General features: G+C 71.6%; 38 protein-coding genes. 15 read left to right on the top strand and 23 right to left on the bottom strand.

Going from position 1 to position 41,685, the window contains the following annotated elements; translation table 11 throughout:
• From ACFT9I_RS33935 to ACFT9I_RS33905, 7 genes are all read right to left on the bottom strand, one after another.
• Window positions 1–378: hypothetical protein (locus ACFT9I_RS33935; RefSeq protein ID WP_382570899.1), on the bottom strand; the 378-nt coding region annotated here is incomplete at its 3' end.
• Between the two features lie 301 nt (window positions 379–679).
• The gene (locus ACFT9I_RS33930; protein WP_382570911.1) at window positions 680–1,735 is read right to left on the bottom strand and encodes an ATP-binding protein; all 1,056 of its coding nucleotides are present in this window, start codon (window positions 1,733–1,735) and stop codon (window positions 680–682) included.
• A 242-nt stretch (window positions 1,736–1,977) separates the two neighbouring features.
• Window positions 1,978–2,715, bottom strand: coding sequence for a response regulator transcription factor (locus ACFT9I_RS33925; RefSeq protein ID WP_382570896.1), 738 nt, complete (start codon window positions 2,713–2,715; stop codon window positions 1,978–1,980).
• 109 nt (window positions 2,716–2,824) lie between these two features.
• Window positions 2,825–3,580, bottom strand: a complete 756-nt coding sequence (locus tag ACFT9I_RS33920) for a spermidine synthase (protein ID WP_382570893.1) — start codon at window positions 3,578–3,580, stop codon at window positions 2,825–2,827.
• A gap of 394 nt (window positions 3,581–3,974) precedes the next feature.
• On the bottom strand, window positions 3,975–4,388 hold the full coding sequence (locus ACFT9I_RS33915) for a hypothetical protein (RefSeq protein ID WP_382570890.1): 414 nt from the start codon (window positions 4,386–4,388) through the stop codon (window positions 3,975–3,977).
• Window positions 4,389–4,407: 19 nt separating this feature from the next.
• Window positions 4,408–5,469 (bottom strand): DUF3626 domain-containing protein, encoded by a 1,062-nt coding sequence (locus ACFT9I_RS33910; RefSeq protein ID WP_382570887.1) that lies wholly within the window; start codon window positions 5,467–5,469, stop codon window positions 4,408–4,410.
• A complete protein-coding gene (locus tag ACFT9I_RS33905; RefSeq protein WP_382570885.1) occupies window positions 5,469–6,116 on the bottom strand; it encodes a GNAT family N-acetyltransferase in 648 nt (215 codons plus the stop codon). The genes ACFT9I_RS33910 and ACFT9I_RS33905 overlap by 1 nt, the downstream gene beginning before the upstream one ends.
• A gap of 113 nt (window positions 6,117–6,229) precedes the next feature.
• Here ACFT9I_RS33905 and ACFT9I_RS33900 point away from each other — a divergent pair, with 113 nt between their 5' ends.
• A complete protein-coding gene (locus ACFT9I_RS33900; RefSeq protein WP_382570909.1) occupies window positions 6,230–6,673 on the top strand; it encodes a MarR family winged helix-turn-helix transcriptional regulator in 444 nt (147 codons plus the stop codon).
• A 52-nt stretch (window positions 6,674–6,725) separates the two neighbouring features.
• Here ACFT9I_RS33900 and ACFT9I_RS33895 read toward each other — a convergent pair whose 3' ends face one another.
• Complete coding sequence (locus ACFT9I_RS33895; RefSeq protein ID WP_382570882.1) at window positions 6,726–7,871, bottom strand: NAD(P)/FAD-dependent oxidoreductase; 1,146 nt, start codon at window positions 7,869–7,871, stop codon at window positions 6,726–6,728.
• 220 nt (window positions 7,872–8,091) lie between these two features.
• Between ACFT9I_RS33895 and lon the strand changes: the two genes are divergently transcribed.
• Complete coding sequence (lon, locus tag ACFT9I_RS33890; protein ID WP_382570880.1) at window positions 8,092–10,545, top strand: endopeptidase La; 2,454 nt, start codon at window positions 8,092–8,094, stop codon at window positions 10,543–10,545.
• Between the two features lie 78 nt (window positions 10,546–10,623).
• Here the strand turns inward: lon and ACFT9I_RS33885 are convergent, their stop codons facing one another.
• Window positions 10,624–11,469, bottom strand: a complete 846-nt coding sequence (locus ACFT9I_RS33885) for a lysozyme (protein ID WP_382570878.1) — start codon at window positions 11,467–11,469, stop codon at window positions 10,624–10,626.
• 229 nt (window positions 11,470–11,698) lie between these two features.
• Here ACFT9I_RS33885 and ACFT9I_RS33880 point away from each other — a divergent pair, with 229 nt between their 5' ends.
• Entirely contained in the window at window positions 11,699–12,193 is a 495-nt protein-coding gene (locus ACFT9I_RS33880) for a MarR family winged helix-turn-helix transcriptional regulator (protein ID WP_382570874.1), read from the top strand.
• Between the two features lie 115 nt (window positions 12,194–12,308).
• On the opposite strand, the gene ACFT9I_RS33875 is transcribed toward ACFT9I_RS33880, so the two are convergent.
• Window positions 12,309–13,091: a hypothetical protein gene (locus tag ACFT9I_RS33875; RefSeq protein WP_382570871.1), complete on the bottom strand. Its 783-nt coding sequence runs from the start codon at window positions 13,089–13,091 to the stop codon at window positions 12,309–12,311.
• A gap of 522 nt (window positions 13,092–13,613) precedes the next feature.
• On the opposite strand from ACFT9I_RS33875, the gene ACFT9I_RS33870 reads away from it, so the two are divergent.
• Genes ACFT9I_RS33870 through ACFT9I_RS33850 form a run of 5 tightly spaced genes read left to right on the top strand, consistent with a single transcriptional unit; the run spans window position 13,614 to window position 19,327 of the window.
• Window positions 13,614–16,436, top strand: coding sequence for a nitrate- and nitrite sensing domain-containing protein (locus ACFT9I_RS33870; RefSeq protein WP_382570906.1), 2,823 nt, complete (start codon window positions 13,614–13,616; stop codon window positions 16,434–16,436).
• Window positions 16,433–16,915 (top strand): roadblock/LC7 domain-containing protein, encoded by a 483-nt coding sequence (locus ACFT9I_RS33865; RefSeq protein ID WP_382570868.1) that lies wholly within the window; start codon window positions 16,433–16,435, stop codon window positions 16,913–16,915. The genes ACFT9I_RS33870 and ACFT9I_RS33865 overlap by 4 nt, the downstream gene beginning before the upstream one ends.
• Window positions 16,912–17,388, top strand: a complete 477-nt coding sequence (locus ACFT9I_RS33860) for a DUF742 domain-containing protein (RefSeq protein WP_382570867.1) — start codon at window positions 16,912–16,914, stop codon at window positions 17,386–17,388. The genes ACFT9I_RS33865 and ACFT9I_RS33860 overlap by 4 nt, the downstream gene beginning before the upstream one ends.
• On the top strand, window positions 17,369–18,034 hold the full coding sequence (locus ACFT9I_RS33855; RefSeq protein WP_382570866.1) for an ATP/GTP-binding protein: 666 nt from the start codon (window positions 17,369–17,371) through the stop codon (window positions 18,032–18,034). The genes ACFT9I_RS33860 and ACFT9I_RS33855 overlap by 20 nt, the downstream gene beginning before the upstream one ends.
• A gap of 45 nt (window positions 18,035–18,079) precedes the next feature.
• Window positions 18,080–19,327 carry a styrene monooxygenase/indole monooxygenase family protein gene (locus tag ACFT9I_RS33850; protein WP_382570865.1) on the top strand — a complete coding sequence of 416 codons (1,248 nt, stop codon included), beginning with the start codon at window positions 18,080–18,082 and terminating at the stop codon, window positions 19,325–19,327.
• Between the two features lie 30 nt (window positions 19,328–19,357).
• On the opposite strand, the gene ACFT9I_RS33845 is transcribed toward ACFT9I_RS33850, so the two are convergent.
• The 3 genes from ACFT9I_RS33845 to ACFT9I_RS33835 all read right to left on the bottom strand — a co-directional run bounded on the left by ACFT9I_RS33845 (window position 19,358) and on the right by ACFT9I_RS33835 (window position 24,018).
• Entirely contained in the window at window positions 19,358–20,566 is a 1,209-nt protein-coding gene (locus tag ACFT9I_RS33845) for an NlpC/P60 family protein (protein ID WP_382570863.1), read from the bottom strand.
• A 184-nt stretch (window positions 20,567–20,750) separates the two neighbouring features.
• Complete coding sequence (locus ACFT9I_RS33840) at window positions 20,751–23,393, bottom strand: PQQ-binding-like beta-propeller repeat protein (protein ID WP_382570903.1); 2,643 nt, start codon at window positions 23,391–23,393, stop codon at window positions 20,751–20,753.
• A gap of 352 nt (window positions 23,394–23,745) precedes the next feature.
• Window positions 23,746–24,018 carry a hypothetical protein gene (locus ACFT9I_RS33835; RefSeq protein ID WP_382570861.1) on the bottom strand — a complete coding sequence of 91 codons (273 nt, stop codon included), beginning with the start codon at window positions 24,016–24,018 and terminating at the stop codon, window positions 23,746–23,748.
• Window positions 24,019–24,278: 260 nt separating this feature from the next.
• On the opposite strand from ACFT9I_RS33835, the gene ACFT9I_RS33830 reads away from it, so the two are divergent.
• The gene (locus ACFT9I_RS33830) at window positions 24,279–24,767 is read left to right on the top strand and encodes a hypothetical protein (protein ID WP_382570858.1); all 489 of its coding nucleotides are present in this window, start codon (window positions 24,279–24,281) and stop codon (window positions 24,765–24,767) included.
• Window positions 24,768–24,843: 76 nt separating this feature from the next.
• The gene (locus tag ACFT9I_RS33825) at window positions 24,844–25,338 is read left to right on the top strand and encodes a hypothetical protein (RefSeq protein ID WP_382570855.1); all 495 of its coding nucleotides are present in this window, start codon (window positions 24,844–24,846) and stop codon (window positions 25,336–25,338) included.
• Window positions 25,339–25,403: 65 nt separating this feature from the next.
• Here the strand turns inward: ACFT9I_RS33825 and ACFT9I_RS33820 are convergent, their stop codons facing one another.
• Entirely contained in the window at window positions 25,404–26,390 is a 987-nt protein-coding gene (locus ACFT9I_RS33820; protein ID WP_382570853.1) for a diiron oxygenase, read from the bottom strand.
• A gap of 172 nt (window positions 26,391–26,562) precedes the next feature.
• On the opposite strand from ACFT9I_RS33820, the gene ACFT9I_RS33815 reads away from it, so the two are divergent.
• Window positions 26,563–27,714, top strand: coding sequence for a ferritin-like domain-containing protein (locus ACFT9I_RS33815; RefSeq protein WP_382570850.1), 1,152 nt, complete (start codon window positions 26,563–26,565; stop codon window positions 27,712–27,714).
• On the opposite strand, the gene ACFT9I_RS33810 is transcribed toward ACFT9I_RS33815, so the two are convergent.
• Both ACFT9I_RS33810 and ACFT9I_RS33805 read right to left on the bottom strand, forming a co-directional pair.
• Window positions 27,683–28,555 (bottom strand): alpha/beta fold hydrolase, encoded by an 873-nt coding sequence (locus tag ACFT9I_RS33810; protein WP_382570847.1) that lies wholly within the window; start codon window positions 28,553–28,555, stop codon window positions 27,683–27,685. The two genes, ACFT9I_RS33815 and ACFT9I_RS33810, sit on opposite strands and share 32 nt — an antisense overlap.
• 42 nt (window positions 28,556–28,597) lie before the next feature.
• The gene (locus ACFT9I_RS33805) at window positions 28,598–29,734 is read right to left on the bottom strand and encodes an amidase family protein (RefSeq protein WP_382570902.1); all 1,137 of its coding nucleotides are present in this window, start codon (window positions 29,732–29,734) and stop codon (window positions 28,598–28,600) included.
• 115 nt (window positions 29,735–29,849) lie between these two features.
• Between ACFT9I_RS33805 and ACFT9I_RS33800 the strand changes: the two genes are divergently transcribed.
• On the top strand, window positions 29,850–30,137 hold the full coding sequence (locus ACFT9I_RS33800) for a hypothetical protein (RefSeq protein WP_382570844.1): 288 nt from the start codon (window positions 29,850–29,852) through the stop codon (window positions 30,135–30,137).
• Between the two features lie 41 nt (window positions 30,138–30,178).
• Here ACFT9I_RS33800 and ACFT9I_RS33795 read toward each other — a convergent pair whose 3' ends face one another.
• The 5 genes from ACFT9I_RS33795 to ligD all read right to left on the bottom strand — a co-directional run bounded on the left by ACFT9I_RS33795 (window position 30,179) and on the right by ligD (window position 35,171).
• On the bottom strand, window positions 30,179–31,639 hold the full coding sequence (locus tag ACFT9I_RS33795; RefSeq protein ID WP_382570841.1) for a penicillin-binding transpeptidase domain-containing protein: 1,461 nt from the start codon (window positions 31,637–31,639) through the stop codon (window positions 30,179–30,181).
• Window positions 31,636–33,069 (bottom strand): FtsW/RodA/SpoVE family cell cycle protein, encoded by a 1,434-nt coding sequence (locus tag ACFT9I_RS33790; RefSeq protein WP_382570839.1) that lies wholly within the window; start codon window positions 33,067–33,069, stop codon window positions 31,636–31,638. The genes ACFT9I_RS33795 and ACFT9I_RS33790 overlap by 4 nt, the downstream gene beginning before the upstream one ends.
• A gap of 104 nt (window positions 33,070–33,173) precedes the next feature.
• Window positions 33,174–33,677, bottom strand: a complete 504-nt coding sequence (locus ACFT9I_RS33785) for an SH3 domain-containing protein (RefSeq protein WP_382570837.1) — start codon at window positions 33,675–33,677, stop codon at window positions 33,174–33,176.
• 124 nt (window positions 33,678–33,801) lie between these two features.
• The gene (locus ACFT9I_RS33780) at window positions 33,802–34,194 is read right to left on the bottom strand and encodes a zinc-ribbon domain-containing protein (RefSeq protein WP_382570835.1); all 393 of its coding nucleotides are present in this window, start codon (window positions 34,192–34,194) and stop codon (window positions 33,802–33,804) included.
• Between the two features lie 92 nt (window positions 34,195–34,286).
• Complete coding sequence (gene ligD / locus ACFT9I_RS33775) at window positions 34,287–35,171, bottom strand: non-homologous end-joining DNA ligase (protein WP_382570833.1); 885 nt, start codon at window positions 35,169–35,171, stop codon at window positions 34,287–34,289.
• Window positions 35,172–35,211: 40 nt separating this feature from the next.
• Between ligD and ACFT9I_RS33770 the strand changes: the two genes are divergently transcribed.
• Window positions 35,212–36,237: a Ku protein gene (locus ACFT9I_RS33770; RefSeq protein ID WP_382570830.1), complete on the top strand. Its 1,026-nt coding sequence runs from the start codon at window positions 35,212–35,214 to the stop codon at window positions 36,235–36,237.
• A gap of 285 nt (window positions 36,238–36,522) precedes the next feature.
• Here the strand turns inward: ACFT9I_RS33770 and ACFT9I_RS33765 are convergent, their stop codons facing one another.
• Window positions 36,523–37,053, bottom strand: a complete 531-nt coding sequence (locus tag ACFT9I_RS33765) for a hemerythrin domain-containing protein (protein ID WP_382570828.1) — start codon at window positions 37,051–37,053, stop codon at window positions 36,523–36,525.
• Between the two features lie 185 nt (window positions 37,054–37,238).
• Here ACFT9I_RS33765 and ACFT9I_RS33760 point away from each other — a divergent pair, with 185 nt between their 5' ends.
• Window positions 37,239–39,926 carry a glycoside hydrolase family 97 catalytic domain-containing protein gene (locus ACFT9I_RS33760; RefSeq protein WP_382570825.1) on the top strand — a complete coding sequence of 896 codons (2,688 nt, stop codon included), beginning with the start codon at window positions 37,239–37,241 and terminating at the stop codon, window positions 39,924–39,926.
• 110 nt (window positions 39,927–40,036) lie between these two features.
• Here ACFT9I_RS33760 and ACFT9I_RS33755 read toward each other — a convergent pair whose 3' ends face one another.
• Window positions 40,037–40,294: a hypothetical protein gene (locus ACFT9I_RS33755; RefSeq protein ID WP_382570822.1), complete on the bottom strand. Its 258-nt coding sequence runs from the start codon at window positions 40,292–40,294 to the stop codon at window positions 40,037–40,039.
• A 130-nt stretch (window positions 40,295–40,424) separates the two neighbouring features.
• On the opposite strand from ACFT9I_RS33755, the gene ACFT9I_RS33750 reads away from it, so the two are divergent.
• Entirely contained in the window at window positions 40,425–41,639 is a 1,215-nt protein-coding gene (locus ACFT9I_RS33750; protein ID WP_382570819.1) for an FAD-dependent monooxygenase, read from the top strand.
• Window positions 41,640–41,685 lie beyond the last annotated feature (46 nt).

The following is a 41,685-nucleotide window of genomic DNA, read 5'->3' as shown; positions in this document are numbered from 1 at the left end:
CGGTGCCTGGGACTCGGCCTTGGGGGCCTGGGCCTGCGCGGGAGCGGCTGCCACGGGCTTCGCCGGCGCGACGGGAGCCGTGGTGGTGGTCGTGGCAGCGGCGGTCGTGGCGGTGGGTGCGGCGCTCACCGCGGCCCCCGCGGCTGCGGCGGATGTCGCGGCCGACTCGGGGGTTTTGTCCGCCGCACCGGTGTTGCCCGGCTTGTAGTCGGCGAAGAAGTCCCACCAGGCGCGGTCGACCGAATTCGGGTCCTGGAGGTACTGCTGGTAGATCTCGTCGACGAGCCATTCATTGGGCCCGAAGGCGGCGGCAGGATTCTTTTCCTGCCCCGTTCGGTCGGTCGAGACGCTTGAGTTACTGGGGGACTGAGACGACACGGCGGCAACCGCCCTCTTCCGCTTCACAAGGTGATGGACAGCGGGAATCAAGGCTACGCCTACCGGACCGAGAGGAGCAGACCGGGCGGGGGCAACGTCATGCAAGTCACACCGGAAGGCGGGTTTCGGCGCAGGAATTGGCGGGAAACAAGCCAGGTTTCCTTGAAGCTGTCCTCGGAACTACGGACGCACCACGTCGTTGACGCCGCCTTTTCGGTCCCCGAACGGGGTCCGCGTCGGCAGCACCCGACCGAATGCCCGTGAAACGGACGCTTCCGGTGCCTCCGGTTCGAACCCTACGTCAACCCCGCGCCCGGGGGATTCCCGGAAGTGTCACCTGGATGAGGCATCCGCGTACGGATTCGGCCACCCCGATGCGTCCGCCGTGCAGATCCACCGCCCAGCTCGCGATGGCCAGCCCCAGTCCCGTACCGCCGTCACTGCCCGGCCCGTGCGGCGACGGCGCGCTGCCCCGGTTGAAGCGCTCGAAGACCCGGTGCCGCTCCGGCTCCGGGATGCCGGGCCCCTCGTCCTGGATCTCCAGATCCAGCGACTCAGGACCGTGCCCGCGCCGCGCCCGCACCGTCACCCGGCCGTGCGGCGGGCTGTGCTTGACCGCGTTGTCGATGAGATTCGCCACCACCTGGTGCAGCCGCTCCGCGTCCGCGTGCGCCGTCAGCTCCGGCGGCGACACGTCCAGATGCAGATGGACGTCCGTACGGGTGTGATTGCCCGAACCCGAGCTGAGAGCGCGCTGCGAGGCCGCGAGATTGGCCTCCTTCAACACCCCGGACAGATACGGCCACACCTCGAAGCGCCGCGCCTTGAGCGGCAGTACACCGTTGTCGAGCCGGGAGAGGTCCAGCAGCGTCTCGACGAGCCTGCCCAGGCGCTCGGTCTGCTTCAGCGCCGTACGCATCGTCTCCGGGTCGGCGGCGGACACACCGTCCACCACGTTCTCCAGCACGGCGCGCAGCGCGGCGATCGGTGTGCGCAGCTCGTGCGAGACGTTGGCGACCAGCTCCTTGCGGTGCCGGTCCACGGCCTCCAGGTCGTCCGCCATGCGGTTGATCGTGGACGCCAGGTCGCCCAGCTCGTCACGGCGGTCCGCACCGCTCACGCGCCGCGTGTAGTCACCGTGCGAGATGCCCTTCGCGACGGTGTTCATCTCGTCCAGCGGGGCCGTCAGACCGTGCGCCACGAACTGCGTTATCAACAGCGTCGCGATCATGGAGAAGACCGTGATGAAACGCAGCTCGGTCTCGGTGCGCGTCGCCACCATCAGCAGACCCGTGGTGATGAGCACGGAGACCACGACGAGCGTGCCGAGTTTCGTCTTGATGGAGAACGGCCGCAGACCCCCGGCGTCGGGTCCGCCCAGCGCCCCGTGTCCCGCCCTGATCCGGGCGGGGCCCTTCCGCGCGGGACCGTGCCCGGACGGGTCGTGGCGCGGCGAGCCGCCTCTGGACCCGGCCCTGGCCGGCCGGGGCGCGCCCGTCCGGGACGGGCGGGGAGCACGCGCGGGGCGCGGCGTACGGCCGCTGCGGCCCGTACGCCCCGGACCCTCGTCCTGCTCGCCTCTGCCGCCCGGCGACCGGCTCATGGCGCCGGTGTCTCCAGGGCGTACCCCACACCGTGCACCGTACGGATCCGCTCGGCGCCGATCTTCCGGCGCAGGGCCTTGATGTGGCTGTCGACCGTACGGGTGCCCGAGGCGTCCGCCCAGTCCCACACCTCCGCCAGCAACTGCTCCCGCGAGAGCACCGCGCGCGGTGTGTTCGCCAGGCAGACCAGCAGGTCGAACTCGGTGGGTGTCAGATGTACGTCCTCGCCGCGCACGCGCACCCGGCGCTGCGCGTGGTCGAGCTCCAGCTCGCCGAGGCGCAGGATGCCGCTGCGCGGCGTCACGGCGGCCAGCGCCGCGCGCTCCACGCGACGCAGCAGCACATGCACCCGCGCGGCCAGCTCCCGCATCGAGAACGGCTTGGTCATGTAGTCGTCGGCCCCGACCCCGAGCCCCACGAGCATGTCGGTCTCGTCGTCGCGCGCCGTCAGCATCAGCACCGGCACCGGACGCTGCGCCTGGACGCGGCGGCAGACCTCCAGACCGTCGAAGCCCGGCAGCATCACGTCGAGGACCATCAGGTCGGGCTGCCACGCCTCGGCGGCGTCCACGGCGGCCGGGCCGTCGACCGCCGTCTGGACGACGAAGCCCTCGGCACGCAGCCGGGCCGCGATGGCGTCCACGATCGTCGCGTCGTCCTCGACCACGAGCACCCGGCGCTGCGCGCCGGGAGTGGCCGCGACCCCGTTCTGGCTGGTGTGTGTCTGCTCCATCGCCCCGCCCCTGGTACGTTCCGCGATCCGTGTTCCTTGATCCACATTCCACATGCGAATGAGGATCCCGTGTGTGGGGAGCAGCGTAGAGGCACCGGAGGGCTCCCGGCTACGCAGGGCGAACGGCGAGATGGACCACGTCAGGCACTCCCCGGGCAACTTGGATCTCTTCCGTCCTAACCCCGGTGAAACCGGCATTCCGCAGCGCCTCCTCGAAAGAGGAGGAGGGCTGCGCGGACCAGACGGCGAGGACTCCGCCGGGGTTGAGCCGCCCCAGGCAGGCGGCCAGTCCGCCGGGCGTGTACAGGCTCGCGTTCTCGTCGGTGACGGTCCAGTCGGGCCCGTTGTCGATGTCCAGGCAGAGGGCGTCGTAACGGTCGAAGGGCTCGTCGGAGCCCTCCGTGACCTCGGCCTCCGTACGGAGGTAATCGACCAGATCGGTGTGGAGGATCACAGTGCGCGGGTCGCCGAGCGCGGCGCCGGAGATCCGCGCGAGCGGCCCCTCGTGGTGCCACTCGATGACGGCCTGCTCGCGCTCGACCACCACGATCCGGCCCCAGCGGGAGTCCGCGGCGGCGTGCGCGAGCGAGAAACCGACGCCGAGCCCGCCGATGAGGACCGACGGCAGGCCGTCGCGGCGGTCGGGGGAGAGGGCGGCCTGCGCGGCGTCGACCAGCAGGCGCTCGGAGCGGCCGTCGGAAGTGTCCATCAGGAACATGCCGTTGGCGATGATCTCGTGGATGTCACCGCCGCCGTCGCGGGTGCTCGGCCGCCTCCGTAGGACGACCTCGCCGTAAGGGCCGTCCCGCCGGTCGAGCGTGACGGGGCGGTCGTCGGTCACTTCGGACGTGGGGTGGTCGGGCACGGGGGCGTCTCCTCGGTTCTGCGGCTGACCGGGTGCGGCGCCATCCTCGCGGGGTGCGCGGGGTGCCGACAAACCGGTTCGTGGGGCGTGTGCCCGGGGGCGGGGCGGACAGTCGTGCGGGACTCGACGGCTGTCCGGGGCCTGTTCGGCGTCCGGGGTCCCGCGGCTCCGCCGGACACGCGCTAGGGCCTGTCTTCAAAGTCCCGCCTGGCCCGCGACGCCTGGACGGCACCTCTCCCCCGTAGGCCCCGAGGGGGCCACGGGGGTGCCCCCTGCGTTGTCGGAGTCATGCGAGTACGCCCAGTACGAGCATGATCCTCCGCCTTGCGATGCACCGCACCAGACGCCGCGGGCCCCGCCCTGCGGGCGGACGGCGCTACTTTGAAGACAGGCCCTAGCCGCGCTCGGGCCGGGTGCCCCGCCACGCGTGGAGCGCCGCGCCGCAGGCGAACACCGCCAGTGCGGTCACCCACGCCCGTACCTCTCCCTCCGGCCGCATCTGCCAGGCCAGGGCACCGGCGCCGCCCGCCGACAGATACGTGACGGCCGCGTAGACCATCATCGGCAGCCAGCTCAGCCGGGCGCCGAGCACCACCGCGGACGCCGCCGCGACGCCGGTCGAGCCGACGACGTTGCGGGCCATCGCCGAGGCGCCGTACGCGTCGAAGTGGCCCGGCACGGCGAGCGCGAGCAGCGCGGCGGTGAGCGTCGTCGCGATCAGCAGATGGGCGAGACGGCGCGGCCACCAGGGCCGTACGGCGCCCCGTTCCAACTCCTCGCTGTGGGTGAACAGCCCCGTGCCGACCACCCCGGCGGCTGCGACCGGTTCACGCCGCCCATCTGTCTGTGCGTCCGAAGCGCACCAGCACGTGCCAGAGCTGCTTGACGTACTGAAGCACCTCGTCGCGTGTGCCCCACCGCGCCCAGGCGCCCGGCTCGCGCACGACGGAGGCCGCCGCGCGGCCCAGGACCTCCGCGTCGAGGATGCCGTCGCGCCCGTACGAGCGACAGACCCGGGCCGCGAACGGCACCATCACCGCGCCCCGGAACTCCGCGTCCACCTCGTCCGGCGCCAGGACGAATCCGGCATGCCACTCCAGCGCGATCCCGCATCGCCGCGCGGTCACGGCAAGCAGTCGGCCGGTGTCCGTCCCACGGAACGAAGGGTCGACCACCAGCGCCTCCGCGTCGCGCGCCAGGTCGATGTCGCCGTGGACCTGCGCCTCCACGTACTCGTCGAGCTTCCGCCCCGGCTCGTGCCCTATGACCGTGTACGGGAGCCGTCCCACCGCCTCGACGGCATTCGGGCTCTCGGCCAGCAGCCCCGCCAGCACGGGGCTGAACGCGTCGATCGTGCCGATGTCCGCCGGCCCGAGGTGGCTGTCGCCGTGGCAGTACGTCGCCCGCGCGCCGACCTCGGGCCGCAGCCGCACATGACAGGACCCGAAGCGCGGAGACGCCCCGTCGGGGTGCCCGTACAGATCGAGCGCTCCGTACTTGGGCCGTTCCCCGCGCGTGGCACCCCGGTGGTACGCGCCCCCGAACAGCCGCTCCTCCCAGCCGTCGCGCGCCCCGCCCGGGTGGGCGGTGCGGCTGCCGTTGGACAGGCCGGTCTCGTACTGGCTGCGGTAACGCCCGTCCCGCGCGAGGGACTCGGCGACGGTCGGCCCGCCCGCGACGAACCGGTCGGGGTGGAAGTTGAGAGTCACGCGCGCGTGGTCGCGGATGGGCGCGACGAGAGCCTCGACGTCCACCGGGCCGCCCAGGGCCGCCTCGATCCGGGTGAGCGCGGCGCCGTGACCGGCCGCCGCCCGCGTGCGTACGTGATGCAGCGCCGCGCGCTGGGCGGCCGACAGCAGGGTCGGTGGGACCGGTGGCGCCGCCGTCATCAGTCCGTCCCGCGCACGACGCCCGTGAGCGGGCCCTGGAGCTGCCAGCCCAGCGACGTGTACAGCGCCAGACCGTCCCTGGTGGCCGAGAGGACGCCGGTGGTGGCGCCCGCGTCGGCGGCGGCCGTTTCGAGCGTGCGCATCACCAGCCGGCCGAGGCCGCGCCTGCGGTGGTTCTCCCAGGTCTCGACCTGATCGACCACCGCCGTCCCGCCCTCGCCCGTGGCAACCACCTGGCCGCGCGCGGCGGGGGAGCCGTCGGGGGCCGTCACCCGCACCCGGAGGACGCCGTCGCGGGTCTCCGTCGCCACGGTGTAGCCGGCGGGCGGGACCGGCGGGGAGGGGGAGCGGCGCAGCGCGTGGAACATCATGTGGCCGGGGTCGTCCGGCACCGTCCAGCCCGGTGTGATCCACTCCGCGACCAACTCCGGCGGCGCGAGCACCTTCAGCCAGGCGCCGGGCTCGGTGATGGTCTCGCAGAGCTTCCGTACGGAGGGGGCGTCGGGCTCGGGAAGGACGTGGCGGAACACATGGCCGGGCAGTCCGACGTCGATGCGGTAGCCCCACGGCTCCACGACCGGCGCCGGTGCCGAGCGGGAGACGGCCCATCCCGCGACCCACGCAGACGTAATGGTTGAACTATCCATCGGGCTATTACAGCGCACGCTCCCGTCCGCGCGCGAGTACTTTCCCGCGGGCGGGAATCGGAGCGGCGGCGGAGCCGTATTCTGGCCGTATGGCTAAGGCTGAGACTGACCGTATGGGGGTCGTCACCGCGCTTGTGCGCTCCTCGTTCCTGGTGAACGCCGTCTACGCACAGGTGAGCCGCCAGTTCGGACTGCCGCCGCAGCAGGGGCAGTTGCTCTGCGTGCTGATGCCGCAGCCGTACGGGATGAGCGAGTTGGGCGCGATGCTCGGGCTCGCGAAGTCGAGCCTCACCGGGCTGGTCGACCGGACCGCGCAGCGCGGTCTGGTGCGGCGCGAGGCGGAGCCGCAGGACGCGCGTGCGGTGCGGGTCGCGCTCACCGAGGAGGGGCGCGTGCTCGTGGACGAGTTCTACGAGGCGACCTGCCGTGCCATCGAGATGCTGCCCTCGGGCCTCGACGCACCCGACCGCGACCGCCTCGCGGAACTGCTCGCCCGGGTGGTGCGCGACAACGAGGTGCCCGCGGTTTTCGTCGAGGCCCCGGCCTCCGGCGGCTGAGGGCGTCCCGGCAGGTCAGACAGGTCAGGCGGCGTCGGCCACGCGCAGCCCGTCACGCGGTGTCGAACAGCTCCACGAACCGGCCCGTGAACAGGTCCGCCCCCTTGTACTGGGACACCGCCTCCGCCGCCAGCACGGAGGGCCCCTCGGGCGTCGGCACCTGACCGACACCGCCGCTCGGGCCCAGCGGCAGCAGGATCGACGGGACCGGGGACGGCCGGTACACGGAGGCCGGTTCCTCGCCCCGTACCTGCGCGAGGATGTTCGCCGCCACGACCTCGGCGTGCCGCATCGCGTACCCCGCCATCTTCGACTCGGCGAGGTCCGTGAGATCGCCGAGCGCGTAGATGTGCGGGTGGACACGGCCGCGCGCGCTGAGGTTGAGCGTGTCGGTCACACGGAGGTGGCCCTGGGGCGTGCGGGCTCCGGCCAGTTCCCCGCCGAGGTAGTCACCGCTGACGGTCACCCCGTGGCACCGGAACCAGATGTTGGCGGACAGCTCCCCGGCCCCCACCGTCGCGACGGTGAACGCCCCCGCCCGCCCCGGCCCGCTCGACGGCTCCTCCGCGAGCGCCGTGCCCAGCCGCAGCTCCACACCCAGCGCGTCGAGCTGCCGGCGCAGGTCGTCCCGCATCTCCGGCGCGAAGGTGGGCATCAGCTGCTCGGCCGGGTCCACGACCACCACGCGCTTCGTCGGCCATACGGCCTTGATCTCGCCCGCCAGCTCCAGCCCGACGGGCCCGGCGCCGACGATCAGTACGCGCTCCGCGCCCGCCAGTTCCTTGTGCGCCGCCCGTATCCGCTCCAGCGCCTCGGCGGTGACGTCCGTGTCCATCTTGGCCGGAAAGGGATAGCCGGAGCCGGAGGCCAGGACGACGTAGTCGGCGTCCACGCGCGCGCCGGACGCCAGGGTGACCCCGCCCGTGTCCACCGACGCCGCCCGCTCGCGGACGACCTTGCCGCGCTTCAGGAGCTTGTCGTACGGAAAGAAGATGTTGCCCGCCCAGTCCGGCTGAACCAGCGCGCGCAACGATCCGGCGGCGTGTACGAACGCGTCCTTGGGCTCAACGAGGACGACATCGGTCCCCTCGTCCAACGCCTTGGCGACGGCGGACCCGCCGTATCCCCCACCGACGACCACGACGGTCGGCCGCGCGCCGCTCGTCCCGCTCCCGTTTCCGCTGTTTGTCCCGCTCATCTCATCAGCTCCCCACGCACATGACATATTAGTTCGTGCCACGAACCATATTAGTTCGTAGTGCGAACTTCAAGCGGGCGTCGAGGCGCCGTCGGCTCAGGGGTCGGCGTGGACCTCGATCGCTCAGAGCGAACACCCTCCCCAGGTATCCGGGGAACAACGGCAGGCTCACAAGCATTGAGTCCACATAGCTCAAGTTTTGACTGCCGAAGGGGAGACCATGGCTGCCATGTCCACACCGCTCACCCTGCCCGTGCTGCCGCTCGACGACGAGGTCGTGCTGCCCGGGATGGTGGTGCCGCTGGACCTGTCCGACACCGAAGTACGTGCCGCCGTCGAGGCCGCCCAGGCGGCCGCCGGCGACGACTCCGACGGGGGAAAGCCGAAGGTGCTGCTCGTGCCGCGCCTCGACGGGGCTTACGCGGGGACCGGCGTCCTCGGGACCGTCGAGCAGGTCGGCAGGCTCTCCGACGGCGACCCCGGCGCCCTGATCCGCGGCAGGGGCCGCGTCAGGATCGGCGCCGGTACGACCGGGCCCGGGCGGGCCCTCTGGGTCGAGGGGCTGCACGTCGACGAGACCGTGCCCGACCCGCTGCCCGGTTCCGTCACCGAACTGATCAAGGAATACAAGGCTCTCGCCACCGACTGGCTGAAGAAGCGCGGCGCCTGGCAGGTCGTGGACCGGGTCCAGCAGATCGACGACGTCTCGCAGCTCGCCGACAACGCCGGCTACTCGCCGTTCCTCAGCACGGCCCAGAAGGTCGAGCTGCTGGAGACCGCCGACCCGGTGGCCCGGCTGAAGATGGCGACCGACCAGCTCCGCGAGCACTTCGCCGAGCAGGACGTCGCCGAGTCCATCGCGAAGGACGTCCAGGAGGGCGTCGACAAGCAGCAGCGGGAGTTCCTGCTGCGGCGCCAGCTCGACGCCGTACGCAAGGAACTGTCCGAGCTGAACGGCGACCCCGGGGACGAGTCCGACGACTACCGGTCCCGCGTGGAGGCCGCAGATCTGCCCGAGCACGTCCGGGAGGCGGCGCTCAAGGAGGTCGACAAGCTGGAGCGGTCGTCCGACCAGAGCCCCGAGGGCTCCTGGATCCGCACCTGGCTGGACACCGTCCTCGAACTGCCGTGGAACGAGCGGTCGGAGGACGCGTACGACATCCGGGGCGCCCAGCGCGTCCTCGACGCCGAGCACGCCGGCCTGGACGACGTGAAGGAACGGATCACGGAGTACCTGGCCGTCCGCAAGCGCCGTGACGACCGCGGTCTCGGTGTGGTCGGAGGCCGCCGCGGCGGCGCCGTCCTCGCCCTCGTCGGCCCGCCCGGCGTCGGCAAGACCTCCTTGGGAGAATCCGTCGCGCACGCCATGGGGCGGTCCTTCGTCCGCGTCGCGCTCGGCGGTGTCCGGGACGAGGCGGAGATCCGGGGCCACCGGCGTACGTACGTAGGCGCGCTTCCGGGCCGTATCGTCCGGGCGATCAAGGAGGCCGGTTCGATGAACCCGGTCGTCCTGCTCGACGAGATCGACAAGGTCGGCTCCGACTACCGGGGCGACCCGGCCGCCGCCCTCCTCGAAGTCCTCGACCCGGCACAGAACCACACCTTCCGCGACCACTACCTGGAGGTCGAACTCGACCTCTCCGACGTGGTCTTCCTCGCCACCGCGAACGTCCTGGAGTCCATCCCGGAGGCCCTGCTCGACCGTATGGAGCTGGTCCGCCTCGACGGCTACACCGAGGACGAGAAGGTCGTCATCGCACGCGACCACCTGCTGCCCCGGCAGCTGGAGCGGGCCGGTCTGGAGACCGGTGAGGTCACGCTGGAGGACGAGGCGCTGCGCAAGCTGGCGGGCGAGTACACCCGCGAAGCGGGCGTACGTAACCTGGAGCGCTCCATCGCCCGACTGCTCCGCAAGGTCGCCGCACAGCACGAGCTGGGCGAGCGCGAACTGCCCCTCTCCGTAGGAGACGGCGATCTGCGCGGCCTCATCGGCCGGCCGCACCATGTGCCCGAGTCCGCCCAGGACCCGGCCGAGCGCCGCACGGCGGTGCCGGGCGTGGCCACCGGTCTGGCCGTCACCGGAGCGGGCGGAGACGTCCTCTTTGTGGAGGCGTCGCTGGCCGACCCGGAGACGGGCGGTTCGGGTCTCACCCTGACCGGACAGCTCGGCGATGTCATGAAGGAGTCCGCGCAGATCGCGCTCTCCTTCCTGCGCTCGCACGGCGCCGAACTGGAACTGCCGGTCGCCGACCTGAAGGACCGGGGCGTGCACATCCACTTCCCGGCGGGCGCGGTGCCCAAGGACGGCCCGAGCGCGGGCATCACGATGACGACGGCGCTCGCCTCGCTGCTGAGCGGACGCCAGGTCCGTACGGATGTCGCCATGACCGGCGAGGTCTCGCTGACCGGGCGTGTCCTGCCCATCGGCGGTCTGAAGCAGAAGCTGCTGGCCGCGCACCGCGCGGGCATCACGACGGTCGTGATCCCGAAGCGGAACGAGGCGGACCTGGACGACGTCCCCGCCGAGATCCTGGAGAAGCTGGAGGTCCACCCGGTGACGGATGTGCGCCAAGTCCTGGAGATCGCGCTGTCGTCGGCCACGGCCACGGCCACGGCCACGGCCACGGCCACGGCGTCGACGCCGGGGCCGGCCGACATCCCGGTCGCCGCGTAACGGCACACCGGCCACGCGAGAGGTGGACCCCCGGCCCCCGGCGCCGGGGGTCCACCTCGTACGCGTGCCGGTACCCCGTCAGCCGTTCGCGAGCGCCACGACCCGGTCGAGCGCGCCGTTGAACCTGTTGTGGTCGCCCACGATGGGCCCCGTCGAGGTGTACTGCCACATCGTGTAGACGCCCCAGCCCGCCGGGAGTTCGCCCACCGTGGTGTTGTAACGGGCCACCCAGAGCGGGTTCGTGGCGCCGAAGCCGCTGTAGTTGCCCGTGCACTGGGTCCACCAGCTGGTGGCCGTGTAGATCACGGCGTCACGGCCGGTGCGCGCCTTGTACGTGTTCAGGAATTCGCGGATCCAGGCGACCATCTGCGCCTGTGTCTTGCCGTAGCAGGCGGCGCCGTACGGATTCCACTCGATGTCCAGCACGCCCGGCAGGGTCTTGCCGTCGCGTGACCAGCCGCCGCCACCGTCCACGAAGTAATTGGCCTGGTTGGCGCCGCTGGAGTCGTTGGGAGTGGCGAAGTGGTAGGCGCCACGGATCATGCCGATGTTGTACGAGCCGTTGTACTGCTGCGCGAAATAAGGGTTCTTGTAGTAGTTGCCCTCCGTGGCCTTCACGTACGACCACTTCACGCCGCTGCTCCAGAGGGAGGCCCAGTTGACGTTCCCCTGGTGGCTGGAGACGTCGACGCCCTCGGTCTGCACGGCCCGGTCCCCGGTGGCCGGGGTGCCTCCCTGGCCGTCGTGCTCGATGACGCCCATGCCCATGTGGGCCGAGCCGCGTGGGGGGATGTCCGACGTACGGGGGGCGCTGTCGGCGCCGGCGGCGCCCGGCAGAGTGAGGACGAGAGCGAGAGCCGCGAGGAGGACGCCGGCCAGGGTGAGGCGGGAGCGACCTGTCGTATCGGATCTGTGCACGGACATGTTCGTGCCTCCGAGAACCTTCGAGGGGGGAGCTCATGACGTGTCGACAGGTCGTGGTGTGGACATGCCAACACTCGCGCTGCGGACGACGCTACGTGGGTGGAACGGAGCGGCGGAAGGCCCTCAGGCCGCTGCCGTTGGTATAAACCTGCGAAATAATGACCGAGCTGCGGCAATGGGCCCCGGCGACGGAAAACTTTCAGGAGCGGGAAAGCGCGCGATGGGTGTTATGGGTGCTGACGTGCACGGAGACAGTACGGCGAATGAACCCGAACCGGCCGGGAAAAGTGATGTGGACCACGAATTCCTGGCGCTGGAGCGTGAGTTGGCCGTCTTCCTGCGGCGCGCCAGAGCCAATTCCGGTGAAATGGCCCGCGAGGTCCACCCCGAACTGGAGCCGGCCGCCTACGGACTTCTCGTACGGCTGGAGGAGACCGGTCATCAGCGGGCCACCGATCTCGCCGTCTATTTCGGGGTCGGCAAGGCGACGATGAGCCGTCAACTGCACGCGCTGGAAGCGCTCGGGCTGGTCACGCGCGAGCCCGATCCGGCCGACGGGCGCGCCTCGCTGGTCCGCCTCACCGGCGAGGGGGTCGCGCGCTTCCGCCGGGTGCGGGACGCGCGGCGCGAGCGGTACGTGCGCAAGCTGGCGGACTGGGACCGGGCGGAGGTCGCCGAACTGGCGCGACTGCTGCACCACTTGAACGCGCGCGCGGAGAGCTGAGAGAGCCTGACGGGGCGGGGCGGGGCGGGGCGGGGCGGAAGTCGAGCGGCGGAAGTCGGGCGGCGGAAGTCGGGGGCAGGGCGGGCCCGTGCCCGGAGCCGAAAGGCGGGCGGCCCTACGGCTCCACGTACACGACCGTCGCGTCGTCGTACGGCTTCCACCGCCGGAAGGCCACCCCGTCCGGGTCCGCCGACTCCGCCGCCCGTACCCGGTCGATCAGCTCCTGCGGTCCGCTCTTCCTGACGAGCGCCAGGCAGTCCGCCCAGTCGCCCTCCCGGAACATCTCGACCCAGCGCGCCGCGCCGTCGGTGAGACCCACGACGGTGCGTACCTCCGAGGCGGGCGTCCGCCCTGTCACGGCCTTCGCCGCCACGCCCGGGTCGACGGCCGCGGTGAAGAAGCCGCCCTCCGCGTTGCGCAGCGCGTCCGTCGCGGCGGCCTGGCGGCGCACCGCCCGCGGGATCCGGTCCAGCCGGTCGTCCACGACGGCCCGCACCTCGCCGTCCGGCGACTCCAGGAGGAGCGTCGAGTCCGAGAGGACGAGATGTTCGACCGTGTCCGCGTCCCAGCGCGCCATGACGACCGTCGCCTGCGGCGTACGGGGGTGAGAAAGGTCACACGTGGAACGGTGGGCGTCGGCCGTGCGTCCGATCGACTCCGCGAGGATGTCGGCGAGGGTCATCTCCCGCCGTGAGGCGGACAGTTCGGTCAGCGCCCCGCCCAGTCGCGCGGCGAACCACGGGACGCTGTGCACACAGCCGTCGCTGCCCTGCGGAGGCGTCACACCGTCCAGCACGACGAGCGTGCCGCCGCTGCCCGCCGAGGGCGCGGCCACGGCGGTCCAGTCCTCGTTCGGGCGGGGGTGGCTGCCGGGGGCGGTGGCGATGTCGATGCGCATGAACCCCAGTCTGCCCGAGAGCCCCGCCCCGGCTCCGTCCGGCGCTTTCCGCGCGTCCGCGTACGACGGGCACGCCGTGTGCACGCCTCCTGCACGCGCCGTGCGCGCCTCGGGCTCCCCTCGGAGTCCCCTCAAGCTCCCGTCCGTACGCTTCCGCGTACGCCGGGGCATCTCCCCGCACCGCGATGTACCCGGCGTACTCTCTCCTTCGCGTGGGCGCCGGTGCCGGGCCTCCGGATGGCCGGAATGACCTGCTCCGCGACGATGCGGCCCGGCATCCTGCCAAAGCTCACGCGTAAGTTCCAACCGCCCCACCGTGCGCATCCGTGCCGCGCGCCCGCGCGAGTTGTTCGCCAACTCCTCCTTGATGTTCACTCGTTCAGGTGGCGGAGCGGCCGATACGCGCCCCCTCCGAAAAACGCTGGAATGGTCGGAAGCCGTGCCAGGGGTGGAGGGGTTATCCGGGTGTGACCGGACGTCATCTCCGCTTCATGGGCGGACGAGTCGAGAATGCGAGCACCGGTGCAGAAGAAGCGGCCTCGGGGCAAGAGCGGCACGCGCGGCGGGTCCCAGGGCTCGACAGAGCCCCGTAAGGCGGTGCCGGCCGGTGCGGCCGGTGCGGTCGACGTGACCGCGGCTCCCGCCGGGAAGCCCGTACGCGTACGCAGCCGGCTGGTCGTCGCGGTCGCCGTCGTCGGCGTCACCGTCGTGGCGGCGGGTATGCCCGCGGTCATGGGCGCCTCGTCCGAACTGACCGACGCCCAGCGCCTGGTCACCCTCGCCGAGCTGAACCGGCAGACGGCCGTCCTCGCCCACTCCCTCGCCGACGAGCGGGACGAAGTCGTCGTCCATATCGCCGGGGGCCGCGAGGAGCCCGAGAGCGACGGTGGCGACAAGGCCGACGGCGGTGACAAGGCCGGCGGTGACAAGGCCGACGGTGATGAGGAGGCCGGAAGCGCGCCGGGCGGCGCCCCCGCCACCCGGGTCGACCGGCAGATCGACGAGATCGACGCCGCCGCCTCTCCCGGCCTGCGCAGGGACCTCTCCACCGTCCCGTCCATCCGCCGCACCGCCCTCACCGGCAAGGGCACGGCCCTTGAGGCGTACCAGGCGTACACGGACGTCATCGCCAAACTGCACGCCGTCAGCGACGAGGTGGCCGAGAAGACGCCCCCCGAGGCCGCCGACGGCACCCGCGCCCCCGCCGCGCTCGGCCGCGCCGTCGAGCAGGCGTCGGCCACCCGCGGCCTGCTGCTGGGCGCGCTCGCCGTTCCCGAGCCCAAGAGCGCCGCACCGCAGTACGACCCCTTCACCGGCCTCCCGGTCCAGCCGAAGGAGGACGGTGACGCCGCCGAGAACGACCGCACACGCGACGCGCTCAGCGCCGCCGCCCAGCAGTCCCGCGTCCACGAACTCGCCTCCCTCGCCGACTTCGACCAGTCCGCGGGCGCCGTGGCGCGCGACTCCCTCGCCACCACCGTCACCGGGCCCGAGGTCACCGCGGCGGAGAAGTACCTGTCCAGCCTCGCCGACAGCCCCGAACTCTCCGACAAGGACCGCGACGCCAATCAGGAGAAGGTCGAGTCGTCGCTGTCCAGCCGTATCGAGCAGATGCGCGGCGTCGAGTCCGGCATCGGCTCCGGCCAGCTCAAGCGGCTGGAGCGGCTGCGCGACGACGAAGTCACCTCGCTGGAGGTGAGCATCGCGCTCCTCGGCGGTCTGCTGATCGTCGCCGTCGGGGCGTCCACCGCCGTCGCGCGTACGCTCACCCGGCCGCTCGCCGTCCTCCGTATCGGCGCGGCCCGCCTCGCCGCAGAGCCCGCGACCGAGGAACCCGTCCGCTTCACCGGCCGCAACGACGAGTTCGGCCAGGTCGTACGGTCGCTCAACAGCCTGCACGCCAAGCTCGTCGAGGTGTCCACGCGCGCCGAGAAGCTCAACAGCGACCGCACCGGACTGATCGGCGCCCGGCAGGCGCTGGCCGACCAGCGCACCGAACTCCAGCAGCGGACCGCCGACATCACCGCGCAGCTCGAAGCGCTGCGGCACACCGTCCACCACACGTTCGTGAATCTGTCGCAGCGCACGCTCGGCCTCGTGGAACGTCAACTCGGCGTCATCGAGAGCCTGGAGGAGCGCGAGCAGGACCCGGACCGGCTCGGTGTCCTCTTCAAGATCGACCATCTGGCCACGGTCATGCGCCGGCACAGCGAGAACCTGCTGATGCTCGCCGGGCACGAGCCCGGCGGGGGCTACCCGGGCCCCGTACCGCTCGTCGACGTCCTGCGCGCGGCCGTCAGCGAGATCGAGAAGTACGAGCGGGTCACCATCCTGTCACTGCCGCCGCGCGCCCAGCTGGCCGGCTTCGCGGCGGACGACATCAGCCATCTCGTCGCCGAACTCCTGGAGAACGCCACGTCGTTCTCGCCGCCCGACGCCCAGGTCGAGCTCTCCGGCTGGCTGCTGGAGAGCGGTGACGTGATGCTCTCCGTGCAGGACAAGGGCATCGGCATGGCGGCGGAGCGGATCGCCGAACTCAACGAGCGGCTCACCACCGGTACCGACGGCGACGCCGGCAGTGGCGCCGACAGTGGCGCCGACGGTGACGGTCTCGGCCTGCGCGTCGTGGCGCTGCTCGCCTCGCGCCACGGCGTCGAGGTCACGCTGCGCGAGCACCAGCAGGGCGGGCTCGCGGCGGTCGTCGTACTGCCGGGGGCCCTGCTTCCGACGGTCCCGCCGATCGCGGCCCCGCACCAGGTGACGACCACGGGCGCGGCGCCGACGCTGCTGCTGCCGGGGTCGGCGGCGGAGGCCAACTCCAACATGCTGCCGGGGCGTTCGGACCGGGACCCGCTGGTGACGGACGGCGGCGCGGCGGAGGACGAGGCGCCCGCCGACGACCCGTACGCCATCGGTCCCGACGCGCACGAGCGCGTCGCTGACGTCGCCGACCTCGCGGACGACGTCGAAGAGGCGGGCGGTACGGGCGAGTCGGAATCGCTCGCCGAGCCCGTCGCCGAGGCGCCCGCTGAAGCCGTCACCGAAGCCGTCACCGACAAGGGTCTGCCGAAGCGCACTCCCAAAGTCCTCAAGCCCGCCGCCACGACGGCCGACCGGCCGGGTAGCGTCGACGCCGACGCGTTGCGCCGCAGGCTCGGTGGATTCCACCGAGGGGCCAAGGACGGCAGGCGCGACGCCGACGCCGAGCTTTTGGAGCAGACCGAAGTGCGGAAGCAGAGCAGTTCAGCGCAGAGCAGTTCAGTACCGCGGCAGCAGGACGCGGCGGAGAGGACCGACACTCGTACGGATGAGACGGGGGAAACTGTCGAGGAGGCACGGAGTTGACGGCGACCGGCACATTCGGACTGAGCAGTGAAGCCCGCAATCTCCACTGGCTGTTGACGAATCTCGTGGAGGAGGTGCGAGGAGCGCGCTCCGTCGCGGTCGTCTCGTCGGACGGACTGCTGCTGCTCTCCTCGGACCCGGCACAGCACGACGCCGCGGACAGCGCGGGCGGGAGCGAGAGCCCGCGCGGCTCCAGCGCCGACCTCGCGACCATCATCTCCGGCATCAGCAGTCTCACGCTCGGTGCGGCCGAACTGATGGACGGCGGCGGCGTGAAGCACACGATGGTCGCGATGGCCGAGGGCAGCGTCTTCGTCATGTCGATCAGCGACGGTTCGCTGCTCGGCCTGCACGCCGGCGCCGACTGCGACATGCACGTCGTGGCGTACCACATGGCGATGTTCGTGGGCCGCGCCGGACACGTACTCACCCCCGAACTCCGCAGTGAGCTCCGCAAGTCGATGGAGAGCGCCCGATGACATCGGTGTCCGCGTCCGGATCGGCCCGAGGGCGTTCCGCCCGCGGCCTTCCCGGGCGCGGCCCCGAACGCCGCGTCGCGCGCGTACGCCCGTACTCGCTGACCGGCGGCAGGACGCGCTTCGGCCATGTGCTGCTGGTCGAGACGTTCGTCGCCGCACTGGAGGCCGCGGAGGAGCGCAAGGAGCTGGCGAACGACGGCGGTGGCGGTGAGGGCGTTGGTGGCGGTGGCGGTGGCGGCGCCCCGCCGCCGCGCGGTATGCCGGAGATGCGCGCCATCGTCGAGCTGTGCAGACGGATGCGGACCGTCGCCGAGATCTCGGCGCTGCTCAAGATGCCGCTGGGAGTCGTCCGGGTGCTGCTCAGCGACCTCGCCGACCAGGGCAAGATCCGCGTGTACGGGACCGGCCACGACAGCGGCCACCCGGACCGGGCGCTGCTGGAAAGGGTGCTGGGTGGACTCCGCCGGCTCTGACGTGTCCGCCGGATCTGAGGTGCCCACCCGCTCTGACGTGTCCGCCGGCCCGGATGCCGCCGAAGAGGGTCTGCGTGACTGGCAGTTGGACCGCACCAGAGCGCCCGTGGCAACCAAGATCGTGGTCGCGGGCGGCTTCGGCGTCGGCAAGACGACCTTCGTCGGATCGGTCTCCGAGGTCAGGCCGCTACGTACCGAGGCCGTGATGACGCGGGCCGGCGAGGCAACCGACGACCTCACGGCCACCCCCGAGAAGACCTCCACCACCGTCGCGATGGACTTCGGCCGCCTCACGCTCGACGACGACCTCGTGCTGTACGTCTTCGGCACCCCCGGCCAGCAGCGCTTCTGGTTCATGTGGGACGACCTGGTGCGCGGCGCGATCGGCGCCGTCGTCCTGGCAGACACCCGCCGGCTCTCCGACTGCTTCCCGGCTCTCGACTACTTCGAGAGCTACGGCCTGCCGTACGTCGTCGCCGTCAACCACTTCGAGGGCACCGAGTCGTTCGAGGCGGAGGACGTACGGGAGGCGCTGTCCGTGCCCGCGCGCGTACCCGTGATGATCATGGACGCGCGCAAACGGATCACCGTCGTCGAATCGCTGCTCGCACTGGTGGGCCACGCCCTCGAAGCGGTATCCGAATAGCCTGACAGCCGGTAAGCAGGCAGCAACAAACGGAGACCCCCCGCCATGCGGAAGATACTCGTCGTCGGTGCCGGACAGTCCGGCCTCCAGCTCGCCCTCGGACTCCAGTCGTACGGGTACGAGGTCACCCTGCTGTCCAACCGGACACCCGACGAGATCCGGTCGGGCCGCGTCATGTCCACCCAGTGCATGTTCCACACCGCGCTCCAGCACGAACGCGATCTCCAGCTGGGCTTCTGGGAGTCCCAGGCCCCGCGTGTCGAGGGCCTCGGTGTCTCCGTCGCCGCGCCCGACTCCTCCCGCGCGATCGACTGGGTGGGCAAGCTGGACGGGTTCGCCCAGTCCGTCGACCAACGGGTCAAGATGGCCGGCTGGATGGAGACGTTCGCCCAGCGCGGCGGCCAACTGGTCATCCACGGCGCGGCGGTGTCCGATCTCGACTACTTCTCCCGCGTGTACGACCTCGTCCTCGTCTCGGCCGGCAAGGGCGAGCTGGTCGCGATGTTCGGCAGGGACGCCGCGCGCTCCCCGTACGACACACCGCAGCGGGCGCTCTCCGTCGCGTACGTCCACGGGCTGGGCCCGCGCCCCGAGCACCCCGGGTTCGACGCCGTCCGCTGCAACCTCGTGCCCGGCGTCGGCGAGTTCTTCGTGATGCCGACACTGACCGGCACCGGCCGCGCGGACATCCTGTTCTGGGAGGGCATACCCGGCGGCCCGGTCGACGCCTTCCAGGGCATCAGGGATCCGGCCGACCATCTCTCGCTGACGCTGGAGCTGATGGAGCGTTACACGCCCTGGGAGTACGCCCGCGCCATGAAGATCGAGCTGACCGACGCGAACGCCACGCTGGCCGGCCGCTACACGCCCGTCGTGCGGCACCCGGTCGGACGGCTGCCGGGCGGCGGACTCGTCCTCGGCGTCGCCGATGTCGTCGTGGCGAACGACCCGCTCACCGGGCAGGGCTCCAACTCGGCGTCCAAGTGCGCCGCTTCGTACCTGGAGTCGATCGTGTCGCACGGCGACCGGGAGTTCGACGAGGCGTGGATGCGGGCGACGTTCGACCGGCACTGGGAGAGCGCGCGGCACACCACCAGGTGGACGAACGCGATGCTCGCCCCGCCGCCCGAGCACGTGCTGAACATGTTCGCCGCGGCGGGCCGACTCCAGCCGGTCGCCGACCGGTTCGCGAACGGCTTCAACGATCCGGCGGACTTCGAGAACTTCTTCTACGACGCCGAGAAGACCGAGGCGTATCTGGCGGCCGTCGGCGGCGAGGGCGCGACCGGCTGACGCGCTCCTACGCGCCCTGACGCGGCTGCCTCAACCCGCCTGTGCCGTGGGTGAGTTGTTGCCGGTGTCGGCACCCTCCGCGGCGCCCGGCGGCAGCACCGGCGGCTCGTACGACTCCAGGTCGAGCGGCCCGGCGTCCGGATCGGGCCGTACGGCACCGAGCAGCGGATTCGACGCGATGGGGGAGACCTTCACGCGGGCCCCGGGGCGCGGGGCGTGGACCACCTTCCCGTCGCCGAGGTACATCGCCACATGGGTCGCCTTCGGGAAGTACACCACCAGATCGCCGGGGCGCAGCTCGCTCAGCTTCACCCTGGGCAGCTCGGCCCACTGTTCCTGGCTCGTCCGGGGCACGCTCACCCCGGCGCGTGACCAGGCCCGCGAGGTCAGTCCCGAGCAGTCGTACGACTCCGGCCCCTCCGCGCCCCACAGGTACGGCTTGCCGATCTGCTCGACGGCGTACGTCAGCGCCTCGCCGCCCTCGGCCGACGGCGCCCGGAGACTCCTGCCGAGGCTCGCCGTGCCCTCTGTCGCGACGGTGTCCCCCGGCGCGCTCGCGGCGTCGCCGAGCGCGCCCGAAGTGATCAGCTTCTCCTGCGCCTTGTCGGTGTCGGCGTCCTCGCGTTCGGCGATGGCCGCGATCTGCTCGGTGGTGAGCGAGGCGAGCATCTTCTCGACGTCCGTCAGCTTCGTCCGGACGGCGTCGCGCTGCCTCTTCTGCTTCGCGGCGAGCGACTTCTGCTCGTCGAGAGCCTTCCGGGACCGGTCGGCGAGGGTGTCGGCGCGCCTCTCGCCGTTGGTGAGCCGCGCGACGGTCGACAGCCGGTCACGCTGCGCACGGTCCATCAGATGCTTCTGATCGAGGGCATGTTGGGGGTCGTCGGAGAGCAACAGCTGCACGTAGGAGGAGAGTTCGGAGGTGCCCTGATACTGCTGACGCGCCAGGCGGCCGATCTGCGCGCGGCTGCGGACCAGCGCCTCGCGGGCGCCGGTGAGCCCCGCGCCGACACTCTTCACCTTGGCCTGCTGGGCGGTGAGCTTCACCTCGGTGGCGTTGTACGCCTCGGTGGCCTCCTCGGCCTGCTGGTACAGCTTCCGCATCTCGGTGAGCAGTTCGGAGACGCTGCGCGGGGCGCCGTCGTCGGGAGCAGGTTCGGCGCCGGCCGGCGCGGCGCACGGCAGCGCCGCCAGGACGGCGAGAGCCGCCGTACAGACGGACCGCAGGAGTCTGCCTGACACACCATCACCTCCGTTTGCGGGACGGCCTGTCCGACCCCAAGGTGATGATGCGGCGTCAATTGCCCGGCTCTGATGTGCTTACCGCACAATTGGGCGAGATGGCGGCATGCCACCACCCCCGGCGGGCCGATATCACGGCCCCCGGCGTGGCGGTTTGCGACCCCCGGCGCGGTGAGTCCGTGGCTCAGTCGACCGGCAGCGCGTAGAACGTGCCGCCGCGCCGGATCACCGTTGTCTTCCCGGCCATCAGCGGCTGGTATGCGGGCGTGGCCACGGCCGCGCCGTCAGCGGCGGGGGAGGGGGCCGGCCCGCCGGCGTTCTGGAACTTCCAGAGCCGCTTGCCGTCCGCCGCCCCGAACGCGGTCACCTGAAGCCCGTCGGCCGACAGCACCGTCCGGCCGCTCTCGCTGAGCGAGATCCGGGGGACACCGGTCCAGGCCGGGCCCTCGGTCGTGCCCTTCCAGCGCTCCATGCCGGAATCGGGGTCGACCGCGTACACCTCCTGGAAACGGTTCGCGACGTAGAGCGTGGAGCCGAGAAGCGTCCCGGTGCCGAAGGCGAACGAGTTCTGCCCCGGCACCCTGGGCGCGCCCCCCTTGCGCCACAGCTGCTTGGCGTCGGCGGTGTCGTACGCGTACAACTGGTCGGCCGCCGCCGCGAACAGCCGGCCCTCCGGGTCACCGACCGAGCCGCCCGTGGGCGGCACCGCGCCGAACGACTTCGACCAGGTCAGCTTGCCGTCGGCCCGGCCGAAGCAGTGGTAGACGGACTTGCCCTTGCCCGCCTTGACCTGGGCGGGCAGCAGCGACTTGGCGTCCTGGCGCACCACAATGTCCGCTTCCCGTACGGCGATCAGCTGGTAGACGGGAGTCAACGGGGCGCGGCCGTTGGAGATCGCGGAGCGCCACAGCTCCTTACGGGTCGTCAGATCGAAGGCGAACAGGAAGGTGCTGACCTTGGCCGCCTTCCCCGTACCGGACGTGTGCGACCCGGTGAACCAGACCTGGCCGTCACCGGTCCCGGCGACACCCGCGACCGTCAGGCCGGGCACGTCGGTGATGCCGTCCGCGTAGTCGACACGGTGCTTGACCGCGCCGGACGCGGTCGAGATCCACAGCAGGCCGGTCGTTCCGGCGACGAAGGCGAGTCCGCCGGAGGCGGGCAGCGCCTGGTGGAGCCCGGCGGCGTCGGGGTTCTGCCAGAGCCGCTTGCCGGTGCGTACGTCCACGCCGGTGGCGCCCGACTCCGTCGTGAGGAGGAGGGTCCGGCCGCCGACGACGGCGGCGTTCAGGATCTCCTCGGCGGCCACCTTGTGCTCGTACGCCCAGAGGGCTTCGGGCGGCAGTCCGGTCAGGCCCTTGGGGGTGTCGTTGCCGGGCTTGCTGTCCGTGTCGTCGGACGGCTCGTCGTCGGCGAGTGCGAGTACGCCCCCGCCGCCGACGACCAGCCCGGCGGCGCCGGCGACGATCCCGGTGATGAGCGCGCGCCGCCCGAGGGGCTGCCCGAGAGACCCCCGCCGCAGCGCGGCGAACCGGCCCGAGCCGGATCCGGTGGGGGCGGCCAGCGGGGCCGGTCCCGGTGGCAGGGCGGGGGGTCCGGGCGGTCCCGGCGGTCCCGGCGGTCCCGGTGGCAGGGGCTGGGCCTGGTGCGGCACCGGGGCGGCGGCCGGGGGCAGGGGGAGCGCGGTCGGCTCGGGCCGGGCGCGGGGCACCGAGAGGGCGGCGGTGGGCCGGTCGACGACACCGCTCTCACTGCCGGACGCGGTACGGGGCCGCCCGATGCGGGTGGTGCGGGTGTCGGGCTCGGCGGGCGTGGCCGGCGTGGCGGGCGTGGTGCCGGGAACGGCGTCCTGCGGTCCGTCCTGCGGCCTGTCGTCCTGCGGACCGTTCTCCGGTCCGCCGTCCGGCCCGTCCAGCGGCGTGTGCAACGCGTCAACTCGGGCGGCCTGTTCGGCGATTGAGGCGGACAGCACGCCGGGCAGCCAGCCGTTCGGTACGGCCGCCGCCGCGGCTGCCGCACCCTCCAGCGCCAGTTCCGCCGCGACGGCCCCGGCCGTCGGCCGCTCGCCCGGCTCCTTCGCCAGACAGCGCGCGACGATCGGCCGCAACTCCTCCGGTACGCCGTCGAGTTCGGCCGTCCCGTGCGCGATGCGTTCGGCCGCCGCGTCGGGCGGCCCTTCGGCGAGGGGCGTCGTACCGGTGGCTGCGTACGCGAGCAGCAGCCCCAGTACGAAGATGTCGGCCGGCGGCCCCGGCACCTCGCCGTCGAGCTGCTCCGGGGTGAGATACCCGAGCCGTACGGACAGCCGCCCGCCCGCCGCGGCCTCGGCCGACGCCGCCGCGCCCAGCGCCCCGAAGGCGGTGAGGCGCGGCCCGTCGGCGGCGAGGGTCACGGTGTCGGGAGCGAGCCCGTGCAGTACGGCTCCGGTCGCGTGGACCCGCGACAGCGTCTCGGCGAGCGCGGCGCCCAGTATCCGCACGGCACGCTCGGGCAGCGGCCCGGCGACGGCGACGGCCTCGCCGAGGGTGAGCGCGGGGACGTAGTCGGTCGCGGTCCAGAGCGTGTCCTCCTCGGACGCGTCCGTACGGAAGTCGAGCAGCGGCTGCACCCAGCCACCGGCCAGCCGCTCGGCGGTCCGGGCCTCGGCCTGGAAGCGCCGTTGGAAGGCGGGCAGCGCGGCGAGGGCGGGGCGGGCCACGGAGACGACGACGGTGGCGCCGTTCGCGCCGTACGCCAGATACTGCACGGCACTCGCCGACTCCCGGTACCGCGCCAGCACGGTGTAAGGGCCGACGAGGCGCGGGTCGTCGTGCTGCAGCGGTTCCATCACGCGAATGCCCCCTGGTGGCTCGGCCGGGAGGTCGTCTCCGGCTCGGTCGATCCTAGGTCGTGTCTGACAAATGGCGCTCTCCGCCCGCGCGCCGGGCGGGATTTGTCCGACACGGCCCAGGCTCTGCCCGTCGGATCCTCGCGGGCCCGAACACTGAAGTGACATCAGCCGCTGCCGCGGCGGGCGGCACCTCACCGCGTTGTGAAGATCCGCTGGGCACGGCCTCAATGGTGCCCGGCACATCCCGTCCGCCGCACGATATGTGACCGGGTACGGCCGGGGAGTTCGGCGATCGGGGTGTCTCCGGATCGTGTCTCCCGGATCGGATCGTGTCTCCCGGATCGTCGGCTCAGCCGCGGTCGGGCTTGGACCAGGGCCACTTGAGCGCGCGGCGCTCACGGCCCTCGGGGACGTACTCGTACTTCCAGCCGCGCTGCAGCCCGAGCCGCTTGCTGTAGCCGGCGGGGGCGCGCCGGTACGCGAACACGGTGGGCGGCCCGCCGGCGTCGTCCGGCACGGGGACCTCGTACCACTTCGGCGGGTGCCCGGTCGTTCCGGTCAGCACGGGCAGGACGCGACCGTCGAGCGGCCCGCCGACAAAAACGGTCTCTTCGCTTCTCACGCCGCAAGTGTCGCGCAGCGCCCGGCCGGGCGCGGACGCCGGTCACCCCTGCGGCGTACGGCTCCCTTCCCACCGCCCGTCCCCGGGCCACCGCCGCGACCAGCGGCTTAGCGGTCGGCGCTGGGCCGTTCGACGGAACCCGGCGGCACGCCTCGGCGCGCCGCTTGACGGTGCGTCTGCCTTTCATGAAGGCCACGGCTCGGTTTCCCGAGCGGGTGACAGACGCCCGCACCGCGCCTAAGGAAGCGGAGATCCCCACCATGCGCGTTGCTCGCATCCTCGCCACCGCAGCCCTGTCCTCCCTGGTCCTGGGCGCGGGTGCGACGACGGCCCAGGCCGGCGGCCAGTCGACCCTCACGGTCAGCCCGAGCCCGGCGACCCCCGGCTCGGCGGTCACGATCTCCCTCAACGGCGGCTGCCAGGCCAGTTCGGTGACGGCCTCGTCCGCGGCCTTCACGGGCTCGGTCACGCTGTCCTCGGGCTCGACGGAGGGCGTCTACCGGGGCACGGCCACGATCCGCAGCGACGCCCGCGCGGGCAGCAACTCGATCACCATCGCCTGCCCGAACGGCGCCCCGTCCACGTTCACCTTCCAGGTCGGCACGACGACCCCGTCGAGGGGTGCCCGAGGCGGTCTGGGCGGCAGCGTCACGGACATGGACGCGACGAAGGTCGCGACGGGAGCGGCACTGGTGACACTGGCGGCGGCGGGCACCACGCTGGTGCTGCGCCGCCGGGCGAAGAACTGAGCCAGGGTGGGCTCGGTGCTGCGGAACCCGTGACGTCCGTCGTACGGTGGGTAACCGTCGATGTCGGGAGCGCCGCATGTCCGCCGAGCACCACCCGGAGTACCCGCGGAAGACGCCGCCCCCGCCGAAGCGGCCGGTGCAGCCCCCACGACCGACACCGGACACGAAGCCGAAGTCCGCCGCGCCGGCCCCGCACGGCCGAGCGCGGATGAGCATGATCAACCGGCGTGCCGCGACCTGGGGGCTGGAGGCCGCCCCGTGGACCGCGGCCAAGGCGTCCAGCGCGGTCGTGGCCAGGCTGCACGACTGGGGCTACACGGCCACGGACCAGGCGGCCCGGGATCTGACCACGCTCCTCGTCTCGACCGCGGTGGCGGACGGTGGGCGGCGCGTGTCCGTGCACCTCGCCGATCAGGACCGCCAGGCGTTGATCGTCGCCCTCAGCCATCAGAGAGGGCTCACCGTCGCGGACGAGACGCTGCTGCCCCAACTCGCCTCCTTGGGCGCGGTGTCGTGCGGTACGGATACCGCGGTCGACGGCCGGCGCCTGTGGGCGGTCCTCGATCTGTAGCCCGCGCGTGCCGTTCCACCGGCCGACACCGGCTGCCCGACGTCGGCCCCCGGCGGACCGGTCCCTCACGCCAGCAGGCCGGACGCCTTCCAGAGCCGCCGTCCCGCTCCCCGCATGACCCCGATGTCGTCCAGGAAGTCCGTCAGGCGCTTCGCGCCCGACTGCATCACCTCTCGGCGGTGGCCGCTGGCGCGGACCTGGGTGACGGCTTCGCGGCGGTCCAGGCCCACGTTCTCGTAGACCTGGGGGTTCACGAAGCAGACCGAGAAGACGCGCGCCGCCTCGCCGGCCGTGAGACGGGTCAGTTCCTGTTCCCAGCGCGGGGACGTGACCATCTGGCGGCGCAACTCCTCCCGGGCGTAGCGGACATGGCGCGCCTCCTCCACCACATGGATCCGAGTCACGCCGCGCACCAGCGTCTGGACGCGCTCGTCCGGGAACGTCAGGCGCTGCATCCAGTCCAGGATCTCCTCGCCCAGGAGCGTCGCGGCGAACGAACCCGGAGTCGTGGACACCGTCTTCAGCAGGCGCGCGACATTGTGGTAGCCGCGGGGCACGGGGTACGCCGGGGCGCCGCCCTTCTGGATCATCCTCGCGAACATCATCGAGTGGCGGCACTCGTCCGCTATCTCCGTGAGCGCGTAACGGACGTGGTTGCTGGTCACCGACTTGTCGTAGATGTGCCTGACCAGCAGCTGCATCAGGATGATCTCGAACCAGATGCCGAGCGAGGCGAGCGACGCCGCCTCGTGGCGGGCCAGGTCCATCCGCTGCTCCTCGGACATCCGCCGCCACAGCGGGGTGTCGTAGAGGGAGATCAGCTCCGGCGGCCAGTACCACTTGCCGTCCTCCGCCGGGGCGTCCCAGTCGAGGTCCTTGTCCGGGTCGAAGGAGTGCTTGGCCGAGGCTTCGAGCAGGCGCTGCGCCACCTGCTCGCGGTCCCGGAGCGGGCCCAGCGCGTCGTGGAGGAGCTGGATGCCGTGCGACTCGGAGGACGGCGCGGAATCCGGCTCGGGGTGGAGTTCGGGGTGGAGTTCGTGCGCTGTTGTCATGGCTGAGGGCACCTCGTGTTACCGGGGGTACGATTCTCGACCCCCTTATGAGACTTCCTGTCAGCAGGTCTCGTCAATCCCCTTCGCACCACTTGTTGACTCGACGTCCAACAGCGTGTGAACCTGCCGAATGTCCATGGTTCATACGGGGGTTGAGGCGAAGGAGCCGCCAATGTCGAGCCGTGATCTCTACGTCCACGCCCCCGACCAGCCCGTCTGGGCCGTCCCCGCCACCGGCGTCGCCCGCTTCCAGTGGGACTACGACGACGGCCGCGAACGCCTTCTCGCCCTCTACCAGAAGGGCAAGGACAAGCAGTGGGACGGCGCGAAGCGCATCGACTGGGAGCTGGAGGTCGACCCGTACGACCCGCTCGGCACCCCCGACGAGGCCATCCCCCTGCACAACTCGCTCCACTGGGCGAAGATGACCGCGAAGGACAAGGGGGAGCTGCGCCGACACTACGCATCGTGGCAGTTCAGCCAGTTCCTGCACGGTGAGCAGGGCGCGATGGTGTGCGCCGCGCGGATCGTCGAGTCCGTGCCCGACCTCGACGCGAAGCTGTACTCCGCCACGCAGACGATGGACGAGGCGCGGCACGCCGAGATCTACGGGCGCTTCCTGCACGAGAAGGTCGGGATGCTCTACCCGATCAACGACAACCTGCAGGGGCTGCTCGGCGACACCCTGCGCGACTCCCGCTGGGACATCCCCTACCTCGGCATGCAGGTCCTCATCGAAGGACTCGCCCTCGCCGCCTTCGGCATGATCCGCGACACCACCGACAAGCCGCTGCCCAAGCAGATCCTGGCGTACGTCATGCAGGACGAGGCCCGCCATGTGGCCTTCGGGCGGATGGCGTTGCGCGACTACTACCGGCAGCTCTCCGACGCCGAGCGGCGCGAACGCGAGGAGTTCGTCATCGAGGGCTGCTATCTCATGCGCGACCGGCTGCGCGGCGTCGAGGTCCTGGAGAACTTCGGCATCCCCAAGGCCGAGGCCGACGAGCTGGCCGAGCGGTCCGAATTCCTGCATCTGTTCCGCAAGTTGCTCTTCAGCCGCATCGTGCCGTGCGTCAAGGACATCGGGCTGTGGGGCGAACGGCTGCAGAAGGCCTATCTCGACATGGGCGTCTTCGACCTCGGCGACTCCAGCCTCGATCTCCTCATGTCGCAGGACGAGGAGATCGCCGAACGCCTCGACCGCGAGAGGTTCGCCGCCGAGGAGCAGGCCAGGGTCGCCGAGGTCGCCGACGCCATCGCTCAAGGGGCCGAGGACGAGGCGGCGACTTCCGCTACGACGCCGGTGTCCCCGTCGTCCGGGTGAACGCCAGCACCAGCTCGGCCACCGCCTCCGGCTCCTCCAGCAACATCGCGTGCGTCGCGTCCACGTCCGCCGTCGCGGCCGTCGGACGCTCGCTCACCAGCGCGGCCAACTCCGCGTTCATCCGCCGCGTATGAGTGCCCATCAGCTTCTCGAACCACTCCATCCCCGGCATCGGAGGCTGCGCCCTGCGCGCCACGACCACGAGCAGCGGGCACCCCAGCCGGCGCATCGTCGGCAGCGGGTCCAGCCCGTCCAGGGCGTCGAGCAGCTCCAGCCACCGGTCCCGTTCGGGCAGCATCTGCCAGCTGCCGTCCGGGAGTTCTCGGGCGGAGGCCCGCGCCGACGCCTCCGCCCGCGCGGCCGAGATGCCGAACTGGCCCGCGTACGCGACCTGTTGCTCCACGTACTCGGGTGGCGCGACCTGCCCGCCCGTCGCCCGCGTCATCTCGCCGACGCGCTTCCGGCTCTCGCGCTCCTCGCCCGTGTAGCTGTCGACGGGTTCCCACCACAGGCCGTCCAGGTTCACCACGCCCGGTGTCACTCCGGGGTGCCGGTCGGCGTACACGGCGGCGAGCATCCCGCCCAGCGAGTGGCCGACGAGGATCGCGTCCGGGACGTCGTACGCGCGCAGCGCCTCCTCGATCGCGGCGACCGCCGCGTCGACCGTCCAGGGTGCGTCGCCGTCGGAGCGGCCGTGCGCCGGGAGATCGGCCGCGAGCACCCGGTGGTACGGAGTGAGGAGAGGTACGGCGGCGTCCCAGTCGGCGAGCGAGCGCCCGGCGCCGTGCAGCAACAGCAGGGGCGGGCCTTCGCCGCCGTGGTCATGGATATGAAGTGGCATGACCCAACCGTAGGCGCGGTGCGGGGCCTTCAAGATCATCCGTCAGGACGAAGGAATCCGCCCCCGTGGCGGTCCATAATGGATGAGGGGCAGGGCCCTCTCGGCGGCTTCCGCGACATCGAGAAGCGCCACGTCCGAGCCGCGCTCCGCGACGAGTTGGAGCCCCACGGGACAGCCGTCCGGTGTGAATCCCGCGGGCAGGCTCGCCGCCGGATGGCCGCTCAGGTTGAACGCCCACGTCAGCGCCGTCGAGTAGACGTCGGGACCCGGACCCTCGTGGCCGTGCGGACGGTTCGGCGTCACGGGGGTGAGCAGCAGCGGCGTACGCGCGAAGTACGCGTCGAGCCGCCGGTCGTTCTCCGCCCGAACATCCGTGCCCGTACTCGCATCCCCGCCCGCTCCGGGGGCACCGCCTCGTATCGCCAGCCACGCCTCGCGCGGGTCGAGCAGGTCGACACGTGCGGCGGGGGCTCGGTCGAGCCGTACGACCCCGGCCGCCACCAACCGGTCCACCGCCGCCCGTACCACCGCTTCCACCGCCGGATCGGTCCGTGCGAAACCGAGATCCGGCGAGTACGTGGCGGACACCGGCACCCCGGAACCGGCCGCCGCCTCCGCCCCCTCCGCCTCGTACTCGGCCGGCCCGTCCAGCACCCACCGCAGAGCGGCCCGCGCGTCCGTCACCCGCCGCGTCAGCACCCCCGCCGTCGCCAGCCCCGTCCGGTCCGGCGACGGCAGCAGCCCGTTCGTCGTCTTCAGACCGAACACCCCGCACCACGCCGCCGGGATCCGCACCGACCCCGCCCCGTCGCTGCCCGTCGCCAGCGGCACCAGACCGGCCGCGACCGCCACCGCCGAGCCCGCCGACGAACCACCGGGCGTGCGGTCGGCGCGGTAGGGATTGACCGTACGACCGTGGGCGCCCAGGCCCCAGGTCTGCCAGTACGTCCCCGGCCCCGGCACCGCCGTCGAACCGACCGGCACCGCCCCGGCGGCGATCAGCCGGCCCGCCGCGTACGAACGGATGCCCGTCGGGCCCTTCACCGCGAACGGCAGCCCCGCCAGGGGCAGTTGGCGGTCCACCGCGCGTGCCCGCTCCAGCGCCTCCGCGTGCCACACCTCGACGAACGCGCACAGCTCCGGGTCGAGCCGGTCGATCCGTTCCAGCGCCTCGGCCACCGTCCACCAGGGAGTCACCCCGACGCCCTTCCCCGGTTGCGGGCTCCCCGAACCACGCCCACGCTTGACGGGCGGCACGGATGTGCCGACGGCGCTGGTGAGAGGCGGGACGACCATGAGGGTGCTGCTGACGGTCCAGATGGACACCGAGAAGGCGAACAAGGCGATTGCGGATCGCACGCTGCCCAACACCCTGAAGTCGGTGTTCGACCGGATCAAGCCGGAGAGCGTGTACTTCGGGAGCCAGGAGGGCATGCGCACCGCCTACGTCGTCTTCGACCTCAAGGACGCCTCCGACATTCCGAGCGTCGCCGAGCCGTTCTTCCAGGACCTCGGCGCCGAAGTGAGCTTCCAGCCGGTGATGAGCCTCGACGACATCCAGACCGGCCTGGGCAAGCTCTGATCTGATCGGGCCCGACGCGACCCGACGCGATCCGACCCGCCCTAGTCGTCCCGCAGCGCCGCCTCCATCACCGCCCGCGCGATCGGCGCCGCGTCCCCGCCCCCGCTGATGTCGTCCCGCACCGCCTCCGCGTCCTCCACCACCACGGCCACCGCCACCGCCGGCCGCCCCGTGCCCTCCGCCTGCGCCCACGAGATGAACCAGGCGTACGGCGTACCGGAGTTGCCCACCCCGTGCTGCGCCGTCCCCGTCTTCCCGCCGACCGTCACACCGTCGATCCCGGCGCTCATCCCCGTCCCGGTGTCCACGACCTCCACCATCAACTGCCGCAGCCGGTACGCCGTCGACGGGGTCATCGCCTGCTCGTACGAGTGCTCGCCCGTACGCGAGACGACATCACCGTCGGCGTCCAGCGTCCGCTCCACCAGATACGGGTACTTGAGATCCCCGCCGTTCGCGACGGCCGCCGCGACCATCGCCATCTGGAGCGGCGTCGCCGTCGTGTCGAACTGGCCGATCGAGGAGAGCGCCAACTGGTCGTCGCTCATCTCCCGGTCGAAGTTGGACACCGCGACACCCGACGGAATCCTCAACCGCCGGTCGTTGAAGCCGAATTTGCCGACCGTCTCCACCATCGAGTCGAGCCCGACCTTCACCCCGAGACCGGCCATCACCGAATTGCAGGACCACTTGATGGCGTACGCCAGCGACTCCTTGTCGCAGCCCCGCGCGTCGTTCGGCAGCGTGGTGCGCGTGCCCGGCAGGACGTACGGCTCCGGGATGTCCGTCGGCTCGTCGACGTCGTCGACCACCCCGGCGTCCAGCGCGGCGGCGGCCGTCACGATCTTGAAGGCCGAACCGGGCGGATACGTCTGCCGGATGGCCCGGTTGAGCATCGGCTGGGCGTACGCGCCGTTGTACCGCCGCCACGCCTCGGCCACCGGCCCGCCCGTGCCCGACAGCTTTCCCGGGTCGTACGACGGGCTGCTGACCAGCGCGAGGATCCGGCCGGACGTCGGCTCGATCGCGGCGACCGCGCCGCGCCTGCCGTCGAGTCCGGTGTAAGCGGCTTGCTGCAACGCCGACTTGACGGTCGTGACGACCTTGCCGCCGGGCTCCTGGGCACGGGCGATGTCGTTCCAGAACGGCAGCGGGGCGAGCATCGGGTCGGTGCCGGCGAGGATGCCGTCCTCGGCGTTCTCCAGGAGGCTGGTGCCGTACGTCTGGGAGGCATAGCCGGTCACCGGCGCGTACAACGGGCCCTGGGTGTAGGTGCGTTCGTAGCGCAGTTGCTGACCGGTGTCCTTGGAGCCGGTGACGGCCCGGCCGTCGACGAGGATCTGGCCGCGCGGCTGCTCGTAACGGTCGATGGTCTTACGGCGGTTGGCGGGGTTGTTGTCGAGGGAGTCGGCCTGGATGACTTGGATCCGGGCCGCGTTGACGAGCAGCGCGACGAGGAGCAGCAGACAGAACGCGGCGGCGAGACGGATATGGCTGATCATCGCTCGCCGCCGCCCGGCGCGGATTCCGACGAGGACGGTCCGGGGCCCGTCGGCCGTACCGTCACCACCGTCGGCGCGATCACGCCCGTCTCCACCGTCTCCGGGCGCGGCCTGCGCGCCGAGTCGCTGAGCCGGATGAGCAGCGCCACGATGACCCAGTTCGTCACGACCGACGAACCGCCCTGCGCCAGGAACGGCATCGCCATGCCGGTGAGCGGGATCAGCCCCGTCACCCCGCCCGCGATCACGAACACCTGGAGCGCCACGATCGACGCCAGACCGACCGCGAGCAGCCGCCCGAACGGGTCGAGCAGAGCAAGCCCGGTGCGGTAGCCGCGGGCGACGAGCAGCGCGTACAGCAGGAAGATCGCCGTCAGCCCGATCAGCCCCAGCTCCTCGCCCGCCGTGGCGAGGATGAAGTCGGACTTGGCGGCGAAGCCGATCAGTACGGACCGGCCGAGCCCCAGCCCCGTACCGAACATGCCGCCCGCCGCGAACGCGAAGAGGGACTGGGCGAGTTGGCCGGGACCGTCGCCCGCGTCGATGGAGGCGAACGGGTCGAGCCAGTCCTGGACCCGGCTGTGCACATGCGGTTCGAGCCAGCCGACGGCGACCGCGCCGACCCCGGCCAGCACCAGCCCGACGGCGATCCAGCCGGTGCGGCCCGTGGCCACGTACAGCAGGATCACGAAGAGTCCGAAGAAGAGCAGCGAGGTACCGAGGTCCCGCTCCAGGACCAGTACGAGGACGCTGAGCAGCCAGATCGCGACGATGGGGCCCAGTACCCGGCCGGTGGGCAGCTGGAGCTTCCAGATCCTGCGGCCGGTGTACGCGAGCGCGCTGTGGTTCGCCGCGAGATAGGCGGCGAAGAAGACGGCGAGCAGGATCTTCGCGAACTCGCCCGGCTGGAAGGAGAGTTCGTCGATCCGGATCCAGATCCGGGCGCCGTTGACGGCGGGGAAGAAGATCGGCACGGTCATCAGCAGCAGCGCGGCGACCACCGACAGATACGCGTACCGCTGGAGCACCCGGTGGTCGCGCAGGAGCACGACGACGGCGATGAACAGCGCGACCCCGAGCGTGGACCAGATGAGCTGCGCGGGCGCGTCCCGCTCGCCGGGGGTCGACAGGTCCAGGCGGTGGAGCAGCACGAGCCCGATGCCGTTGAGCAGGACCGCGATCGGGAGCAGCAGCGGATCCGCGTACGGGGCGCGGAACCGCACCGCGAGATGCGCGACGAGGGCGAGCAGACCCAGCCCCGCGCTGTGCGTCAGGGCGTCGGGCGGGGCGGCGTCGTCGCGGGCGAGGCCGACGGCGACGTAACCGAAGACGGAGATGAGGACGGCGCACACGAGGAGCGAGAGCTCGACCCCGCGCCGCTTGCGGAGACGTAGTTCGGGCGGGGGAGAGTCCGCCGTCGTTGCGGTCATGGAGCGCAACGTAGCAACCCGACATGCCTTATGTCCGGTTATGTAAAGACATGAGGCATGTCGGGTCAGGTCAGGCTTCGCGCGGCGTCAGTATCGGCGCGGCGTCAGCACCAGCGGGGCGCCTGGCCGATGTTGTCGATGTACGCGGCCGAGCCCCAGGCCCAGGTGCCGTCCGTGAGGAGGTACCAGCGGTTGTTGCCGTTCACGTTGTCGCCCCGCGTCTTGCAGAAGATGTGCACGATCTCGCCGTACGCGGCGCTGCCGATGACCCGGCTGCTGCGGGTGGGCCTGTCGCGCAGCAGGAGCCCGGTCCTGGCGATGACGCGGCCCTTGTACTCGCGGGGGGCGGAGGTGGCCGCGGCCTCGTTCTCGGCGGTTTCGGCGGACTCGGTGACGCCCGTGCCGCCGGCCTCGGTGGCGTCGGCGGGCGCCGGGCCTTCGGTGGGGGTGTCGACGTGGCCGTTCCAGCTCACGGGCGGCGGGGTCGGAACCGCCGCCAGCGCGGGCGTCGCCGTCAGGGCCGCGACGGCGACGGCGAGGGCGGCGGCGTACGGGCCGAAGGAACCCCGGAGGCGCGGGGCAGAGGAACGCAGGGAACGCTGGGACATGCGTGACTCCTGATGTTCGGGAAGGGGGCGAGGAGTCGACGGAGAACTGCTCGACCCTCGCCCGATTTACCCTAGTTTCGTCACATTCTGTCCGCAACCGTAACTCTGCGTGCTCCGCCCGTCGTCAGCGCTGGTACGGGTTGCCGCCCTGGCCCGGCTGCTGCCCCTGGCCGCCCTGGCTGAACGGGTTCCCACCGCCCGGCTGACCGCCCTGGCCGCCCTGCGTGCCCTGCGCGAACGGGTTGGCGCCGTGCTGCTGGCCGCCGCCCTGCTGGGCCTGCGTCGCGCTCTGCGCGAGCAGCTGCTCCGCCTGCTCGTTCGGCACCTGGTGCTCCACGCCGCAGAACGTGCACTGCGTGTAGTGCTTCGTCGAGTACGGGAACAGCGGCACGAAGAAGAGCGTGAACTTGGAGACGCGCTTGCGCAGCGTGTGCGCCGACGGATTGCCGCACTGGCCGCACACGAGCGTCAGTATCGCCAGCTGGTAGATGTAGCCCTTGGTGCCGAAGATGATCATGCGTGGTTCCTTCTCTGCTTATGACGCTTCACGGCGCCCCGTCACGCTCATGATTGGCGTACCCCTATGGTGCCTGCCGCTGACGTCAACTGTCAGGGCAGACGTCCCGCACGGTTGAGATTGATGAGCGGGCCGAGAAGATCCCCGTACCGCTCCAGCCGCCCCGCGATGTCACCGACGCGGAAGACCAGGTCCTCCGGCGCCGCGCAGTTCCCCACCTCTTCCCAGGACACCGGGGTGGAGACGGTCGGTTCCGTACGGGCGCGCACCGTGTACGGCGCCGCCGTCGTCTTCGCCGCCGAGTTCTGGCTGTGGTCGACGAAGACCTTGCCGGGGCGCAGCGCGCGGGTCATCCGGTGGACCACCAGCCGCGGCAGCTCGGCCTCGGCCTCGACGGCGAGCGACTTGGCGTACGCGGAGACCTCGGGCGACGGCGTCGGCTCCAGCGGTACGAGCAGATGCAGGCCCTTCGAACCGGACGTCTTGGCGTACGCGCTCAGCCCGTCCACCGCCAGCCGTTCGCGCAGCCAGAGCGCGGCGGCGCAGCACTCGACCACGGTGGCGGGCTCGCCGGGGTCCAGGTCGAAGACGATGCGGTCGGCGCGGGCCGGGTTGTCGACCTGCCACTGCGGGGTGTGGAACTCCACCACCAGGTTCGCCGCCCACATCAGCGTCGCGAGGTCCTCCACCAGCACCTGCTTGGCGATCTGGCCCGCCGACCGCGGCACCGCCGCCGTACGCACCCAGGAGGGCGTGCCCGGCGGCGGATTCTTGGTGAAGAAGCGCTCGCCGGCGGGGCCGTCCGGGTAGCGGAGGAAGGAGACGGGGCGGTTGGTCAGATGGGCGAGCAGGGCGCCGGCGGATGTCGCGCAGTAGTGCAGCAGCTCGCCCTTGGTGGTGCCGGTGGCCGGGTAGAGGACCTTGTCCAGATTGCTGAGCGCGATCCGCCGCCCCTCCACCTCCGCGATTGGCGTCATACGATGAGAATCCCACGAATTCGGATGTAAGGGATTAACCGTGCGATCCATATGGAACGGCGCAATCTCCTTCGGTCTGGTCAGCATCCCGATCAAGCTGGTGAACGCCACCGAGAGTCACTCGATCTCCTTCCGGCAGATCCATTTGGCGGACGGCGGCCGAATTCGTTACCGGAAGGTCTGCGAGCTGGACGAGGAGGAGGTCACGTCCTCCGAGATCGGCAAGGCGTACGAGGACGCGGACGGCTCGATGATCCCGATCACCGACGACGACCTGGCGCAGCTCCCGCTGCCGACGGCCAAGACGATCGACATCGTGGGGTTCGTGCCGGAGTCCTCGATCGATCCGCTCCAGGTGGGCTCGGCGTACTACATCGCGGCGAACGGGGTGCCCGCCGCGAAGCCGTACACGCTGCTGCGTGAGGCCCTGAAGCGGAGCGAGAAGGTCGCGATCGCGAAATTCGCGCTGCGCGGGCGCGAGCGGCTGGGCATGGTGCGGGTGCTCGGCGATGTCATCGCGCTGCACGGGCTGCTCTGGCCGGACGAGATCCGCCAGCCGGAGGGGGTGGCACCGGAGACCGAGGTGAGCATCCGGGACGCCGAACTGGACCTGGCAGACGCCCTGATGGACACGCTCGGCGAGGTCGAACTGGAGTCGCTGCACGACGACTACCGGGAGGCCGTCGAGGAGCTGATCGCCTCCAAGGCGGGGGGTGGCGAGCTGAGGGCGCCGGAGGGTGCGGGGGAGCGGCGCGGGGGCAAGGTCCTGGACCTGATGGCGGCGCTGGAGGGCAGTGTGCGGGCGGCGAAGGAGTCGCGGGGCGAGGGCGGCGGGGATGGCGATCACGCCGAGGTGACGCATCTGCCGACGCGCAAGAAGGCGGCCGGCGCGAAGAAGGCCACGTCGAAGGCCACGTCGAGGACGGCGTCCAAGACGGCGGAGAAGAAGACGCCGGCCAAGAAGGCAGCGGCCAAGAAGACGGCGACGGGCAAGACCGCCGCGAAGAAGACGACGGCGAAGAAGACGACAGCGAAGAAGGCTCCGGCGCGGAAGCGCTCCGCCTGACGGGCGGTCGGCAGCACGGGCCGTGTGGGCGGCTCGTCAGGCGGACAGGCCCCAGGCCGTGTCTGACGGATCCGGCCTGGCGCGCGGCGCCCGGACGCGCGCTCTCCCCCCGCGGCCCTTCGGGCACGCGAGGTGCCCCCTGCGTTGTCGTCAGTCGCCCACGTGCGGTCGGGCCATCTACAACGGCGATCCTCCGCGCTTTGCGGTTGCACGCGACCGGCGGCGAGACACCTGACGCCGCGCGCCCCGCCCTGCGGGCGGACGGCGCTACTTGTCAGACACCGCCTAGCGGCCGGGCACTTCCCGCAAGGTGAAGTCGTCGGACAGCGGTGTGTTCAGCGCGTTCAGCGCGGCGACGAGCTTCTTCTCCTCGTACGTGAAGTGCGACTCCACCAGTGCGACGAGACCGTCCAGTTCACCTCGCACGCGACGTGCCTCGGCGTCGTCCGGGACGGGGCTGATGCCGTCGAGCAGAGCCTGGAGCCGGCCGAGGATGGCGGTCACCATGTGGTGGTCCTGCGCGAGCTGCTCCAGTACGGGGGCCAGTTCGGGGAACTGCCGCGCCAGTGCCGGGAAGACGTTGTCGTCCTCCGCCGTGTGGTGCCGGGTCAGGGCCGAGCAGAACGCGAGGCAGTGCGCCCGCAGTTCGCGCGGGCGCTCGCCGCTGCCCGCGAGATAGTCGTCGACGTCGTCCTGTAGCCGGGCCAGCTCCTCGCGGAGCCAGATGTGCACATCGACCAGTTGATTGCCGAACGCCGCGAGGCGGTCGCCCGGCGCGTTGTCCCGTGCGTTGTCCGGTACGGCGGAAGTCCCCATGCCCGCATCGTAATCGTCCGCGCGCTATGGATTCTGTTGGATTCTGTGCGACAGACCCTGGCGGATCCGGTGGATTCTGACGGACAATCCGGGGCGCGGGCGCCCCTTCAGGCTCAGCCCTGTCGTCACCAACTCGCGCCCCGTGTTTGCCCGTTGGGCCCGGCTCCGAGTGAGAGGGACAAGCGATGACGAACAGCGGACCAAGATCAGCGAATCGATGGCGCGCCGCCTGTGCGACCGCGCTCGCGGGGGTGCTCTGCCTGGGGACCCCGGCCGCCGCCCAGGACGGCGCGAGCAACCCCAGGCCCGGCGGCGCCGCCTGGACCGTGTCCCGTGGCGGGCCCACCGCCGACGTACGGCTCGACCCCGCCGCCGGCTCCGTCACCCTCGCCGTACGCGACGGGAACCGCGTCCTCGTCGAGCCCTCGCCCGTCGGCATCGTCACCGAGGACGCCGACCTGACGCGCGGGCTGCGCCTGGTGGAGCGCGCGGACCGCCGTATCGCGGAGCGGTACACCACCGTCGTCGGCAAGGAGCGGCGTCGCACCGTCGATATGGCCGAGTCGCGCTTCACCCTGGAGGGCGCGGGCGGGGCCCGGGTCGACCTGGTCGTGCGCGCGGCGGCCGACGGAGTCGCGTACCGCTACGTGCTCCCGGCGGGCAACGGCGGTGGCGCCGTGCGGCGCGAGGCGTCCAGCTTCGTGCTCCCGGGCGACGCGCCCGCCCGGCTGAGCGACTACTCGGTCAACTACGAGCAGCCGTACGACGGTTCGACCGCCGCCGGCGCGGAAAGCGGACAGTACGCCTACCCGGCACTGTTCCAGGTGGGCGACGACCACGTACTGCTCACCGAGGCCGACGTCGACGGCCGCTATCCCGCGAGCCGTCTCACGCACACGGCGGGCAGCGGCCGCTACGACGTGGCGCTGGCCGACCCCTCGGTGCCCGTGCCCTCCGACGGGCCGCTCGCGACCCCCTGGCGGACCGTGATCGCGGGCGATCTGGCGACGGTCACCGAGTCCACGCTCGTGGACGACCTGGCACCGCCCTCCCGCGTCGCGGACACCTCCTGGATCCGCCCCGGCACCGTCGCGTGGTCCTGGCTCGCCGGATTCGGGGCGGCGCAGCGCAGCCTGGAGACCCAGCAGCGCTTCGTGGACTACGCGGCGGCCCACGGCTGGGAGTACTCCCTGGTCGACGACGGCTGGAACACCACCGACTGGATGCCGCAGCTGATGGAGTACGCCGAACAGCGCGGCGTGGGCGTCCTGTTGTGGATGCACTGGACCGATCTCGACACCGCCGCCGAGCGCACCGCCCAGCTCGACAAGGTCAAGAAGTGGGGCGCCGCCGGGCTGAAGATCGACTTCATGGACTCCGACTCGCGCGAACGCATGGGGTGGTACGACGAGATCCTCGGGGAGACCGCCGACCGCGAGCTGATGGTCAACTTCCACGGCTCGACGCTCCCGCACGGCATCCAGCGCACCTGGCCGCATGTCATGTCGATGGAAGGCGTGCACGGCGCCGAACAGGGCAATGTCCAGGCCGACGACATGGCGACGCTGCCCTACACCCGCAACGTGGTCGGCTCCATGGACTTCACCCCCATGGGCTTCCAGTTCGGGCAGCGCAACAACACCGAGGCCGCCGAGCTGGCGCTCTCCGTCGTGTACGAGTCCGGGTTCCAGAACTACGCGGGCAGCGTCGAGGCGTACCGCTCCCGGCCCGAGGTCGCCCGGTTCCTCGAACAGGTCCCGACCGTCTGGGACGAGAGCCGGCTCGTCGCCGGGACGCCCGGTGCGGGGGTGACCTTCGCGCGCAGGAACGGCGACCGGTGGTTCGTCGGCTCGGTCAGGGCGGGTGACGGCGGTACGGAGCGGGTGCCGTTGACGTTCCTGGGATCCGGCTCGTGGCGGGTCGATGTCGTACAGGACGGCGAGGCCGGTCTGGTCAGAGAGAGTAAGGTGATGACCCGTCAAGACGCGATCACGGTGCCCGTGTTGGCGGACGGCGGCTTCGCCGCACAGATCTGCCGCGCCGTGCCGGGCCGCGACAGCTGCGACCTGCCGGTGGACGCCGTACCGGTCGGCACGCTGTCCGTCACCCCCACGAAGGCCGACGCCCGGCCGGGCACGACGGTCGATGTCGCGGCGAGCTTCGTGCTGGACGAGGCGGGCCCCGCCGAGGAGGTGACACTGAGCGCCCGTACACCCGAGGGCTGGGCGGTCGACGGCGCCGGCGCGACGGCGGACGAACTGGCCGACGGCGCCGAACTGACGGCGTCCTGGCGGCTCACGGTCCCCGCCGACCCGGCATACGGGGCGACGGAGATCCCCGTCACGCTGACCTACCGGAACCCGGACGCCGCACCGGCCGCGCCGCCGCTGACGGTCGAGCGCACGGTGCGTGTCTTCGTGGCACGCGAAGGCACGGTGTACGTCAGCTCGTTGCCGTTCACCGCCGAGAAGAACGGCTGGGGCCCGGTCGAACGGGACCTCTCCAACGGCGAGAACGCCCCGGCCGACGGCGGCCCGCTGCGCCTCGGCGACACGACGTACGACAAGGGGCTCGGCGTGCACGCGCAGTCCGAGGTGACCATCGACCTGAACGGCGCGTACGACCGCTTCGCGGCCCGGACCGGCATCGACGAGGAGAAGCCGGACAAGGGCTCGGTGACCTTCGAGGTGCTCGGCGACGGCCAGGTCCTGGCCCGCAGCGGCGTCCTGGGCCCGACGGACGCGCCGTACGCGTTCGACGTCGACGTCAGCGGGGTGCGGCAACTGACGCTGCGCGTCACGGACGGCGGCGACGGCATCGACTCGGACCACGCGGACTGGGCGGACGCGCAACTGCGGGAGAAGGGCGCGTAGAGCGGCACACCGTCCGGTGGTTGAGGGGTGCCCTCAACCACCGGACGGGCCGGACCGCTCCGGCCACCGCCGGGCGTACGCGCCCCCGCCCGTCGCCGCCGGCGCCGCGTTCATCGCGCCACGTCGTCCGGTACGAAGACACTCAGCCGGTACGTGCTCGGCAGCAGCGTCCGGCCGCAGAACTGGTCGAGCCGGAATCTGGACGGGTCCCGCACCTCGTGGTCCGCCATGCGGCGTCGGATCTCGGTCCGCCATGCCGCCTCGTCCGTGGTCTCGAAGACGACCGTCCAGCGCCCCGGGCCCAACTCGGCCGCGGAGGGTCCCCGTTGCCGCTCCTGGCTCCTCTTGCGCTTCCGTTGTCCTGGCATACGTCCAGCATCGCAATTCCGTGCCCCGCCGACAATTGCGGGCCTATGCCACTCGAATAGGATTCCACCTCAGTGTCACCACCGGCAGCACCGTAAACATCGACTGAATCGACTGAGTGGAGAGCCAGGTATGCGTGGAGGCAGCGTCGCCGTCGTCGGCGGCAGCATCGCGGGGTGTGCCACAGCCCTGGCCGTGTCTCGCGGCGGAGCCGAGAAGGTCACCGTCTTCGAGCGGGCCGACGCCGAACTCCGCGACAGGGGAGTCGGAATAGCCCTCCACAGCGACCGGTACGCGGAGCTCGAGAGCGCCGGATACGTGGCCGCCGAGATGCCGTGGGCGCCGCTGACCCGGCGGGTGTGGAGCGTGCGGGACGGCGAGGCGGAGTACGGACGGGCCGTCGGCGAGCAGCCGTTCCCGTTCCGCGCCTACAACTGGGGTTCGCTGTGGAGTGAGTTGCGGCGCCGGGTGCCCGAAGAGGTCGACTACCGGTCCGGCGCGCTCGTCAAGGCCGTCGAGCCCGACTCCGACGGCGTCACCCTCCAACTCGCCGACGGGCAGCGGGAGCGCTTCGACGCCGTGGTCGGCGCCGACGGCTACCGTTCCGTCGTGCGCGACGCCATGTTCCCCGGCCTCAGCGCGACGTACGCCGGCTACATCGGCTGGCGCGGCACCTCCGCCGACGTCGCCGACCTCCCGTCCGACGGCAACGACGCGCACAACGTCGTCTTCCCCGGCGGCCACTGCATGATCTACCGCATCCCGGACGGCGTCGGCGGCCACCGGCTCAACTGGGTGCTCTACACCTCCCCGCCCGAGTCCGAGGGTCTCCACGCGGACCTGAAGACGCCGACGTCGCTGCCGCCCGGCCGGCTCAACGAACAGCTCACCGCCCACCTCCGGGCCCTGGTGGCGGACAACTTCCCGCCGTACTGGGCGGCCCGGGTGCTGCGTACGCCCGCCGAGACCACGTTCATCCAGCCCATCTACGACCTGGAGGTGCCGCAGTACACCTCCGAGCGGATGCTGCTCGTCGGTGACGCCGCCAGCGTCGCCCGGCCGCACATCGGCGGCGGCAGCGTGAAGGCGCTCCAGGACGCCACCGCCCTGGAGGCCGCCGCGGTGGCCGGGGGGAGCTTGAAGGAGGTCATGGAGGCGTACGACACCAACCGGGGCGCCGTCGGCGCCTCACTGGTCGCGCTGGCCCGCAGGATGGGCAGCGCCCAGGTCGAGCACACCCCGGACTGGAGCGCCATGCGGCAGCCGGAGTTCGACGCGTGGTGGCAGGCACAGAACAGCGGCTCCGACCGCAACAGCGGCTTCGGCGGGCACCAGTTGAAGCGCTAGCCGACTGAAGGAACGTCAAAAGGCGCCGGGCGGACCGCACCTGCGG

Source organism: Streptomyces sp. NPDC057137, from assembly GCF_042670825.1.
In the GTDB taxonomy this organism is placed as follows: Bacteria; Actinomycetota; Actinomycetes; order Streptomycetales; family Streptomycetaceae; genus Streptomyces.
The sequence above is the reverse complement of the archived record's forward strand: the minus strand, read 5'-3'. Positions and strand labels throughout refer to the sequence as shown.

Coding starts and splice junctions, on each gene's coding strand:
- ligD (WP_382570833.1), bottom strand. CDS start 35,171: ATGACGCCAATCGCGGAGGTGGAGGGGCGGCGGATCGCGCTCAGCAAT.
- ACFT9I_RS33830 (WP_382570858.1), top strand. CDS start 24,279: ATGCGCGTTGCTCGCATCCTCGCCACCGCAGCCCTGTCCTCCCTGGTC.
- ACFT9I_RS33800 (WP_382570844.1), top strand. CDS start 29,850: ATGAGGGTGCTGCTGACGGTCCAGATGGACACCGAGAAGGCGAACAAG.
- ACFT9I_RS33750 (WP_382570819.1), top strand. CDS start 40,425: ATGCGTGGAGGCAGCGTCGCCGTCGTCGGCGGCAGCATCGCGGGGTGT.
- ACFT9I_RS33895 (WP_382570882.1), bottom strand. CDS start 7,871: ATGAGCGGGACAAACAGCGGAAACGGGAGCGGGACGAGCGGCGCGCGG.
- ACFT9I_RS33885 (WP_382570878.1), bottom strand. CDS start 11,469: ATGTCCGTGCACAGATCCGATACGACAGGTCGCTCCCGCCTCACCCTG.
- ACFT9I_RS33850 (WP_382570865.1), top strand. CDS start 18,080: ATGCGGAAGATACTCGTCGTCGGTGCCGGACAGTCCGGCCTCCAGCTC.
- ACFT9I_RS33820 (WP_382570853.1), bottom strand. CDS start 26,390: ATGACAACAGCGCACGAACTCCACCCCGAACTCCACCCCGAGCCGGAT.
- ACFT9I_RS33840 (WP_382570903.1), bottom strand. CDS start 23,393: ATGGAACCGCTGCAGCACGACGACCCGCGCCTCGTCGGCCCTTACACC.
- ACFT9I_RS33815 (WP_382570850.1), top strand. CDS start 26,563: ATGTCGAGCCGTGATCTCTACGTCCACGCCCCCGACCAGCCCGTCTGG.
- ACFT9I_RS33910 (WP_382570887.1), bottom strand. CDS start 5,469: ATGACGGCGGCGCCACCGGTCCCACCGACCCTGCTGTCGGCCGCCCAG.
- ACFT9I_RS33760 (WP_382570825.1), top strand. CDS start 37,239: ATGACGAACAGCGGACCAAGATCAGCGAATCGATGGCGCGCCGCCTGT.
- ACFT9I_RS33880 (WP_382570874.1), top strand. CDS start 11,699: ATGGGTGCTGACGTGCACGGAGACAGTACGGCGAATGAACCCGAACCG.
- ACFT9I_RS33790 (WP_382570839.1), bottom strand. CDS start 33,069: ATGACCGCAACGACGGCGGACTCTCCCCCGCCCGAACTACGTCTCCGC.
- ACFT9I_RS33905 (WP_382570885.1), bottom strand. CDS start 6,116: ATGGATAGTTCAACCATTACGTCTGCGTGGGTCGCGGGATGGGCCGTC.
- ACFT9I_RS33765 (WP_382570828.1), bottom strand. CDS start 37,053: ATGGGGACTTCCGCCGTACCGGACAACGCACGGGACAACGCGCCGGGC.
- ACFT9I_RS33900 (WP_382570909.1), top strand. CDS start 6,230: ATGGGGGTCGTCACCGCGCTTGTGCGCTCCTCGTTCCTGGTGAACGCC.
- ACFT9I_RS33780 (WP_382570835.1), bottom strand. CDS start 34,194: ATGATCATCTTCGGCACCAAGGGCTACATCTACCAGCTGGCGATACTG.
- ACFT9I_RS33810 (WP_382570847.1), bottom strand. CDS start 28,555: ATGCCACTTCATATCCATGACCACGGCGGCGAAGGCCCGCCCCTGCTG.
- ACFT9I_RS33875 (WP_382570871.1), bottom strand. CDS start 13,091: ATGCGCATCGACATCGCCACCGCCCCCGGCAGCCACCCCCGCCCGAAC.
- ACFT9I_RS33860 (WP_382570867.1), top strand. CDS start 16,912: ATGACATCGGTGTCCGCGTCCGGATCGGCCCGAGGGCGTTCCGCCCGC.
- ACFT9I_RS33925 (WP_382570896.1), bottom strand. CDS start 2,715: ATGGAGCAGACACACACCAGCCAGAACGGGGTCGCGGCCACTCCCGGC.
- ACFT9I_RS33795 (WP_382570841.1), bottom strand. CDS start 31,639: ATGATCAGCCATATCCGTCTCGCCGCCGCGTTCTGTCTGCTGCTCCTC.
- ACFT9I_RS33755 (WP_382570822.1), bottom strand. CDS start 40,294: ATGCCAGGACAACGGAAGCGCAAGAGGAGCCAGGAGCGGCAACGGGGA.
- ACFT9I_RS33825 (WP_382570855.1), top strand. CDS start 24,844: ATGTCCGCCGAGCACCACCCGGAGTACCCGCGGAAGACGCCGCCCCCG.
- lon (WP_382570880.1), top strand. CDS start 8,092: ATGGCTGCCATGTCCACACCGCTCACCCTGCCCGTGCTGCCGCTCGAC.
- ACFT9I_RS33785 (WP_382570837.1), bottom strand. CDS start 33,677: ATGTCCCAGCGTTCCCTGCGTTCCTCTGCCCCGCGCCTCCGGGGTTCC.